The organism is Corallococcus sp. RDP092CA (genome assembly GCF_041903675.1).
Lineage (GTDB): Bacteria > Myxococcota > Myxococcia > Myxococcales > Myxococcaceae > Corallococcus.
This window is the reverse complement of the sequence record NZ_JAYESI010000001.1, coordinates 113,101-168,743: the sequence shown is the minus strand read 5'-3', so window position 1 is coordinate 168,743 and position 55,643 is coordinate 113,101. Positions and strand designations below refer to the sequence as shown.

Sequence of the window (55,643 nt, the reverse complement as noted above, 5' to 3'; positions counted from 1 at the left end):
TACTGCCCTTGAGCCGGGGGCCGGCGGGCCGCGCGGTGGCGGTCCACCGGCACTTCGAGCGCTGAAGCCTCAGGCGCGGTTGGCGATCGTCTTCGGCGGCAGCTTGAGGATCTGGCCCACCTTGATGTGGTCCGGGTCCTTGAGCTGATCCTTGTTGGCCTCGAAGATCTTCGTGTAGAGCTTCATGTCCCCGTAGATGTCCTTGGCGAGCTTGCTGAGCGTGTCGCCGGACTTCACGGTGTGGAGGCCGTAGGGCTCGTCGTGGGTCACGGTCAGCATGACCATGACCTCATCGTTCCACTTCGGGTGCTTCGCCTTGATCTGATCCCACATGCGGTCGCGGTCGAAGGCGTGGTCCACGGAGCCCTTGATGATGAGCTTTCCGTTCTCCTCGCGCGTCTCGATCTTCGCGCCCACGGTCTTCGCCACGTCCAGCACGTCCTGGTAGTCGTTCTGCAGGGCCATCCGCGTCCTCCTGTCAGTGCACGGGGGACTCGCATCGCGTCATCCCCCCGTGAGGTCGCGAACTTAGGCCTCCTGCCCGTGGGCGATGTCATGCGTCCACACACGGCCTGAACGAAGCTCAACACTGCGGCGGCGGGAGCTGTTCAGAGCGCCACGTCCGCGCCCGACTCCGGGTCGCTGTTCAGCTCCTCGGGCGGCGCGAAGATGCCGTCCGGCCGAAGCTCCCGGAGGACCTCCTCGCGGCTCAGGCGCACCGCGCGGATGGTGCCGTCCGGCGACAGCGCGTAGACGCAGTCCTGGTCCGGCACGCCCACGAAGAGGCCGCCCAGCGCGGGATAGAGCATCACCAGCGCGAGCTCCGTCTCCAGCGGCCCCGGGAAGAGCACGTGCGCGTGCGCGGAGAAGGCGGGCCGCTCGCCGTCCGCGTCCGGCGCGACGGACACGGGGATGAGCCCCTGGTGCAGGGGCAGCTCCTGGAGCTGCTGGCGGCCGTCCTTGCTGAACTTGAAGCGGAAGTCCCCGCCCAGCAGGTACAGGTTCGAGTCGTCGAAGCCCTGGAGCACGTAGACGGTGATGCCGCCGTCCTCCTCCACCACGACGGGGTTGAGCTGCCTGCGGCCATGCACCTGGAAGACGCGCTCGCACGCGGCGTTCACCGCGCGGGCCAGGGCGTCCATGCCCTCCGGGAGGGACTCGACGGGGAAGTCCTCCATCTCGCCGGAGAACTCGATGGGCGCGCGGTACGCATACGCGGGGACGAACGCGTCCTCGGAGTTGAAGCGGCCGAAGACGGCGTACCAGGCGTTGCCGCGCGGCACGGTGAAGAACCTGTGCATCCGCGTGCGGTCCAGGTCCGGGCGCGCGAGCAGCAGGTCCGTGGCGCGGATGGCGCCCTTCTCCGATTCGACGATGTACCGCGCGCGCCGCTGCACGCGCTGGAGCTCCTCGTCCGCCACCAGCGCCACCGGCGACTCCGCCGGGGCCTGCGCGTCCACCGGGGCCTGCGTCGCGCCAGGGTGCGCGCGGCAGCCGGCGGTCAGGGCGACGAGGGCGACGAGGAGGCTGCGAAGCATGGGGACTCCCGTGGACGAAAGGGCCCGGTCAGTCTGTGCCGGCCGGGGCCCTCGCGTCACGTCCCCCATTCACGGCGGGGACCTCACGCGCCCTGCTGCGTGGGCGCCAGCGCGGCCTTGATCTTCTCCTTCAGGGCCTTGCGGCGCTCCTTGAACTGCGCGCGCGTGGCCTCGTCCACCTGGCCGTTGTTGGAGGCGCGCGCGGCCTTCATCTCCTCGTGGAGCTGCTTCGCCTCCGCCTTGAAGCTGTCGGCCTGGGCCTGCGTCAGGCGCCCTTCGGCGACCTGCTTGTCCAGCCGGTGCTCCATGTGGCCGAACTTGTGGCCCCCGCCGTGGCGGCCCCGGCGACCCTCGCACGGGCCCGCCTTGTTGGCGGTGTCGGACGGCGCGACGGCCTGGGCGAACACGGGCACGGCGAACAGCAGCGAGGCGACGGCGGTACCGCGAAGCATGGACTTGAGCGACATGGTGTGTGGACTCCGGGTTCAGGTCAAAACGCTCCGGGAGCAGCCGTGCAGGCCCGCCTCCCGTCGCGCTCTGACACTCAAGACCCCGGAGCCCGCCGAAGGTTAAATCGCCTCCGGAGGACCGCCGGCTACTCGCAGTCGTCCATGCTGTAGGTGAAGTCCTGGCGCGGCGTGTGGCCCGGGTCCTGGTTGATGGCCGCGATGCTCAGGTCCGTGTACGACACCGTCTGCGTGCCGCCGATGACCATCTGCGTGCGCTGCACGCGCGTGGTGGACAGCACCACCTTGCCCGTCGTGCCGCTGGGCTCGATGCGGAAGCAGTTCAGGATGCGCGGATCCACCGTGGAGCGGTTGCACCGCGTGTACTCCCCCAGCACCACGCGCTTCTCGTAGGTGCAGCGGCAGTCCCACGGGTCGTAGGCCTCGGACACCGTGGCCGCCTCGTAGCCCGTGGCGGTCTGCACGACCTCCAGGTAGCTGCCGTCCTGCGGCTGCGTGCAGCGCAGCACCGTGTCGCCCACGGCGCCCTGCTTCACCTCCGCCAGCGACGGATCCACCGCCACCTGCGCGCCCGCCTCGATGGCGTTCAGCGGATCCCTCGCGCCCGCACCCTCACAGCCCAGGCCCAGCAACGACACACCCATCAGCAACACGGCGGAAAGACGCAGCGACACCTTCATGAACGACTCCTACGGATAGGGGGAAGTCCGGGAGGACCCGGACACCTCTATCTGTAGGCTTTCGAGACGGCCAGGCGCAACGCAAGTCTGTGTCACGAACGCGATAAGGGCTTCACGGCGCGTGTGGCGATGAAGGTGGGCAGGAACGTGGAGAGCAGGTCCTTCGCGTCGTACTTGTCCTCGAAGAGGTGGGTGAGCACGAAGCCCGCCGCCAGCTGTCCGCCCAGCTGATCCTCCAGCGAGTGGCCCACGACCATGGGCTCGCCCTTGTCGGTGTAGCGGCGGCGCTCCTCGTCCGTGAGGCTGGTGAAGTCCGAGTACGGCATCGTGTACTTGAGCCGCAGCACGCCCTTCTCCTCCTCCACCGGGTCGAAGAGGTAGCGCACCGGGTTGCAGAGGCCCGACAGGAGCGCGCCGCCCGGGCGCAGCACGCGGAAGGCCTCGCGCCACACCGGCAGGATCTCCTCCGCGAAGCAGTTGGAGCACGGGTGGAAGACGAGGTCGAAGCTCCCATCGGCGAAGGCGGACAGGTCCCGCATGTCGCCCTCCACGTCCTGGAGCGCCAGTCCCTCGCGCTCGGCCACCTTCCGGTCCTGCGCCAGCTGCGCGGGCGAGTTGTCGAAGACGGTGACGCGCGCGCCCGCCGCCGCGAGCACCGGGCACTGCTGGCCGCCCGCGCTCGCCAGGCCCAGCACGTCCTTGCCCTCCAGGTCCCCGAACCACTCGCGCGGCACGGGCCGCCTCGGGGTGAGCACCACGCTCCAGTCGCCGCGCCGCGCGGCGGCGATGACCTCCGGGGACACCGGCACCGTCCACGGGTTGCCGCGCCCCACCTCGCCGTTCCACGCCTCGCGGTTGTACGTCCGGACATCCAGCTCAGTCTTCATGCAGCACCCGTCCTTCCATGCCTCCGGCCACGGTGACGACCTCACCCGTCACGTGCCCGGAGATGCGATCCGACGCGAGCGTCACCACGACGCGCGCCACGTCCTCTGGCTGCCCCACCTTGCGCAGCGGCATCGTCCGCGTGACGCGGCCCACGAACCGCGGGTCCTCCAGCGTGTCGCGGTTGCGCTCCACCGCCGTCCAGCCCGGGCACACCACGTTGACCCGGCCCATGGGCGCGATGCGGTGCAGCTCGTTCTTCAGGCTCTTCACGAAGCCCGCCGCGAGCGCCCCCTTCGCCGCCGCGTAGTCCGTGTGGCCTGCCTCGCCGAAGAGGCCCGCGGTGGAGCTGATGATGACGATGCTGCCCGTGCCGGTGGTCTCCACGTGGCGCAGGAAGGCGCGGCAGCTCAGGAACACGCTGTCCAGGTTCTGCGCCAGCGTGCGGCGCCAGCGCTCCAGCGACATCGTCCACACCGGCTCGTCGGGCGCGGGATACACGCCGGTGTTGCACACCAGCACGTCCAGCTGGCCCAGGCCCTTCACGGCCCGCGGCACCAGCGCGTCCACGTCCGCCTCCACCGTCAGGTCCGCGCGCACGGCCGCCCCGCCCACCTCGCGCGCGAGCGCCTCCGCCTTCTGCTGGCTGCGGTGGTAGTGCACCGCCACCTTCGCGCCCTCGCCCGCGAACGCCCGCACCAGCGCGGAGCCGATGCCGCCCGCGCCGCCCGTCACCAGCACGCCCTTGCCTTGCAGTCCCGTGTCCATCGCTTCGCGGCTCCTCGTGGCCTCCCCTTAGACAGGGAGGGATGCGCGGCATGATGCCCGAGCCGCCCGGGGCGGACAGCCGGATGGAGGCGCGGTGTCAGGGGGTGCGCTGCGTGCCGGGCGGCGGGACGAGCTGGGCGCCGGGCTCCTGACAGCGCCGCGCTACCGCGGGGACAGCCGCGTGCGGATGCCCGCGACGAGCAGGTCCAGCCCGAAGGCGAACCGGCGATCGAAGTCGCGGTCCAGGATGGCGTCCACCGCGCCGGCCGCGTGCGGATAGCGCACCGAGGCGAGCTGCCGCAGCGCCCCTTCCCGCTCCTTCGCCTCGGCGTCCTGCGAGGCGAAGCCCTGCTCCTCGATGGTGAAGCCCAGCACGTAGTCCAGCGCGCTGAACGCCGCCCAGCCCGCCTCCGTCGAGTCGAGCCCCGCTCGCGTCAGCGCGCCGATGACGGTGTCGGCGACGCGCAGCGTGTGCTCGGAGACGACGATGGTGCCGGCGTAGACGCGAGCGCCGTCCCGGTGGGCCAGGAACGCGCGCCGCAGCTCCTCGGCCACGGTGCGCACCACCGTCTCCCACGGCGACTCCGCCGTCAGCGTCCGCGCCACGCCCTGCACCAGCGTGTCCGCCATCGCGTCCAACAGCGCCTGCTTGCCTGGGAAGTGCCAGTACAGCGAGGGGGCCTGGATGGAGAGCGCCTTCGCCAGGACGCGCATCGTGAGGCCCTCCAGGCCGTGCTCGTCCAGCAGCGTCCACGCCGCCGCCACCACCTGCTCCCGCTGGATTCGCATGCCCACCCTGGCCCTCGCTGGCTTGACAAACTAACAGCGTTAGTCTTTCCCTAACAACGTTAGTTTGATGCCTTCGGGCGGAGGTCGTCATGGCGGAGGTCCTCGATGTGGCAGTGGTGGGCGGAGGTCCCACCGGGCTGTGGCTCGCGTGCGAGCTGGCGCTGGCGGGCGGGCGGGCGGAGCTGTTCGAGCGGCGCTGGGAGGCCGTGCGCGAGTCCCGGGCGCTGACCCTGCACCCGCGCTCGCTGGAGGTGCTGGCGCTGCGCGGGCTGGAGGGGCGGTTCCTGGAGCGGGGGCGGCCGCTGCCCACGGGGCACTTCGGGATGCTCGACACGCGCCTGGACTTCAGCGTCCTGGACACGCGCTTCCCCTACACGCTGTTCCTGCCGCAGGCGATGACGGAGGCCCTGCTGGAGGAGCGAGCGAAGGAGCTGGGCGTGGCCGTGCGGCGCGGCCACACGGTGGAGGCCCTGCGCCAGGACGCAGAGGGCGTGGACCTGGAGGGCTCCACGGACGCCGGGGCGTTCCGGGTCCGAGCGCGCTACGTGGTGGGCGCGGACGGGGCGCGGAGCGCGGTCCGGCGGCTCTCGGGCATTCCGTTCCCAGGGACGGACGTGACGCGCACGGCGGTGCTCGGCGACGTGACGTTGGGTGCGCCACCGGCCCAGCCCGCGCTCGGCATCTCGAATGAGCAGGGCGGCGTGATGGTGGTCCCCATGGCGCCGGGCGTCCATCGCATCGTCGTGAGTGATCCGCTCCGGGAGAAGGTGCCCGTGCGCGAGCCCGTGACGCTGGAGGAGCTGAGAGAGAGCACGCTGCGCATCGCGGGCTCGGACTTCGGCATGCGCGAGCCCCGGTGGCTGTCCCGGTTCGGGAACGAGACGCGGCTCGCGGAGCGCTACCGCGAGGGGCGCGTGCTGCTGGCCGGAGATGCCGCGCACATCCACTTCCCCGCGGGAGGCCAGGGGCTCAACGTCGGCATGCAGGACGCGATGAACCTGGGATGGAAGCTCGCGGCGGTGGTGAAGGACGGCGCGCCGGACGCCCTGCTCGACAGCTACTCGCGCGAGCGCCGCCCCGTGGGCGAAGCGCTGCTCCACAACACGCTGGCGCAGACCGCCCTCATGGGCGCCACGCGGGAGACGCTGGCCCTGCGCGCGCTGTTGAGCGACCTGCTCCGTGAGCCAGGGCTGAACCGCCGACTCGCGGACACCATCGGAGCGCTCGACGTGGGCTACGCGCCGCTGGACGTGCCCGCGCCGGAGGCGACGTCACCGCTGCTGGCGGACTGGCGTGGCCGGCGCCTGAGCGACGTGGCGCTTTCGCTCCAGGACGGGGCGGAAGCGCGGCTCTACGCGGCGCTGCATCCGGGCCGGTGGCTGCTGCTGGGCCTGGGCGAGGACGACGCGCGTCCCCTGCCCCGCTGGGAGCCCGGCTGGCCCTCGCACGTGACGACGCTGCGCGCACGCGGCTGCGTGGGGCGCGGGGGCCGCCTCGAAGGCGTGGGGGGCCTGCTGGTGCGCCCGGATGGTCACGTGGGCTGGGCCTGGGCTGCCTGAACGGCCCCGGATGCCCCACCTCCCTCGCGCGTGAGCGGCATCCTCCACGCGAGGCGCCCACGCGGGCGCGAGCGCCCCCGAGACACGAAGGCCCGGGGCGTCGTCCGCTCCCGGGCCTCACGGGGTGGCACCGCGCGCGGCGTCCTCAGCCCAGCCGCAGGAGCTGCCGGGCCTGCTCCGGGGTCGCGACCTCACGGCCCGCGGCGCGGACCCGCTTCGCGGCCTCCGCCACCAGTTCGAAGTTGCCCTTCGCGAGCACGCCCTTGGACAGGTAGATGTTGTCCTCCAGGCCCACGCGCGCGTTGCCGCCGCGCTTCGCGGCCTCGTCCACGAACGGCAGCTGCTGGCGCCCCACGCCCGCCACCGTCCAGGAGCTGCCCTCCGGCAGCGAGGCGATCATGAAGTCCAGCACCTCCGGCCGCGCCTGGAGCGTGCCCGGCACGCCCAGCACGAAGTCGAAGTGCGCCGGCAGCTCCACCAGCCCCTCCTTCGCCAGGTAGCGCGCCTCGTCGATCATCCCGACGTCGAAGCACTCCAGCTCCGGCTTGAGGCCGATGGCGCGGATGCGCTTCGCGATGTCGCGCACCAGCGGCCTCGGGTTCCAGAACACCTCTTCCCCGAAGTTCACCGTGCCCGTGGTGAGCGTGGCCATGTCCGGCTTGTCCGCGCCGGTGAGCGTCAGCCCGCCGCACCGCTCGTCCACGCCCATGCCCACCGCGCCGCCCGTGGACACCTGGATGAGCACGTCCGTGCGCGCGCGGATGGCCCGGATGGCCGCGCGGAACAGCTCCGCGTCCTGGGACGGCTTGCCCTCCGCCGTGCGCACGTGCAGGTGCACCATCGCCGCGCCCGCCTCGCGGCACTTCACCGCGTCCTCGGCGATCTCCTCCGCGGTGATGGGCAGGTACGGCGTCTGCTCGCGCGTCGTCTCCGCCCCCACCATGGCGGCGGTGAGGACCATGGGCCTGCTCATCGCTGCCCTCGCTGCTTGTCCTTCGGGACCACGCAGGTGCCCGAAGCGCGGCACACCACCACCGCCTCCGGCAGCACGTCCGCAGCCGAGTCATTCACGTCCGGCCGGGGCTTGATGACCTTGCGAGCCTCGAAGCGCATCTTCCGCGAGGTGTTGCCCGCGGAGACGATCTCCCCCTCCGCCTCGATGAAGTCGCCCGCGTACACCGGGGCCAGGAACTCCACGGAGTCGTAGGCGCGGAACAGCCCCTCGTCCCCGTCCGAGCGGATGCACAGCTCCGTGGCCACGTCCCCGAACAGGCCGAGCATCCGCGCCCCGTCCACCAGGTTGCCGCCGTAGTGCGCGTCATGGCTGCCCATGCGCAGCCGCAGGACCGCCTTCGTACCAGTGCTCACGAGGGTTCCCCCTGGTAGTGGGAGTCCGCGGACTCCGTGCCTTCCTTCTTCATCACCGCGTGCACGATGTAGTTCGCCACGTCGGACGGCTTGGTGCCCGGCCCGAAGCCCGCGTCGAAGCCCAGCTCCAGCGCCAGCTTGTGGTCCACGCGCGGCCCGCCCAACAGCAGCAGCGTCTTGCCGTGGATGCCCGCCGCCTTCGCCGCCTCGATGAACTGGCGCGAGTTGTCCTTGTGCACGTCGCGCTGCGTGACGACCTGCGACACCAGGATGGCGTCCGCGTGCTTCGCGGTGGCCTTGCGGATGAGGTCCTCGTTGGGCACCTGGCTGCCCAGGTTGTACGCCTCGAAGCCGGGGTAGCGCTCCAGGCCGTAGTCGCCCGCGTAGCCCTTCATGTTCAGGATGGCGTCGATGCCCACCGTGTGCGTGTCCGTGCCGGTGCACGCGCCGAAGACGACGATGCGCCGACGCACCTTGTCCTTGATGAGCGCGTTGAGGTCGTCGAACCCCATCTTGCGCACCACCACCTCCGGCACGTCGATCTCCGCGTAGTCCAGCGTCACGGAGGAGCGGGCGTAGACGACGAAGAAGGTGTACTGGTCCGCCGCGCGCTCGGCGGCGGCCACCTTCACGTCGGTGAAGCCCATCTTCTTCGTGAACTGGGAGGCGGCCTCCTTGGCCTTCTCCGACAACGGCACCGGCAGCGTGAACGACAGCTGCACCATGCCGTCGTCGCGACGGTCGCCGTAGGGGCGGATGATCTGCTTGCTCGGCTTCACCATCGAACTACCCCTTCTTCGGCGGCGTGAACGTCACGCTGGTGCCCACCTTCTGGGCCACCTGCTCGAACCGGTCCTTCTTGCCCTGCTCCATGTAGAAGACCACCGACCACGTCGTCTTCCCGTTGCAGCCCACGTACGTCACCGTGTCCACGTTGCCGCTGCCGTCCGGCGCCGCGTCCGTGTCCGTCTTCGTGGCCGCCGGCTGGCCGCCCACCTTCAGCATCGTCCAGCCCTCGCCGCCGATGTTGGCGAGGATCTTCGTGCGGCACAGCTCCGCCTTCATGCCCGCGGTCTGCACCGTGCCCACGTCCACCAAGAAGTACGCGTCGCCCGAGGGCGCCAGGAACTTCTCCGAGCCATCCACGGTGGAGCGCGTCCACGCCGCCGGGGCCTTCAGGGCGATGTTCTTCACCGTGACGCTGCTCAACGCATCCGCGCTACCGCCCGCGGCCACCATCACGGCAACAAAGGTACTCAGGATCATGACGCCTCCAGCATTTCCAGGAACGGGTTGAAGTAATCCGGCGCCTTCAGCAGCACGCCGTCCAGGCCCTTGCCGCCGGTCTCCTCGCGCTTCACGTCGCCGAAGCGGCCCTTGCCGATGGCGGCGACCATGCCCTCGGAGTGGCACTCACGCAGCAGCTCCTCCGCCTTCGCGAAGACCTCTCGCGCGCGGTTGGCGATCTTCCCGTCCTCGCGGACGGTGAACTCCTCGTCGATGCCCCGCGCCGCGCGGTGGATGTACGACGCGGACTTGAGCGCCACGTACCGGTCCGCGAGCAGCGGCGTGTGCATGGCCTCCGTCATCATGCCCAGCAGCTGGATGCCCTGCCGCGTCCAGATGGCCACCAGGTCCGCCATCACGTCGTACGCGTGGCTGAAGAAGATGTCCGTCTCCTTGTGCTTCGTGGGCGGCATGTACTTGAGCGGCGCGTCCGGGAAGCAGCGGCGCACCAGCATGGCCTGCGACAGCTCCAGGAGCAGCGTGTCTTCGCGGTACGGGTCGATCTCGTAGGAGTGCCCGATGCCCAGCTGCCAGTCCTTGAGGCCGGCGCGCTTGGCGAAGCACTCGTTGATGAACTGGCTGGCGATGACGGTGTGGGCCGCGTCGTAGGCGTCCGCGGTGGTGATGTAGTTGTCCTCGCCGGTGTTGATGATGATGCCGGCCAGGGCGCAGATGCGGCGGCTGAAGTACTGGTCGATGAACGTCCGCCGCATGTTGATGTCGCGGAAGAGGATGCCGTACATCGCGTCGTTGAGCAGCATGTCCAGCCGCTCGTACGCCGCGCAGAAGGCGATCTCCGACATGCACAGGCCGGACGAGTAGTTGGTGAGCTGGATGTAGCGCTTGAGCTTGCGGCTCTCGTCGTCCAGGGCCTCGCGCATGATGCGGAAGTTCTCCTGGGTGGCGTAGGTGCCGCCGTAGCCCTCCGTGGTCGCGCCGTGGGGCACGTAGTCCAGCAGCGACTGCGCCGTGGAGCGGATGACCGCGATGACGTCCGCGCCCGCCTGGGCCGCCGCGCGGGCCTGGTCCACGTCGTCGTAGATGTTGCCGGTGGCGACGATGACGTACTTGTGCGGCGCGGGGGACATGGGGAACTGCTCGCGCAGGGCGTTGCGCTGGGCGATGCGGGTCTTCAGCTCCGCCATCGCCGCGCGAGCCTCCTCGCGCACGGCGTCGCGCAGGTTGGCCTCCAGCTCCGGCGACAGCGGGCCCAGCCTGTCCGTGGGCAGCGCGGTGATGCGCTCCACCGCGTCCAGCGGGCTGCTCGCGCCCAGTTGCAGCGCGCGGCCATACCAGTACGCCGCGCCCCGGTTGAGCACCCCGGCGGACTGAAGCTTGTCCACCATCAGGTTGGCCAACGGCACGCCGCGCGCGCCCGCGCCGGAGATGCCAAAGAAGCGCAGCACGGTGCGCTCGTTGGAGACGGTGGTGTTGTGTTGGATGAGGTCGAAGATCGGGTTGACGATCTCGTCCGCCAGCTTGCGCGCCTCGGCAATCCGCGCGTCGTCGATGAACGGGCCTGACATGCGCGCACCCTACCCGAGCCCCGCGTCCTTCGGCTCAAGAACACGGGCCGGCCCACCGTCAGCGAACGATGCCGCACCGCGCCTCTCGAATGGCGAGACGCATCACCCGGAGGCCCGCACCGAAATCTCGCGGCCCATTCCACACCGAAAAGACGGTGGCGCCTAGAACCGACGAATCGGTGCCACCACCGGAATGCCGGTGGAAAAGACCTGTCCCCAGGCGCCAACCCATTGGAATCACATGAGATAGGGTGTCGGCACAGCGCGTGCTTTTGGCGTGGACCGGTCCCCGTCACCCAGGAGCTCCCGTGAACCGACGCTCGTTGATACTCGCCGTCCTGCTGTCTGGCGCCCCCGTCCTCGCCGCCGGCAACCCGCCTCCCATCACCACCGACTCGGGCGCGCCGCTGGGCACGAACCAGAGCTCCAAGACCGCGGGCCCCCGGGGCAGCGTCCTCCTGGAGGACTTCGCGCTCATCGAGAAGCTCGCGCGCTTCGACCGCGAGCGCATCCCGGAGCGCGTGGTGCACGCGCGCGGCGTGGGCGCCCATGGCGTCTTCGAGAGCTACGGCGACTTCTCCCAGCTCACGCGCGCGTCCATCTTCTCCCAGAAGGGCAAGAAGACGCCCATGTTCGTGCGCTTCTCCACGGTCATCCACCCCAGCGGCTCGCCGGAGACGCTGCGGGATCCGCGCGGCTTCGCGCTGAAGTTCTACACGGACGAGGGCAACTGGGACCTGGTGGGCAACAACCTGCCCGTCTTCTTCATCCGCGACGCCATCAAGTTCCCGGACATGGTGCACTCGCTGAAGCCGTCCCCGGTCACCAACCGCCAGGACCCGAACCGCTACTTCGACTTCTTCAGCCACCAGCCCGAGTCCACGAACATGCTCACCCAGCTCTATTCGGACCTGGGCATCCCGGCGAACTTCCGCCAGATGGATGGCAACGGCGTGCACGCCTTCAAGTTCGTCAACGCCAGGGGCCAGGTGAAGTACGTCAAGTTCAACTGGAAGTCGCAGCAGGGCGTGAAGACCCTCACCGCGGAGGAGGCCACGACGCTGGGCGGCCAGGACTTCCAGCACGCCACGCACGACCTCTATACGAGCGTCCAGGCCGGCAGGTTCCCCTCGTGGGAGCTGAGCGTGCAGGTGCTGGATCCCAAGGACCTGGACGGCTTCGCGTTCGATCCGCTGGACGCCACCAAGGAGTGGCCCAAGGACCGGCTGCCCCCGGTGAAGCTGGGCAGGTTCACCCTCAACAAGATGCCGGACAACTTCTTCGAGGAGACGGAGCAGGCCGCCTTCTCCCCGGGCGTGATGCCGCCGGGCATCGAGCCGTCCGAGGACCGGCTGCTGCAGGGCCGCCTCTTCGCCTACGCGGACACGCAGCGCTACCGCGTGGGCGCCAACTACCTGTCGCTGCCGGTGAACCGCGCGCGCGTCGCCGTGAACAACAACAGCCAGGGCGGCGCGATGAACAGCGGCAACACGAAGTCGGACGTGAACTACGAGCCCAGCATCACGCGCGAGACGCAGGACACGCCCTCCGCCCTCTTCTCCAACGCGCCGCTCTCCGGCACCACGCAGCAGCGCCCCATCGCGAAGACGGACAACTTCTCGCAGGCGGGCGCCTTCTGGTCCGCGCTCGACGCGGGCGGCAAGGAGCGGCTCATCCAGAACCTGGCCGGCGACCTGGGCCAGGTGCGCGACGCGAAGGTCAAGGCGCGCATGGTGGGCCACTTCTACGCGGCCAACGCGGACTACGGCGCGCGCCTGGCCCAGGCCGTGAACGTGAAGCTGGATGACGCGAAGGCCGCCGTCGCGCCGCTCGCCACCCACAGCCAGCCGTGACCTGAACGCGCCGGGGCCGCCGGTGACGCGACGGCGGCCCGGGCTCCCGCTCCCCTCTTCGTGACGCTGGAGACGCCCTCATGGTTCGCAAGCTGCTGCTCGGTTCGCTGGGGCTGGTGATGCTGGTGTGCACGGTGCTGACCGCCGCGTGGATGTCCCTGCGCGCGCCAGCGACGCCCGCGGGACGGCGGCTCGCCACCAGCGACGCGGAGCGCTACCTGCTCGCCGCCGCGCGCGAGGGAGAGACGGACATCGTCGAGGGGCTCATCCGAGCCGGCACGCCCGTGGAGGCCCGCGACGCGCGGGGCTTCTCGCCGCTCATCCTCGCCGCCTACCACGGCCACGCGCGCACGGTGCAGGCGCTGCTCGACGCCGGGGCGGACGCGTGCGCGGGCGACAGCCGGGGCAACACCGCCCTCATGGGCGCCGCCTTCAAGGGGTACGCGGACGTGGTGAAGCTGCTCGCCGCCCAGCCCTGCGCGGTGGACCAGACCAACCGGCTGGGACAGACGGCCCTGATGTTCGCCGTCCTCTTCGGCCGCACGGAGGCCGCCGACCAGCTGCGCCAGCAGGGCGCCTCCCCCGAGCGGCGCGACACCAGCGGCCGCTCCGCCAGCGACTGGGCCCGGACCCAGGCCCCCGCCGCGCCCGTGGCGCCCGCCGGCGACCCCACCGCCCGGGTGCGCTGAAGTCAGCACCCGCCAGCGGACCCGAGCCCGCCGGCAACCCCTCGCGCCAGCCGTCCGTGGAGACCCGGTCTCCCATCCGCTGAGGTTTCATGATTCCCTGGCGGGATGGGATTAGTCGGCTTAATGCGTGATTTCCCGCCCATACAAAATTACCGCACTTTTCCAACTAGACTTGACTCACCCCGGGGGGCTGGCCGCATAACATCCCGCGTCCTTTCAGGAGCACAGGGATGAACAGCCGTCGGGCAATGCCAGTGGGTGGGTGGGCGGTCTTGACCCTCGCGGTGATGTTGAGCGGTTGCGATTTCGGCGGAGGGCCGGACAAGCCCACGGCGCCGCTCACTGCCCCTGAAGCGCCAAAGCAGGTCGTCGCGCAGGCGGGGGATGCGTCCGCGCTGGTGACGTGGACGGTGCCGCCCGGCGATGGCGGCAGCCCGCTGCTCTACTACGTGGTGCGCTGCGTCCCCGAGTGCGGCGGCGCGCTGGTGAAGGTGCCGGACACGCAGGCCACGGTGCTGGGGCTGAACAACGGCTTCACCTACGTCTTCAAGGTCTCCGCGGTGAACGCCGTCGGCGAGGGGCAGGCCTCCGTGGAGACGGACCTGGTGACGCCGCGGGCGGGCATGAGCATCCCGAACCCCACGGTGCCGGGGCAGCCGCGCTCGGTGGTGCCCACCGCAGGCAACGGTCAGGCGTACGTGAGCTGGCTGGCGCCCGCGAGCTACGGCGGCCGGCCGCTGTCGTACTTCAAGGTGCAGGTGGAGCCGGGCGGCAGGGTGCAGCGGGTGGACGCGCCCGCGTCCGGCGCGCTCATCGAGAACCTGGACAACGGGACGGCGTACGCCTTCACCGTCTGCGCCGCGAACGAGGTGGGAGAGGGCCCCTGCTCGCACCCGACGGCCCAGGTGACGCCGCGCCCGGGCGGCGCTCCGGCAAGCTGGGTGATGGGCTACTGGGTGGGCTACCAGCGCGACCTGTACCCGGTGGAGTCGGTGGACATGTCGCTGCTCACGCACGTCGCCGTGGGCCGCATCCGTCCGCGCATCGACGGCACGCTCTACACCGACTTCGACGTGGACGCCGTGGAGGGCCCGAAGATGGCCCGGGCGCTGGCCGAGCGCGCGCACGCGGCGGGCAAGAAGGCCGTGCTGATGCTGGGCGGCATGGGCGAGTACGACGGCTTCAAGGGCGCGACGGAGACGCCGGAGAAGCGCCGCAACTTCGTGCGCAACATCATCAACACCCTGCACGAGCTGCAGTTCGACGGCGTGGACGTGGACTGGGAGCCCATCCTCCTGCCGCAGGACAGCGCGCCGCTGCTGGCGCTGCTGGACGACCTGCGCGCCGCGGACGAGAACATCCTCCTCACGGTGCCGGTGGGCTGGGTGAACAGCAACTTCACGCTGGGCAAGGTGGACGCGGAGTTCCACCGGCAGCTCGCCGCCCGCGTCGACCAGATGAACGTCATGGCCTACAAGATGAGCGGCCACTGGGGACAGTGGGAGAGCTGGCACTCCAGCGCGCTCTTCGGGGAAACGTCCGGGCACCCCAGCTCCGTCGCCAGCTCCGTGCAGGCGTTCCTGGACGCGGGCGTGCCCCCGCAGCGCGTGGGCGTGGGCGTGGGCTTCTTCGGCACCTGCTGGAAGGGCATCACGGAGCCGGGCACCCCGCTGGACGGGCGCCCCGACGTCGTGGAGGAGCAGAGCGACAACGCGATGAGCTACGCCAACATCCAGTCGCTCTACTACTCGCCGGAGGCCTACCGCTGGGACGACGCCGCCAAGGCCCCCTACCTCTCCTTCCCCACCGCGTACGGCCCGCAGGCCTGCAACTACATCTCCTACGAGGACGTCGCGTCCGTGTCGGAGAAGGGCCGCTGGGCGCGGGAGAAGGGCCTGGGCGGCAGCATCATCTGGACCATCAACCAGGGCCACATGCCCAGGACCCTGGCGGGGACGAAGGATCCGCTGATGCAGGCCGTGCACACGGCCTTCCTCAAGCCCTAGACGTAGCGGGACTCGAAGAGCTGGCGCAGCGACGGCTCGGTGCGCAGGAGGTCCAGCGTGAGGGCGGCGTGGTGGGGCACGTAGCCGTTGCCCACGAGCATGGTGACGTCCTTGCCCACGCCCTCCGCGCCCAGGGCCGCCGTGGTGAAGCTGGTGGCCATGGAGAAGAAGATGACGGTGCCGCCGTCCTTCACGGACAGCAGCGACGCCATCTCCGTGTTGCCCACGCTGGCGCAGTTGACCACCAGGTCGCAGAGCTGACCGTTCGTCGCCTTCGCCACGGCCTCCATCACGTCCACGCCCTGGGTGGCGTCGACCTTGAGGGCCTCGTCGCACAGGCCGATGGCGGACAGCGCGTCCAGCGCCTTCTGGGAGATGTCCAGCGCCAGCAGCCTGCCGCGGCTCTCCAGGCTGCGGCGGGCCTGCGCGAGGCACAGCGCGCCGCTCTTGCCCGCGCCCAGCACCGCCACCGTCATGCCCGGGCGCACGTGGCGCGCCACCAGCGCGGGCGCGCCGCACACGTCCAGCGCCGCCAGGGACAGCGTGTCCGGCATGTCCGCCGGGAGCTTCGCGTAGATGCCGCTGGCGAAGAGCAGCGCGTGGCCGCGGATGTCCACGCGGTCGATGTCCGCGTGCACCGCCTTCACCTCCTCGATGACGAGCGGCGTGAGCGTCAGGCTCACCAGCGTGGCGATGCGGTCGCCCGGCTGGAGCACGCCGTTGGCGGGGTGCTTGGGGCCCAGCTCCTTCACCCGGCCGATGAGCATCCCGCCGGAGCCGGTGACGGGGTTCTGCATCTTGCCGCGCTCGCGCACGATGTCCTGGATGCGGGACGCGATGCGCGCGGGGTCGCCGCCCACGTCGTCCTTGATCTGCTTGAAGGACGCGGCGTCGATGTTGAGGCTCTCCACGTCGATGAGCAGCTCCGCCTCGCGGCACGGCAGCGAGGGGTCCAGCTTGCGGGCGCGCTGCGGCAGCACGCCCTTCTCTCCGACGACGCGCGACAGTCCGTAGGTATCCATGGCGTCCCCCTTATCAGTCCCGCGCCAGGAGCGGCACCAGCACCGACAGCGACCGCTCGAAGCGGTACGACACGCCCGAGTGTCCGTCCTCGAACTCCTCGTGCGCCACGTCCACGCCGCCGGCCTTCAGGTCGTCCGCCACCATGCGCGTGCCCCAGCGCAGGTTGAACTCGTCGCGCGTGCCGGCGTCCAGGTAGACCGTCTTCAGCTTGCGGAAGGAGTCCATGAACTTGGGCACGAAGCGCACGGGGTCGTGCACGAGCCACCGGTTCCACACGTCCAGGCGCAGCTTCGCGTTGTGCTGCTCGAAGGGCAGCTCCAGGTTGAGCGGCTCGCCCTTCTTGGGGGAGTAGGCCGCCGCCATGGCCAGAATGTTGATGACCGGGAAGTCGTCACCGCGCACCTTGGTGGCGCTCGCGCGCTGGCGCAGGTCCGTCACCCACGCCTCCACGCCGCCGGCCTTCAGCAGGGCGGTGGCCGCCTTGGGCAGGTCCGGCATGTACGAATATTCGAAGTAGGAGTCCGGCGCGTGCGCGCCCACCAGGGAGAAGACCTCCGGGTGGTAGCGGCCCATCACCAGCGCGCCGTAGCCGCCGGAGCTGTGGCCCACCACCGCGCGCGACGCGGCCCTGGGCAGCGTGCGGAAGGTCCTGTCCACGAAGCCGACGATGTCCTTGACCAGGTAGTCGCGGTAGCGACCGATGGCGTCGCTGTTCACCCACTGGCTGCCGCCCAGCTTCGTCCACGCGTCCGGGAAGACGCCGATGACGGGCGGGATGGCGCCCTGCTCGATGAGCGCGTCCAGGCGGTCCGGCACGGTGGGCGAGAACCCGGACGCGTGGGTCCACGAGCCGCCGCCGTTGCCGAAGGCGTGCAGGAAGTAGACGACCGCGTAGCGCTGCGTGCCCTCCGCGTAGCCCGGCGGCAGGTACACGGTGAGCCGGCGGCGGGCCGGATCTCCCAGCGGGTTGTTCTCCAGCGCGGGGGACTGCACTTCACGCGTCTCGAGCACGCCCTTCATCGGTGCCTCTCCTGGTCGCGGTGCGCCGCGCGTTCTACGCGCTGGAGCCCGGGTGCTTGCCGAACAGCTTCATCACCTGTTGCAGGTCCTCCCACGCCTTGCGCTTCTCCGCGCTGTTGCGCAGGAGGTACGCGGGGTGGAAGGTGGGCATGAGCTGGATGCCCTCGTATTGGCGCCACTTCCCCCGCATGCGGGTGATGGGGGTGGTGTCCCGCAGGAGCGTCTGCGCCGCGAACTTGCCCAGGGCGACGATGACCTTGGGCTGGAGCGCGAGCAGCTGCGAGCGCAGGAAGGGCTCGCACGCGGCGATCTCATCCGGCTCCGGGTTGCGGTTGCCGGGCGGGCGGCACTTCACGACGTTGGCGATGTAGACGTCGTTGCGGGTGAAGCCCATGGCGCCGATCATCTTGGTGAGCAGGTCGCCGGCGGCCCCCACGAAGGGCACGCCCTGGAGGTCCTCGTTCTCACCGGGGCCCTCGCCCACGAACACCAGGTCCGCGCGAGGGTTGCCGGAGCCGAACACGATGTTCTTGCGGCCCGTGCACAGCTTGCAGCGGCGGCAGTCGCCCAGCTCGCGGCGGATCTGATCCAGCGTGGGGCGCTCCCCCTCCACGACGCCGGGCAGCGCGCCGTTGTAGCGGGGCGCGGATGGGGGCACCTCCAGGAGCATCCCCGCGGCGGGCGCGGCCCGGGGGGCTTCGGAGGCCAGGGGGCGCGACGCAGCCATGGGCGCGCGCGGCGCGGCGGCAGGCGGCGCCGCGGCGGCGAGCGGGCGGGCGGCGCCCAGGGGCTGCTTCATCGCGGCGTGCAGGGTGTCGCGAGACGGGGACTCCGCGGGTGGCCGGGGAGGCGGGGGGGCGGCGGCCGGCTCGGGGGTCTTGGCCCGGGCGATCATCGAGCGCACGGACGAGGCGGCGGCGCGCTGCTGCTGGAGCTCGGCGGCGACCTTCGCGTCGACGAGGAGCGCGCGTCCCGCGGTCTCCTCCTGCCAGAGGAGGTGGCGGCGCACGTCCTGGAGTACGTCGGCCAGCTCCTGCGCGGAATCAGGCGTGTCGTCGTTCACGGTGATGGATCGGTATCGAAGGGACCGTCCCGGTGCAAGGAAGCAGCCGGGGAAGTTGCCTGTACGCTTAGCCCAGGGTCGGGGCTTCCGCCACCTTCCGGGCGGAGGCGCCGGGCACTGGTCGAATCAGGACACACCTCCGGCGAACCGCCGTCGGCCGCCGGGCGGACGCGGAGAAGATGCCGCGCGCGGGTTCCACATCCCTTTTCCAGGAGATCCTCGGACATGATCAAGGTGGCCATCGTCATCGGAAGCACGCGGCCCGGACGCAAGGCGGACAAGGTCGCCGCCTGGGTCCACGACATCGCGAAGAAGCGCGGCGACGCCACGTACGACCTCGTGGACATCCAGGACTTCAACCTGCCCCTGCTGGACGAACCGAGCCCGCCGTCGATGGGCAAGTACACGCAGCCGCACACGCAGCAGTGGGCCGCTGCGGTGGAGGGCTACGACGCATACGTCTTCGTCACGCCCGAGTACAACCACGGCACCTCCGGCGCGCTGAAGAACGCGCTCGATTACGTCTACCGCGAGTGGAACAACAAGGTCGCCGGCTTCGTGGGCTACGGCAGCGCGGGCGGCGTGCGCGCGGTGGAGCAGCTGCGCCTCATCGCCTCGGAGCTGCAGATGGCCACGGTGCGCGCGCAGGTGCAGCTGTTCCTCTCCACCGACTTCGAGCACTACACCGTCTTCAAGCCGGACCCCGCCAAGGAGAAGCAGGTGAACACGCTGCTGGATCAGGTGGTGTCCTGGGGCGCGGCGCTGCGCACGGTGCGCGTGAAGCCGTAGCGGCTCAGCTGTCCTGGCGGGCCCGCGCCGTGGCGGCCCGCCGCAGCGCCTCCGCCGTGTCGGGGTCCGCGGGGAAGAACGACTCGATGGCCAGCTCCGCGAGCGTGATGTCCACGGGCGTGCCGAACACGGTGATGGTGCCGAAGAACGACAGCAACCCCAGCGACGTGCGGAGGCGCAGCGGCACCACCACGCCGCCGAAGTCGCGAGTCCGCGCGTCCGGGGTGGGCTCCGGCGCCGGGTAGCCGCGCAGCTCCTCCAGCAGCGCCACGAGCGTGGGGTCCGCGGAGGCATCCACCTGCCGGGTCAGGCGATGGAGGACGTGGTCGCGCCACTGGCGCAGGTTGTCGATGCGCGAGGCCAGCCCCCGCGGGTGCAGGCTCAGGCGCAGGACGTTGATGGGGGGCTCCAGCAGCTCCGGCGACAGGCCCTCCATCAGGAGGCCCACGGCGCGGTTCGCGGTGACGAGCGTCCAGTGCCGGTCCACCGCCAGCGCGGGGTACGGCTCATGGCCCGCGAGCACCAGCTCCACGGCCTCGCGCGTGGCGCTGAGGGCGGGGTCGTCCAGGGGGCGCTCGGCGAAGACAGGCGCGAAGCCCGCGGCGACGAGCAGGCTGTTGCGGTCCCGCAGCGGCACGTCCAGCTCCTCCGCCAGGTGCAGCAGCATGTCGCGGCTGGGCTGGGAGCGGCCGGTCTCCAGGAAGCTCACGTGGCGGGTGGAGACCTCCGCGCGCAACGCGAGGTCCATCTGGCTCAGCCCGCGCCGCTGTCGCCAGCCGCGCAGCAGCTCTCCCACGGGGCGGCCCTGCTGAAGGCTCGTCATGGTGGGGAAGATAGGGGGCGCACGTCATCGCTTCCATTCCCTCGGAGGTAATCGACGCCGCGCGCCCGGCCTCGCATCTTGTGCGCCGTCGACGGACGGCCTTCTCAAGGGGCCGCGCCGTCGCGTTCACCCATTCCACTGAAGGGAACGTGTGCCATGCGCAAGACGAACGTGTCGGGAAGCCTGTTGCGCCGCGTGCTGCTGCTGGACGGCGTCGCCAGCGGAGCGACGGGGCTGTTGGGGGCGCTGGCCGCGGATCCGCTCGGGGCGCTGACGGGCTTGGAGCCAGGCATCCTGCGCGCGGCGGGGATCGGGTTGATCCCCTTCGGGCTGCTGCTGGTGTACCTGGCGTCGCGAGCCACCCTGCCCGCCTGGCCGGTGTGGTGCGTGGTCGCGATGAACGTGACGTGGGTGGTGGACAGCGTGCTCCTGCTGACGCACGGGCCGACGACGCCCACGGGCCTGGGGGTGGCGTTCGTCACGGCGCAAGCGCTGGCGGTCGCGGTGTTCGCGGCGCTGGAGTACGCGGGCCTGCGGCGAGGTACCGCGACGGCCATGGCCTGAGTCATCCAGTCCGCGCGGCCCGAGGTTTCGGTCGTGCCGCGCGGATGGACAGGCGTTGCCCTCGTGACGGGGCATGGCACGGCCACGTCCTCCGTCATGGTGCCCGTGGGCGCGGACGTGCGGCGGATGCGCCACCTATCGCGCTGCGACCCGCCCCCGGGAGACCGGGGCGGGCCGCAAGGGCTCCTCAAAAGTCGCAACGAGTAATGCAATCAATCTCAATGATGCCGCCATTGTAGGGCTGCCCGTTCGGAGGCTTGCACCGAAGATAGGTCATGACACCTTCGTGTCCGGTGGGCTTGGCATCGCAATAGTAGCATGCGAATGCAACACGGGCGCTCTCACCAGGCCTACAGCTTGGCTCCTCGGTCGTCGCCGCAGAAGAGAGCATCTGACTGGACTCGCCTTCGGCCAGCTCCTCCACCTCGGCACCGCCACAGCCAGAGAGGAAACCTGCCACTACGAGCGCTCCAACAATTACAAGTCGCACTTGGCCATCTCCTATCATTACCGAATATACGGCTTTTGCATGATAGCGCATGCATTCTGCCATGTGAACCCTACACCTCGTGTTTGGGCAGTGCGTCACGACTGGCCATGGCGCCCGACGTGGCCCCCCCTGGGCCTGCTCCGCATCAGTGGACCCCCTCTGGAGCTGCTGGACTATGGTGCGCCGCGAGGTTGATCTGAGATTGCTTGCGCATCCGCCTGCCGTGACAGGAAACGCGGACGGTCGAGGGTCTGCCCCAATCGCGGGCATCGCTGGTGCGGCGCCCGACTCACGAGGACTCATGACTACGAGAATGAACCCATTGGTTGTCACGTTGGCAGTGCTGGCGATGTCCACGAGCTTCGCCGCAACCTCCAACGTGGGGGATGTGTGTGCCGGGCAAGGCTCGCCGCCGGCCGGCTTCCCAAGCTGCGTGTGGTCGATTCCGGTGGCGGGTGGCGAGGCCCTGCTCGACACGGCGGGCAGTGCCAGCGCGTCGGAAGTCAGACAAGCGCTGTCCGAGGGACGAGCGCCGAATCTCGCGCCCCACGTCGTGACCGACGAGGAAGGCGCACTCGTGGGCCAGGCCCTGCTGCTCGCGACAAGCTCGCTCTCTGAGGCGCTCGGCAGCGACCTGCCGACCTACGAACTACCGAGCGGCGATGAGCAGGTGACGGTCATTGAGGGCACGCTCACGGGTCAGTCGGGCCCGACTGGCCAGGAGGTCATGCTCAAGATCTACTTCTACAATTGGGGCCACGGCCACTGGACGATCATCTTCGAGGTCAACGAGCATGAAGGCGTGGGATACGACAGCAAGGGCGGCTGGTTCACGCTTCTGTGAAACGCACCTGCCGTCCTCTCTCGCTGTTCGGGTGACGACGTCGCGGCATTACCGCAGCAGGTGAGGCCGCAGAAGAGGTGATTGACGACGTCCAGCGCCGGCCGGGCGCCGAGCACTCGCGGCCCCAGGTGCTCGGCGTCGCGGGACCTCCATTCACCTCCGGGAAGCGCGAGGCCCCCAAGGGACGCCGCTCCCTCCAGACCATGGTCGCCGTGAGGCGCGACGGCGGCTGGTCCTTCACCGCCTCCCAGCCGCCCAGCGCCGTCGCGCGCTGGATGATGCGCCTGACGCCGCCGAAGCGCTCAGCCTCGCGGTGACACGAGCAGCAGCGACAGGAGCTCCGCCGCCACCGCGCGCTTGCTCCCCTGCAACACCCGGTCGGCCGCCCCTCGCGAGATCACCGTCACCTGGTTCGTCTCCGTCCCGAACCCCGCGCCCTCGGCGGTGACGTCGTTGGCGACGATGGCGTCCAGCCCCTTGCGCTCCAGCTTCTCGCGCGCGTGCTCCACCACCCGCTCCGTCTCCGCCGCGAAGCCCACCAGCACCGGGCGCTTCGCCTTCCCCGCCACCTTGCGCGACGCCTCCAACAGCACGTCCGGCGTCCGCACCAGCTTCAGGGTCTCCGGCCCCGCGCCCTTCTTCACCTTCTGCGGCGCGCGCGTCTCCGGACGCCAGTCGCTCACCGCCGCGGTGGCGATGAACGCGTCCGCGGACTCCACGCGCGCCAGCACCTCGCGCGCCATGTCCTCCGCGCTCACCACGTCCACCACCTCCAGGCCCGTGCGGTCCACCGCGCCCACCGGCCCCAGCACCACCGTCACCTTCGCGCCCAGCGCCCGCGCCTCGTGTGCCAGCGCCAGGCCCATCTTCCCCGTGGACGGGTTGGAGATGAACCGCACCGGATCCAGGTACTCGCGCGTGGGCCCCGCCGTCACCAGCACCGTCCTGCCCGTGAGCGGACCTCCTCCCAGCCTCGCCGCCACCGCGGACACGATGGCGCCGACGTCCGCCAGGCGCCCCGCCCCCACGTCGCCGCACGCCAGCATCCCCGCGCCCGGCCCCACGGTGCTGAAGCGAGGCTCCGCCAGCAGCGACGCCACGTTCTCCTGCGTCCGGGCGTTCTCCCACATCGCCACGTTCATCGCGGGCGCCAGCACCACCGGCCCCTTGAAGGCCAGGAGCGACGTCGTCACCGCGTCACCGCCGAAGCCGGCTCGGATCTTGGCGATCAGGTCCGCCGTCGCGGGGGCCACCACGTAGAGCTCGCCCCAGCGGGCCAGGTCCAGGTGGCCGAAGTTCCCCTCCTGCGCCGGGTCGAAGTAGTCCGTGAGCGGCGGATGTCCCACGAGCGCCTGGAAGGTCAGCGGGGTGACGAACTGGCGCGCGGCCTCCGTCATGGCCACCCGCACCTCCGCGCCCGCGCGGCCCAACTCACGCACCAGCTCGCAGGCCTTGTACGCCGCGATGCCGCCACCCACGCCGACGATGATCCGGCGACCCTTCAATGCCGATGCGTCCATGCGGCTTCATTACGCGCCAGCCCGCCCGGTCGCAACACGACTACCGCAGGGACACCTCGCCCTGGGAGGGCACGTCCACCGAGCGCACCACCGGGCCCGCCCCCGGCATCTCCGCGTGGAAGTAGCCCCAGACCAGCGTGTAGCGCCCCGGCTTGAGCCCCTGCACCACCACCCGCTCCGACATGGGCTGGTACACCAGCTGCGCATACCGGGTGCGCAAGAGCTCCGTGGGCGGATTGCCCACCGCGCCCACGTCGCCCGGCACCACCCACAGCGCCTTGCCCCGCTCCGGCTCGATCAACACCGTCACCGAGCCCGTCCCTGGCACCGGCCCCAGGTCCAGCGTCATCTCCGTGCCCGCCACCTGCGCCACCACCGCCGGCTGCTGGCCCGCCCCGCGCCCGCCCACCACGAAGCGGTAGTTGCCCGGCGACAGGTCCGCGCTGTAGCGGCCGTCCGCGCCGGTGATGAGCGACACCGTCTCACTGCGGTCCGCGTTGAGCCCCTCCACCTGCGCGCCCGCCGCGGGCTGCCCGTCCGCCAGGTACACCCGGCCCGTCAGGTGCGTCGCGGGCTTGAGGGTCAGCTCCACCTGCGCCGTGCTCCCGCGCGGCACCTCTTGCGTCCCGCTCACCTTCCCCTTGCGCGCGGACACCGTGAAGCGCGGCACGAACGGCGGACTCGCCAACGTGAAGCTGCCGTCCGGCCCGGACAGCACCGACCCGTCACACACGTCGCAGGTCACCACCGCGTCCGGCACCGCGCCGCCGGACGCATCCCGCACCCGCCCGGACACCGACGGCGCCTTCACCAGCACGATGTCGCCCATGTCCTGCGGCGTCGACGGACGGTCCACCACCTGCGGCTCGTAGCCGGACGCGTCCACGGCCACGATGAGCCGGTCGCCCGACGTGGACAGCGGCAGCTCGAAGCGCCCGTCCTGGCTGTTCACGTCGTGCTCGTCCACGCGGAAGCGCCGCACCGGCTGGCCCGAGTCGTCCACCACGCGCCCCCGGAACGTCGTGCGCCGGCGCATCTTCACCTGCACCGGCGGCCCGCCCGGCTTGCCCTGCGGCCGCTCCAGCGGCTCGTAGCTCGCGTGGCGCGCCTCCACCACATAGGTCCGGTCAGGCCGCAGCGCGCGGAACTCGAAGTGGCCGCTCGAGTCCGACTGCGTCGGCGCCGCCACGCGCGGCATCACGCTCATCGCCGCGCCCACCACCGGCTGGCCGTCCTCGTCCACGACGTCGCCCGTGAGCTGCGCGCCGGGCTCCAGCTCCACCGTCACCTGCTGCCTCGCCCCGTCCTGCACCGTCACCGGCCGCGGCGAGGACGGCAGGTACTCCGGATGCGACGCCACCAGCTGGTACGTGCCCGGCGGCAGCCCGCGCATGGGCACCACGCCGTCCGGCCCGGAGGGACGGTCGCTGCGGAAGATGTTCTCCGGCTCCGCCCACAGCATCACGTCCGCGCCCTCCACCCGGCGGCCGCCGCTCGTCACCGTCACGTCCGCGCCCGCCTTCGCCTCCAGGGACAGCGTCACGTCCGTCGCGGGCGCCGTCGCCTGCACGCTGCCACCACCCCACTCGGAGTGGTGCGCGTGCAGCGTGTAGAGCCCCGGCATGGGCACCTGCGCCGAGAAGTGGCCGTTCTCGTCCGCGTTCACCACCGAACCGGTGGGCTGCACCAACACGGACACGCCCGACGCCGGCCGGCCGTACTCGTCGATGACGTTCCCGCTGATGACCGTGGCCTTCGCCAGCTCCAGCTCCAGCGGCGTCTCGCCCTGCGCCACGCGCGCGGGCAGCTGCGCCGAGGTGAAGCCCTCCGCCTCCCCTTCCAGCACGTACTCCCCGGGCGCCAGCGGCCCCAGCTCCGCCAGCGCCCCGGTGGGCACCGCGTCGCGGCGGATGAGGTCGCCCGCCACCGTGCGCAACAGCAGCTGCGGGTTGGGCACCGGCTGGCCCTCTTCATCCACCACCGTGACGAGCAGCCGGCCCGCGGCCTCCAGCTCCAGCGTCACCTGCGTCACCCGCTGCGACAGCGTGAGCGTCTGGGGCGTGGAGCCGAAGCCCGGCGCCTCCGCCGTCACCACCACCTCGTCCGGGTACAGGCCGTTGAAGCGCACCGGCCCGCCCTGCGCCTCCGTGTGCTCCTCGCGCGTCAGGTGGTCGCCCCGCAGCCGCACCGTCGCCGCCGCGGGCGCGCCGTCGCGCGTCACGCGCACCTCCAGCGTGCGCGACGGCGTCAGCTTCAGGCGCAGGGGCTGCGAGTCCGCCTCCACCTGCTGCGCCACCGCGGGCTGGAAGCCCTCCGCGTCCGCCAGCACGTAGAAGGGGCCCTCGCCCAGGCCGGACAACGTGAAGGCCCCGCCCGCGCCCGCCACGGCCTCGAAGGGCAGCGGCACCTTGCGCGACACCGCGCGCACGCGCGCCCCGGGCTTCGCGTGGCCGGAGTCATCCACCACCGTGCCGGTGATGCTCCGCAGCGGCGGCAGGTACAGCTCCACCGCCTCTCCCGGCGCGGCCCGGTCCTTGAGCGCCACGCCCAGCCCCTCCGAGCGCGCCCAGACGGTGAAGGACACCCCCGCCAGGTGCTCGAAGCGGAACTTCCCTTCCGCGTCCGTGCGCACCGTGGCGCGCGCCGTGAGGAAGCCCTGCTGCTGGTCGAAGAAGGCCCGCGTGTGCAGCGCCGTCTCGTGCGCGGCGCAGGCCAGCAGCGCCAGGCCGCACTCGTCGCACCGCACGTCCGCCAGCGTCCGCTCCGCCGACGCCGCGAGCGACACCTCCGCGTCCGGCACCGGCCGGCCATTGCCGTCCAGCACGCGCCCGGTGAGCGTCAGCCCCTCCTGCGCCCCGGACGACACCGCCACCGGGTTGAACGCGGGCATCCCCTGGCGGATGGAGCTCGCGGAGACGGGCGACACCGGGCGCGCGGCCGGAGCGCCCCACCGGGGCCCCAGCACGATGGCGGCGAGCGCCAGCACGGCGGCCGCCGCGATGAAGACCCATTTGCGCATGTGTACGCGGCCGGGACCTTACTCCCAGGCCGGCCCCCCAACGACGGTTTCCCCCGGGAAATTCCAGAGCGTCCTGTTGAGGACGTCCCGGGGGGCAGTGGAGTGGGCGCCCCCCGCTCAGTCCTCCGCGAACGGCTGGATGGCCTGCGCCACCGCCAGCTCCTGCCGGGCCTCGCTCAGCTCCGAGTTGGTGGCGCGCAGCCGGTCGCTCAGCACCTGCACGAAGCTCCAGAGCATCTTCACCGCCAGGATGGCCTCGCGCTTCATCAGCCCCATCAGGTCGGAGCGGGCGATGACCATGGTCCGCGTGGGCTCCGTGGCGCGCACGGTGGCGGAGCGGGGCGCGTTGTCGATGAGGCCCATCTCGCCGAAGTGCCCGCCCGAGCGCAGCTCCGCGATCTCCACGCCGTTCTTCTCGATGGCCACCCGGCCCCGGATGACGACGAAGAGCTCCTCGCCGGGCTGCCCCTCCACGACAATCTCCCGGCCCGCCGGGTAGGTGCGCGTGGTGGCGATGGACAGCACCGCCGTCTGTTCCTTGTAGGTGAGGTGGCGGAAGAGCGGGATCTTCCGCAGCGCCTCCATGCGCGACTGCGCCTCGCTCGTCTCCTCGCTGGCGAGCGCCGCGCTGTCGCCGGCCACCTTCACCACCACGGCGGTGATGTTGTCCTTGCCGCCGCGCTCGTTGGCCATCTCCACGAGCTTGCGCGGCAGGTCCCCGGGCTGGAGCCCCGCGACCAGGGGGAGGATCTCCTCGTCCTCGATGTAGCCGTGCAGGCCGTCCGAGCAGAGGAGGAACACGTCGCCGGGCATCAGGTCCACGATGAGCGTGTCGACCTGGACGGACTCCTGGATGCCCACCGCGCGGGTGATGACGTTGCGGTACTGCGAGGTGGCGGCCTGCTCCTTGGTGATGGTGCCGGCCTTGAGCTGCGCGGCGACCAGCGTGTGGTCCTCGGTGAGGCGGTGGCACTGCCCGTGCCGCACCAGGTACACGCGGCTGTCGCCCACGTGGCCGATGACGCCCTTGTTGCCGCCCACGGCCAGGCACACGAACGTGGTGCCCATGCCGCGCTTGGAGGCGTCCGTCATCGCCGTGCGGTAGATGTCCGCGCACGCGCGCTGCACCGCCACCTCCACCAGCGCGGCGGCGGCGGAGCGGCTGTCCGCAGTGGGGTTCTGCGCCAGGTCCTTGAGCAGGTGCCGGTTGGCCGCGATGTGCTGCTTGACGACCTCCGTGGCCCGCGCGCTGGCGACCTCACCCGCCGCGTGTCCGCCCATGCCATCGGCGACCATGAACAGGCCGAGCGACGCGTCCACCATCATCGCGTCTTCGTTGTGTTGCCGTTTCCGGCCGACATCGGTCAGCCCGAAGGCTTCTGTGGTCAAGGCCACCGCGAACGCTCCCATCCGTGCCTAGAGGGTGACTCCGCACGTTACGCAGTCCGCCGAAGACGTGGCAAGGCTTCAGGGTTGCAGGCGTACCGCCAGCAGGCGCATGAAGCCGCCCGCCGTGTAGAAGCTGACCTCCACCTGGCCGAAGCGCAGCCGCACCCCGTCCTCCACCGGCACGGGCTTGCGCGCCAACAGCCGGCCCCCGGCCACGTACGAGCCGTTCTTCGAGCCCGCATCCGTCAGCAGAAAACCGGTATCCCCCGCGTCCCGCGAAAACCACGCGTGAAAACGGGACACACTGCCGTCATCCAGGACGATGTCGTTGTTGCCGGTGCGCCCCACGGTGATGCCCCGGCCGAAGGCGTTGCCCTGGGACTTGAGCACCGGGAAGACGACGGGCTCGTCCTGGCCCAGCGTGGGAGGGCCCGCGTGGGTCACCGTGCGCACCGGGTACTCCTCCAGTTCGGAGGGAGGCCCCCCGCCCAGGGGCGGCGTGAAGAGGAGGAGCGCCGGCGGGAGTCCCCGTTCGAACTCCTCGCGGTTGCGCAGGTAGCGCGCGACGTGGGCACTGAGCAGCTCGGCCATGGGCGTGGAAGCGGCGCCCTACCCGCACCGGCAGGCGGGGCCGCTCTCGCTCATGGAGTGTACCGCGCCGCTACCGCCAATCCGCGAAAAATCCGACGTTCACGCCACCCACGAAGTCGCGCGCGAGGCTGCGGTTCTTCAGCCCGAAGGGCTCCGCGTAGTTCACGGCCACGCCCACGCCCACATCGCGCGGCAGCTGGTAGCCAAGCTGGAAGCGGCCCTGGACGGTGCCCGCGACGCGGCGGTCCGGCGGCTGGGTGGTGAAGTGGGCGCCATAGAAGGTGGGCCCGGCCGTCACCTGGAAGCCCCAGTGGATCTTGCCTGGCAGGTGGTTGCGGTAGCCGAAGCCCGCCTGGAGGGTGTGCTCGTAGTAGGACGTCACGGGCAGGTCGAGGTTCACGCGGGACAGCGCGGTGTCGGGCAACGACGCCGCCCACCCCACTCCCCCGTCCAGGATGGCGATCCACGCGTCCTTGCGATCCTGGAAGAGGGTGAGCTCCCACTGGAGGTGCAGGTTGGGGATGATCGCGCCGTTGTTGAACTGCGCGCCCAGGAAGACGCCCCGGGGCAGCCAGGCGGGCGTGGGCGACACGTGGCCCCGCAGGTCGGTGGCGTCGCGCGACAACTGCGCGCGGGCGGAGGTGGAGACCAGGGCGAGGCAGACGACCAGCAGGGCGCGAGCGAGGCGGAGCATGTCGCCCTATCCACCGTGGCAGCGCGCACTTGTCAACGAAGTGTTCCGTTGGCTATGACACGCCACGCCCTCCTGTCCGTCACGGGAGGGTCACCAGGAGCGGAACACCGAATGCCAGTCGTCACGGTCCGGGCCAGCAGCAAGCAGGGTCCGGCGCAGCTCGACACGCTGGTCCGCAAGGCCACGCAGAAGGCCTCGGGGCTCCTGGAGGAGAACGACCGGGTGCTGGTCGTCTACGGCGAGGGGCGCGCCAACCTGTACTACGAGGGTGCGCCCCGCCCGCGCCCCGTGTCGCGTCCGGCCTGACGTTCCGGCTTCACCTTAGTCGTCGGGTCCCAGCCTGCGCGCGAGTCGGAAGAGCGCCGGCGGGCTCCGGTCCACGGCGGCGATGAGGCGGTGCCCCAGCAGCTCGTAGGTCTCCGTCTCGATGGGTCCCCGCCCCGGCGCCTCCAGCCCGTCGAAGTTGCCCACGCGGTAGCGCGCCGCGAAGACGAAGTGGAAGTCCGGCGGCGCGAAGAGGTGTTCGGGGTCCCCCGCCGGGTGGACGTCCATGGCCCAGCGCGGCTCGAACGACGGTGGGTGGATGCCCCGCTCCACCAGCTCCATGTGCTGGCGCGTGTAGAGCCCGGTCAACTCCTGCAGCGTCGCGCCGGCCTCGAAGCGCACGTGCGGGTAGAGGCGGTAGCAGGGGTGCTGCGGATCCAGCGCGTAGAGCCAGCCGCCGGGCGGGGTGAGCTCGCGGAAGACGGCGAGCATCCGCTCGGACAGGTCGCGGTAGAGCTCCAGCCGGGCGTCATGCTCCAGGCGGAAGAAGTCCTCGCCCACGACGAAGCGCACGCTGCCCTGGTCCGCGGAAGGCCACGGATGGTCCAGCGCATGGCGCTCCACATCGCCCGACAGCGGCATCCAGGCTCCGGGTTCTGGTTTGAGTTCGAGCACGACCGCGTTCCCCCTCCACCGCGAAAACCTGGGTATGCGCGCAACGTGGAAATCGCGCAAGCACCTGGGAGGAGGGATCAACGCCCGTGCATGGCATCCGACGTCCGCCGCGACGAGCGCCGGAGGTGGGCGTCGGTGACAGGCGAGCCCGGTGTCGCGCGGTGGACGCCGGGGGGCTCGCGGCGACTCCACCCCATCGCCCAGGAGCGTGCGGAGCCGAAGGACCCCACGCGGGTGCCCTGGCTGGCACCATCTCCTCGATGGTTCCCGCTCCGTGCCGGGCTCGGTGACGTCCCCGTCGCAGGTGGCGGTGAGGGTGAATTGCAGCGGGTTCATCCCACGTCGTCAGGCTTCAGAACGGCGCGGGCGACGTGAATGACAGGCGTTCGCCGGTGTGAGGGTGAAGGAAGGCCACCGCCTCGGCGTGGAGCATCAGCCGGGCGGCCTCTCTTCCAAAGCGCGCGTCCCCGGTGATGGGCGTTCCCAGGCCCAGGCGATGCGCGGCATGGATGCGCAACGTGAGGAGCGAGTGGGTCGTTGGAATGAGCTCCAGCCGCGTCCGGGCCGGCTCGCGATGGAGGACCTTCCACGCGCTCCGGGTGCGCCTGCCGTGGCGGGCGTCCACACAGGCCTCCAGGGAGGCGTGGACCGCGGGGCGCAGCGGCAGCTCGATGAGGCCTGCATCGCCCTCCACGCGGCCGTCCACCCAGGCGACGTGGCGGTGCTCCGCCTCGCGCTGGGAGAGCTGGCGCTGGAGCGAGGCTCGCGTCACCGCGTCCCGAGCGATGACGAGGAGGCCGGAGGACTCGGGGTCCAGCTCGTGGAGGAAGCTGGCGGAGGTCAGCTCGGGGAACCGGGGCTGGAGCTGAACGAGCACCGAGTCGCGCAGGGGCGCATGGCGTCCGGGGAGCGTGGGCAGGCCCACTGGCTTGTCGACCACGAGGACCCACGGGTCTTCATGGAGGACGCTCGGCCCGACGGAGGCTGTCGCGGGAGGCGGAAGGTCCACCGCCAATCCCTGCAACATGAATGGCAGCACCGTGCCGCACTTGTTGTCACATGCCGGGTAGTACGCACCGGACTCCCGGCGGCCGTCGAGCGGCGGTGCTCCCCACCAGAACTCCGCGAGCTCCAGGGGCTTCAATCGGTTGCGAAAGGCATACGCCAGCAGCTTGGGTGCCGCGCAATCACCGGCGCCACCAGGCGGCGGCTTGGGCTCGAACAGCGCGGCCAGTGTCTGGGTTTCACCGCGCGCATTGGGAATGACATAGCCCCGGGTCACCTGCCGCCACAGGGCCCGCGAGCGTTCGGCGCGCACGTGCTCCACTTCCGCCCGGCGCGCCTCCACGTCCCGGAGGGCGTCAGTGTCGCCCCGCGCCCGCAGCGTCTCCACGTCCCGGCACAGCGCCGCATGCTGGTGTTCCAGCGCGGCCAGCTCCGCCTCGCCCGCGGGCCAGAACGCGTCGCGGGACACCGGGTCGAACAGGGGCGGCACGAAGCCCTCCACGCTCCACGCACCGCCGAGCATCCCGGAGAACGCGCTCAGGTGCCCCACCCGTCCGTCCGGCGCCGCGACCACCAGCACGCCGAACATCTTGCCGCCGCCGGGCCGCCACAGGGCTTCGTGATGCGCGGGGGCCCGCCGAAGCCGTTGCTGGAGCGCCTCCGCCGCGCGGAGTCCCCAGGGACCAGGAGGCGCCGGGTGGAAGGGATTCGACAGGCGCGGGGGCAGGTCCCCGGGTGGCGGCCCCTCGAAGGGTGTCAGCGTTCGGATGAGCTCCGCTTCGTCTGTCCGGGTCTGCATCCGGGCCGCATCTTCCCCTGAATCCTTCCGTCGCGGGCGACCTTCTGGATGAAGCGGCTGCGGCCCCGAGGCAAGCTGGGGTCCGGAGCCAGGGGATGGATGACGGGCGGCCAGCCAGGCGTTCACCTCCGGAGCAGGCCAAGGAGGCCTTCATGACGGTCGACGTGGAGCGGGCACTGCGAGAGGTGTTGCCGGCCGAAGCGGTCATCACGGATCCGGACGTGCTCGCGGCGCACCGTCACGACCAGGCGGAGTGGGCCACCTCGGGCATGCCGGCGGTGCTGGTGCGGCCCGGGTCCACCGCCGAGGTCCAGGCCGTGCTCCGCGTGGCGACAGCGCTGCGGGTACCGGTGGTCCCCCGGGGCGCGGGCTCGGGCCTGTCGGGTGGCGCGAACGCGAGCGACGGCTGCATCGTCCTGTCGCTCATGCGGATGAACCGCATCCTGGAGGTGGACCGACGCGGGCTGCTGGCCGTCGTGCAGCCCGGCGCGCTCAACGGCGCGGTGAAGGCCGCCGCCGCGGAGCAGGGCCTCTGGTACGCGCCGGATCCCGCGAGCTGGGAGTTCTCCTCCATCGGCGGCAACCTGGCCACCAACGCGGGAGGCCTGTGCTGCGTGAAGTACGGCGTGACGGGCGACGCGGTGCTGGGGCTGGAGGCGGTGCTCGCGGACGGCACGGTGGTGCGCACCGGTGGGCGGACGGTGAAGAACGTGGCGGGCTACGACCTGACGCGCCTCTTCGTCGGCTCCGAGGGCACGCTGGGCGTCCTCACCGAGGCCACGCTGCGGCTGCGCCCCCGTCCCCCGAAGGCGACGACGCTGGTGGCCGCGTTCCCGACGCTGGTGAGCGCGGGCACGGCCGTCTGCGACATCATGGAGCGCACGCGCCCGTCCTTGCTGGAGCTGATGGATCGCACCACCGTGCGCGCCGTGGAGGCTTGGAAGCCCATGGGCCTGGACGTCGAAGCCGAGGCCCTGCTCCTGGCGCGCTCCGACGCGGGTGGCGTGCAGGGGGAAGAGGAGCTGGCGCTGATGGTCGCGGCCTGCGAGCGGGCCGGCGCGACCTCCGTGATGAGCACCGCCGACGAGACCGAGGGCGAGCTGCTCATGGGGGCCCGGCGCTTCGCCTTCCCGGCGCTGGAGCAGCGCGGCGCCACGCTGCTGGACGACGTGGGCGTGCCCGTCGTGGGCATCCCGGAGCTGCTCGCGGAGGTGGAGCGCATCGCGGTGAAGCACGGGGTGCTCATCGGGACGTTCGGGCACGCGGGCGACGGGAACATGCACCCGACCGTCGTGTTCGACCGGAAGGATCCGGTGGCGCTGGCGCGGGCGAAGGACGCGTTCGACGACATCCTGCGCGCCGCGCTGGCGCTGGGAGGCACCATCACGGGCGAGCACGGCGTGGGGTCCCTCAAGCGCGGCTTCCTGGGCGCGCAGCTGGGCCCGGAGACGCTGCGCCTGCACCAGGCGATCAAGGGCGCGCTCGACCCGCTGGGCCTGCTCAACCCCGGCAAGCTGCTGTGATTCCAGCGGGTTGGCGGTGGCGCGAGGAAAAATCAGACCGGTGTCGATCCGGCGGAGACACGTTCGTCGCGTGGATGAAGGCGACGTTCACCTCATCCCCTTTCCTTCCATCAGGAGACGCACCATGGGCACCAAGATCTTCGTCAACCTCCCCATCGAGTCGCTGGACCGCGCGGTCGGTTTCTTCACGAAGCTGGGCTACACGTTCAACCCCCAGTTCACCGACGCCAACGCCACGTGCATGGTCATCACCGAGGACATCTACGCGATGCTCCTGGTGAAGCCCTTCTTCAAGAGCTTCATCCGCAAGGAGGTCGCGGACACGAAGACGTCCACGGCGGTCATCATCGCCCTGTCGGCGGAGAGCCGGGCCGCCGTCGACGCGCTGATGGACAAGGCGCTGGCGGCGGGCGCGAAGGAGACCAAGGAGAAGACGGACATGGGCTTCATGTACCAGCGCAGCTTCGAGGACCTGGACGGCAACCAGTGGGAGTCCTTCTGGATGGATCCCGCCACCGTGCAGCCGCAGCAGTAGCTCAGAGCGGGCGCTTCATGCCCTCGTGGCTCGCCACGAATCCCAGCCGCGCGTAGAAGCGCTGGGCTTCGTGGCGGAGCTTGTCCGTGGTGAGCTGCATCAACCCGCAGCCCCGGGCCCGCGAGCGCTCCATGGCGTCCACCATCAGCGCCTCGCCGATGCGCTGCCCCCGCAGGTCCGAGCGCACGCGCACCGCCTCCACCAGCGCCCGCCGCATCCCGCCCCGGCTCAGGCCCGGGATGTACGTGAGCTGGAGCGTGGCCACGACATGCCCCTCCTGTTCCCCCACGATGAGCTCGTTGTTCGGGTCCGCGGAGATGTCGTCGAACGCGGCGCGGACGGAGGGACTGACCTCCTCCGTGTAGCCGGTGCGCGCCTGCGCGATGGCGTCGTCCGCGAGCAGCGTGAGGATGGCGGACAGGTCCGAGGCACGGGCGAGGCGGAAGGTGATGGGGGGCATGTCGATGTGTCTATTCCTCGGAGAAGAAGTCGGAGTCCACGCGCTTGAGCTCGTAGGCGCTCACCGTGTTCACACCGATACCGAAGTCGAACATCAGTCCCGACAGCTGGGCGCCATCGATGAGAACGATCTTCTTGTCGATGCGCGCCACATACTCACGCGCCTCCTTGGAGAAGGTGGACGTCGTGATGAAAACACCCTTGCGGGCTCGCTCGCCTTCCAGCGTCCCAGCGAACCCCTGGACTTCAGGTCGCCCCACGGTGTTCTGCCAGCGCTTGGCCTGGATGTAGATGACGTCGAGGCCCAGGTGGTCCTCCTTGATCATCCCATCCACGCCGCCATCGTGACTGCGGCCGAGTGCCTTCCCGGCATCTTCCAGCGATCCGCCGTACCCCATCTTCACCAGGAGTTCGACCACCAGGCGCTCGAAGAACCGAGGACTTGCCTGAAGCGTCGTGGCCAATAGCTCCGCCTCCGTCTTCTTGCGGAGGTCCTTGTACGCGCGCTCGAGCGCCTCCTCTGGCGTAATGATCGGGGCCGCGACAGGCTCCCCACTGGCGGGCTCGGGTGCCACGACATCCACGGCTTCGTCGTTGCTGCGCGTGATGAAGTCCTTGAACTCGTCGAACTGCATCAGGATGTTCGTGTCCAGGGCCTTGGGCTTTCTCGCGAGCACGCCCTTGCCACGCTCGGTGATCTGATACACGCCCCGGCGCACCGAACGGACCAGCCCGGCCTTGTCCATGTACGTCTTGGCCCATCCGAGGCGATTGTCGAAGACGGCCTGTTTGCCGCTGGGCAGCAGCTCGGCGCGATCCGCCTCCGATAGGCACAACGAGGCGGCGACGGCCTCACGCACCTCGCGCACGAGGTGCTCCCTACCATCCGCGAGCCGCTCCAGAAGTGGAAGCATCAGGGCCTGGTAATCCGGTACGGGCATGGGGGCCATCCTAGAGGAGCCCGGACCTGGGCAGGCTGGCCTCCAGACAGGAGAACGACCCCGACTCGGCGAGGCAATGCGCCGTCACCCCCGATGGCTTGTCAGCCCCACTCCGGCCCCCCGTCCGAAGTTCTTGCGGTCACGGCCCTGGCCCGGTATACGGGCGGGGCTTCGCGGCCAGGTAGCTCACCTGGTTAGAGCGGCGGTCTCATAATCCCGGCCCTGCCCCTCACCTTCTGAACCCTTGGCCGTAACCCCTTATTCTTACTGACCACAGGCCGTCGCTGGCATTCGCTCGCCACCGGTCCGGTCCGTACAGAATCCGTACAGACCTTCTCGCGCGAGGTCGTAGTCTGGCCGCCATAGAACGCACAGAGCTGGATGAGCCTATCGGCTCGGCTGTCGGCGTAAGGGCTGAGGCTACGTGACAAAGAAGGGTCACGCCGCGCCTGAGCCCTGTACGTCCTGCTACGGCAGGAACTGGTGGCCCGGTCGCCCGTCGTTCAATAGTTCCAGTCGACGTGCGCCAATGGTGCTCGGTTCAGCTCGTCGCGCAGGTGCGGCCACTGCGGCAGGTGTTGGTCCATGATGCTGCGAAATCGGTCGCCATGCGTCGGCTCGATCAGGTGGACGAGCTCGTGGACCAGCACGTACTCCATGCACTCGGGAGGCTTCTTCGCCAGCTCGGTGTTCAGTCGGATGGTTGCCGCCGTGGGATTACAGCTTCCCCATTTGGTCGTCATCTGCTGCACGAACAGACGTTCGACCCGCACGCAGAGAGCAGACGCCCACTTCTTCATGAGCGGGGCCACAGCCAAGCGAAGTTGGTCCCGGTACCAAAGTGCCAGGACGTCCTGTCGTCGGGCCTCATCAGCGCCGGGGCGAACGTAGAGAACCATCTCGCGATGCCCCAGTTCGACCGCCGCAGGAGCCTCGCGCTCCGTGATTCTCAACAGGTATCGTCGCCCCCAGACATAATGGCTCTCGCGGTCGAGGTACTCCCGCGAAGGCTCACGCTCCTGCGCTCTCATGGCGTCCTGCTGACGCCGAATCCAAGGGAGCTTGGAGATCGCGAACAGGCGGATGGCATCCTTCTGCATCCGCTGGGGCGCAGCGATCCGGACCCGCCCTTCAGGGGGGTGAACTGTGAGGTGGACATTTTTGATGTTCCTCTTCACCACCTCGACGTGGACACCGCCAATCAACAGCAGCTCAGACATCAGTACTCGCTTTGCGCCTTGATGATGAGAAACACGCGCTCGACCTCGTTGACATCTTGGAGCACTCCGTAGAGCGCCGCTTTGATTACCTGCTCGCGTGCCAGCACACCGCGCCACCCATCTGGCCGGACTTTCTTTACTGTTTCGTCGAGCTTGAGGGCTAGTGCCTCATCCTGTCCGAGGTTGCTCCACAGAGCACGCTTCCCCGGAGTATCGAGCTTGTCGGGAGTTGCATCTGAAGTCCCTGCTTCCACCTGCTTCGCCAGAACCGCGATCCGATTCAAGTACTCTTCGTATTCCTCCGCACGCTCCTTGCGGAACTTGATAACCTCGTCGAGAAGGGTTGACATCTTCTCGTAGAACGCCGGATCGTTCAGGTGCTCCTTCGTGATCTTGCGGCGAACGTTGTTCTCAATCGTTTCAGCAACAGCGTTCTTGTTTCCCCGCATACCTGCAGGCATCGAGTTGATTGCATTGGCGATGCCGGTGTTCACAATCAACGCTAAGAGGCCCAGGTTGTCGAAGGGCGAAATCTTCCGTGGCTCGTCAGCCTCGATATAGGTGTCGAGCAGATGCCTCATGTCGGCCTCGTAGGCCTTGAGGTCGAGGGTCTCACCGCTGGCCTTCCGGATGACCTCGCGCACCTTCAAGTAATGGTCAAGCTGCTGCTTGATGCGTTTGATGTCGGCGACACTGTAGCCGGCCGGATCCATCTCGTCGGCAATGTTGGCGTAGGCCCGCACGAGCGCCACGACAGCCTTGTAGAGTGCGGCGCGCTGCGGCTCGCGCTCCTCCAGGTCGGAGGGAATCTCCGTGTTGCCGCAGAAGTAATGGATGTGCTCAAGTTCACCCTTTGGCGTCTCCACCGGCTCGCATAGCAGGGCCAGCGTTTCGAGAGCGTCGTCGAGCCGCTCCTTGCCCTTTTTGAGGCGATCCTGGAGCAGTACCTCGGGGGCGACTCCGCCAGCACTGTGATCCAACTCCGAGGTGTAAACGGCGATAGCGTTCTCGACTTTCTTGAAGAGATCCTTGTAGTCGACAACGTAGCCGAACTCCTTGTCCTCTCCGTCCAGCCGGTTGGTGCGGCAGATTGCTTGGAACAGGCCATGGTCTTGCATGGACTTGTCGATGTAGAGGTAGGTGCAGGGCGGCGCGTCGAAGCCCGTGAGCAGTTTGTCCACGACGACGAGCAGCTTCATGTTCGCTGGTTCCTTCGTGAACAGCGCCTTCGCATGTTCCTCGTAGGTCTCGGTCTTGGTCATCCCCGGCTTGGCTTCCACGTCCCTCAACAACTCGGTATAGGTGTTGTAGATGAACTGTTTGTCCGTCTCGGTGTTGGCACCGACTTCCTCCTTGGTTACATCCTGTGCCTGCGGGTTATAGGATGTCACCACGGCGCACTTGCCCTTGAAGGGTGTCTTCTGGAACAGGACGAAATACTTGCACGCCTCGTAGATACTGGATGCCACGAGAATAGCGTTGCCCCGCTCGCTTGAGAGGCGTGGTTTCACACTGAAGTCGAACACGATGTCACTGACGACGCGTTCCATCCTCGAACGTGAACTGAGCACGCTTTGCATCGTGCCCCACTTCTTTTTCAGCTCATCCTTCTGCCAGTCGTTCAACCCCTTGGTCTTGGCCTCGAACCAAGTGTCAATCTTGCCCTCGGAGCCGAGGCGCTGGTCGATGTCCCTCGCCTCATAGACCAAGTCGAGCACCACCTCATCCTCGACGGCCTCGCTGAACTTGTAGGTATGGATGTAGCCGCCGAACACTTCAAGGCTAGTTTGCTTGTCCTTCTTAAGCAGCGGCGTGCCGGTGAACCCAATGAACACCGCGTTGGGCATCATCGCCTTCATCACTCTGTGCAATTTTCCACTTTGAGTGCGGTGGCACTCGTCCACGAACACAAATACTTCACCCACCACTGGGCTGGGCTTGGCTTCGAGTTCCTTGATGAAGGCATCGAAGTCCTCTACATCTTTGCGCCCGAACTTGTGCACGAGCGAGCATAACAGCCGCGGTTTGGCTTGGCCGAGCTGGTTCATCAAGTCGCGACCGCTGCTGGTGCGCTTGATCACCTCTCCGACCCCGGCGAAAACACGCTCTATTTGCTTATCGAGCTCATCTCTGTCGGTGATGATAGCGACCCGGGCGTTCGGGTTATTCTCCAGAATCCACTTGGCGAGCAACACCATCACGATGCTCTTCCCACTGCCTTGAGTGTGCCAAAGGATACCGCCCTTCTTTTCCCGCACGTGCTCTTGCGCGGCCTTGATGCCGAAGTACTGGTGAACGCGCGGCAACTTCTTCACGCCGCCATCGAAGACCACAAAATCATGCATCAACTCCATGATGCGTGCCTTCGCGCATATTTTGATCAGATACTTGTCAAGCTTAAAGCGGGTGTTATCCTGCTCGTCCTCCTTCCACTTGAGAAACATCTTCTCCGGAGTACCGATGGTGCCGTATTGAAGCCCTTCAGAATCGTTCCCGGCGAAGACGAATTGCACTGTGCTAAAAAACCACGCGTTGAACTCCGGCTGTTGGTTGGACAGACTCTGCCGGATGCCATCGCCAATGCTCACACGGCTGTTCTTCAACTCCAGCACACCGATGGCAATGCCGTTGACATACATCACGAGGTCCGGCCGCCTCTCGTGGTTTCCTCTGAGAGTGACCTCCTCGGCGATGGCAAAGTCATTGTGCTCCAGATCTTGCCAGTCGATCAGGTGGACAGTCTCTGTAACCTTGCCTGCTTCGGTCTTTACCGGCACGCCGTAGCGCAGCAGGGTGTAAACGGCCTGATTGTTGCCGTATAGCGTGCGGTTGTGGTTATCGACTTCGGTGCGCAGTTTGTGCAGCGCCACATTAATCTGAGCTGGACTGTATCCGCGCTTCGTGAGCCACGCTGTGAGCAGCCCCTCCTCAACGTTACTATTGCCATTACGGTCAGACCAGTCGCCGAGGTAGCGGTAGCCGAGTTCATTGCAGAACAGGGTGATGACGCGATTCTGTGTAGCGCGTTCAGACTGACCGACGGTAGTCATACGAGGCGGCTCCTTCCGGTGAGCAACTCTTGCATCATGCCCTGCTTGAGCTGGCGAGTTTTGGACAGCTTCGCCTCCAGCATGGCGATCTCTGCGTCCATGTCAGATAGGATGGCGACAATGGCAGCCTGCTCAGCCTTCTCAGTTGGAACGTCAACAACAAGCGCCTCTACATTGCCGGGAGTCAGGTTGTTAATGCTTGATCCAGCCAGCAAAACCGCGATTTGGGATCGATACTTTTCAGTCTGGAAAAGATAGAATACAAACCGAGGGTCTGCCGTTTCACTGCTTGACCGGAAGCACCCCATGAAAGCGCCGAACGTGTAGGCATATCCGTCGCCGGATTCAAACCTGGCTGACTTTCCGACAAGCTCACGGCTGCCATTCGCCATGCAAATCAGCACATCGTCATCGCGAAGCACTTGCTCTGCCGAGACCCTTCGGCGATCAACGAACTGCATATCATTGAAAACAATCTCCTTGTCTTGGACATTGTTAGAGCGAAGGAGCCTGACGGTCGACTCTCCATCGCCGGGGGATAGATCGACATTTGGATTGTAACTCACTCCTCGATAGCACTTGCCAAACTGACCGAGCGCAGTGGCCTTCCAATCGCCGCTATAACCAGGGAGGCGCGTCTTGCTGGTGAGCAACTCCTGCATGACGCCTTGTTTGAGGCAGCGCTTCTTGGCGAGAATTTGTTCCAGGGATTCGATGAGACCGTCTGCATCAGAAAGCGTTCCGGCGATGGCTTCTTGCTCGGCACGGGTAGGAGGCAGGGGGATTTTGATCCGGTTCAGCACGGCGCCACTCAACGAAGGGAGTGCCGTTGCGCTGACAAGGCTTCCGAACTTGAGGCTCAGGAAGAAGTAGTAAACAAATCGATAATCAACGCCAGGGTCCGAAAGGACAAAGCCAGCCATGTTGTTGTCAACACAGCTCGGAGCGGCGAGCAGTTTCTTGCGCTCCAGAAAGACAGCGGCGCCGATCTTTGCGAACACGATTGACTGCGGCGGAAACACTTTGGTCCCGAGACGACGGCGCGTTGATTCGGAGATGTAGTTGTTCGCACGCAACATGAAGGTCTCGTTGCCTTCGTTGTTCATGTCCGAGACCTTGAAGAACGGATAGTCGCCCGAAGAGGCTCCCTGGTAGACGATTGGAAATCCGCTTCCACCCTGAAACCGGCCAATGGTACCAGCCTCAACGACTCGCCAATCGTCTGGGACCACCCCAGCCTCAGTCTGCTTGTACCCGGGTTTCACTTCCATGCGAAACCCATCCTTTCGAGGTGGCTGTTCACTTTGGCCTCCAGGGCGGCCACGCTGGCGGCCATTGGCGGAAGCGGGGTTTCGTAGCGCTCTGCGAGTTCCTTCACACGCTGGGTGAGTTGCTCGCTGACGCGCTCCATCTCGCCGTGGATGGCAGCATCGAGCGCTGCGAGCCATTTATCATCCACCACCAACGCTTGGATTTCGGCACCCGTGAGTTTCGCGTAGTGGGCGTAGGCCTTGGCATCGAGGTCGGCCTCGGCATCCCTCACGCGCTTCTTGAGATCGGACTCTGCGGTATTGAGCTTCAGCCAGTCATCAAGCACAGCGACTTCGTCCTTCGACTCCTTGTCGCCCTTGATTTCCTTAAGGCGGGCAGAAACACTGGCTTTGTTCACCTTCTCCAATTCAGCGAAGGCGCCTTCCTCGCTGCCATGTTCCTCCTCCAGTTCGGTGAGGCGAACGCTGACGCTCTCCAACTCGACAATTAGCTTGTTAAGCGCCGTCTGCTCTTTGGCGTAGTAGCGCGCGACAATAAGTGATTTGGGCACGAGGTCGCAGGCCCAGCCCTTGTCCTTATCCTTGCCTTTCTTGTCGGTCTCGATGATGCGATATGTTTCGGCCTTCCAGCCGTCGGCTGCAATTGCATAGCAGTCGTCCTGCATGGTCTGCGCCCAGTAGTCCATGAGGTGCTGATAGACGTCGTAGGGGTCTATGAGTGGGCGTCCCGCGTAGTGGGCAAGCAGGTCCTCAGAGAGTTGGGCAATAACCTCCTTCGGGTGGCAGCCTGCATTGAGCGCCTTGAGCGTGGCGGCGCTCTTCGTGCGCCAGTCAGCGAAGTGGGCGTTCATACCGCTGATGAAGGCAGCGAACTCGGGGTGGTCGTAAATGGAGTTCTTGATCGCCGCCTTTTCCACCGCGAGCGTGACATATCCAGGGCGGCTGGCGTTGAAGAGCGTCGTCTTGAGTTTGGGGCAGACGGCCCAGTAACGCGCGAGGGCCTCGACATCGGGAGCAGGGATGCCACCTTGCAGGTGGCCGACAATGTCCTGCACATCGTCCGGCATCTGGCTGTCGATGTAGCGTGACAGGTTGAGGTTGAACTCGTTCTTTTCGATCGCCGCAATGCTCACCATCTTCGCGTAGCGGGGCACGTCCATCTGGCGGGTGAAGACGTCTACTATCTTGTGGATGTCTTGGGAGCGCAGGCGGTTCTTAGGGCCGTCCTTCATGAAACCGGCGCTGGCGTCGACCATAAAGATGCCCTTGCGGGCTGCCGCATCCTGCTTGTCGATAACAACAATGCACGCGGGAATGCCAGTGCCGTAGAAGAGGTTGGCGGGCAATCCGATGATGCCCTTGATGTAGCCCTTGCGAACCAGCGCCCGGCGGATGTCGGCCTCGGCATTGCCGCGGAAGAGCACGCCGTGCGGCAGGATGCACGCGCCCTTGCCAGTGCTCTTAAGCGAGCGGACGATGTGCAGCAGATAGGCGTAGTCGCCCTGCTTGGCTGGCGGCGTACCGAAGGACTGGAAACGCTGGTACGGGTCGCTGAGTGGGTCGAGGCCAGTGCTCCAACGCTTGTCGCTGAAGGGTGGGTTGGCGACGACGTAGTCGAACGTCTTAAGTAAGTCGCCGTCCTTGAATTTGGGATCAGCCAGCGTGTTGCCCTGCACGATGAGCGCGGCCGGATTGTTGTGCAGGATCATATTCATGCGGGCGAGGCCACTGGTGGCGGCGTCCTTTTCCTGCCCGTAGAGAGTAACGGCGGTGCCGGCCTCATCGGCTACCTTCAACAGCAGCGAGCCGGAACCACAGGTCGGGTCATAGACTGTGGTGTCGGAGCTGGGCTTGGCGCTCTTGATGCCGAGGAGTTGTGCCATGACTCGGCTGACCTCGGCGGGGGTGTAGAACTGGCCCTTGCTCTTGCCACTCTCCGTGGCGAAGTGCCGCATCAGGTATTCATAGGCGTCGCCCAAGATGTCGTCGCCATCAGCTCGGTTCTTCGAGAAGTCGAGTGCCTTGTTCTCGAAGATAGCGATGAGATTGGTGAGCCGGTCCACCATCTCCTTACCGCTGCCGAGCTTGGTAGCGTCGTTGAAGTCCGGCATGTCGGACAGCTTATTGTCCTTCGCCAGTGGGCCGACGATGCGTTTGTTGATCTGGTCGCCAATGTCCGACTTGCCCTTGAGGGCGACCATGTCCTTGAAGCTGGCGCCCTCAGGGATTTTTATGGGAGCAAAGGGCTGGCCGGCATATTTGTCGCTGATGTACTTGATGAACAGCAGGACGAGGACGTAGTCCTTGTACTGGCTAGCATCCATGCCTCCACGCAGTTCATCGCAGGAGGACCAGAGAGAGGAGTAGAGTTCGGACTTCTTGATAGGCATTAACCAAGCTCCTCGGCGGTTGAGCGTGACGTGTCGTGGTATGTGGCGAAGTCAAGTCAGTTGTGCTCGCGGTCAGGCGTGGATGCCTCACGCGACTGCACCGATATCCAGCGCGCCAGATCCTCGCGGAGGAACCGCCAGGAGTTACCGACCTTAAACGCCGGGAGCTTCCGCTCCTGAACCAAGCGGTACAGGGGGCGTTCGGTGACCTTCAGCTAGTCCGCGACGTCTCTGATCGTGAGGATGTCCTCGGGCATTGATGGTCCTCCAGCTGGAATCCGTCCGCACCATTGAACGGCGAGAATTTTACGAGAACAACACCGTTGGCGGAATTTTCAAGGACTTTCGTTACCTGCACCCGCGGTCACCCGCGCTGCCCGCGGCCCCTTCAGTTAACCGCAGGCGGCACGGCCGGCAGCGCCCGCGCATGGGCTCGGCGCCATCGATAGCCTCTATCGAGAACACAGGGCTCTGGGTTTCCACGCGTTCAAGGATAGGTGAGCCCGTGCCGGACGGTGAGCTGGGCATCTACACCGGGTGCCACCAGACTCAGGGCAGGTGTCCGTGGCCCTCCGGGCCGAAGCACCTCCGCAGTTCGTTCCGGCCTTCATCCTGCGCTCCAGGAGGTACTCCAGCTCCGCCGTCAGCAGCAGTTGCTTGACGGTGACGCGCCGCACGTCCCCGGCCAGCCGGGTGAAATCCCTGGGGATACGGAAACCGCGCTCCCTGAAGAGATACGGCGGCCCACAGGTAGCAAGTCCGTCCCGATGAGCGGCATAAGAGCAGTGACGGACCACACCGTTGCAGTACCTCACCAATCAACCTGCGCCCTGCGAGGCGCGCTCACGATGCGCGCCACGAGGCCCCCTCCGGATCTGCCGTGCGCGTGCTTCCAGGAGGACACCATGAAGGACGATGACGTTGCCCCGCTCCACCACGAGGAGAAGGTGGTGAGCCTCAACCTGGAGCTGGCGAACCTGGAGCATGCCCTGCGTGGGGCGCAGCTCCTGGCCGAGCTTCACGCCAACGACGACATGCCGAACGAGGATGCGGACCGGCAGGCCCCCCGCTCCATCGTCGCAATCCTGGCTCTGACGGATGCGCGGCTCCAGCAGCTGCGCCGGGTCATCCGGGACGAAGCGGATGCGCGACACCTCTGGGCGCCGCACAACGCCACCGGCCCGGAGCCACTTCAGGACGATGAGGACGACGTAAGACTGGAGCCCCGGAACGCGGCCAGGCCGTCTGCCGCTCCCAGCACCAGGAAGCGCGCGGGCAGGACGGCTAGGCGCAAGCCCCCGACAAAGCGGGCCGCGAAGAAGACGGCTGAAGGACCGGAGGTGCCCGCAAAGAGAGATAGGAGAGCGTCAGCTCCCTCTGCTCCCGCTTCTCCGTGACGCCCAGCACGTGACGGATAAGCCGGGGTTTCACGAGGGTGTCATGCGCTGGAAAGGGCGTGGACACCCGGAGGTCGTCAGACCTCTTTAGCCCTCGGCTCCATGCACACCAGGCCGAGTCACGGGAAGGAGATCCCCGATAGGGTGACGGTGCGGCCGGCGCCCGCCTCCCACAACTTGAGCGTGAAGGGGCCCTGGGCCTCCTCTCGCGTCGCCACCGCCTCCACCACGATGTGTTGCCGCGTCCTGTCCGTTTCAACGAAGCCTCGCTGCCATACCGGCAGGACCTTCAGCTCCATGCCCGTCCTGTCCGTCAGCATGGCCCCCACCGCCGACCACGGCTGCGCGCCCTGCGGGTTCTCCATCACCAGCGTCACCACCACCCGGCCGGCGGCCCGGTAGCTGTAGACCTCCAGCGTCACGAGTGTATTGCCGGGGGACTTCGCGACAGCCTCGGTGAGCCGGCGGGTCGCTACCCCCACGTTGTCCAATTGCCCGGCGGCGATGAGTCCCGTGAGTCCCCCCGGCCCTTCGCGCTCCGCACGCTCCCGCTCCAGCTCTTCCTGGCACCGCTGGGCTTCGGCCTTCGCCTCCGTCGCCTCCCGTTGGTAGGACGCGGCGGTGCGCGGGGCGCGGTGCACCTCCAGCAGCCGCTCTGCACGGACTGGATGCACCACGAGGGTGAAGGCCGCGAACGAGGGGGCCGCACCGTCCTTGAAGCGCACCATGAGCCGCAGCCGCTCTCCGCTCTTCAGCGCGTCCGAGGGGAGGAGCCGGAGCGTTGCCTGGCCGGCGTCCACGAGGACAAAGGACTCCCGCTTCTCCAGCCCCACCATGGCCTTCCCCTCCCTGTCCCGCAGCAACTCCGCGTCAAAAGCCAGCGTGGTGGACACCCCCGGGCTGATGTGCACCTCGGGCTCGTTGCCGGTGGGCTCCGCCGCAAGCTCAAGCTGCCGCACGCCCGCATTCCATGTAGGGGCAGGCGTCTCTGCACTAGCCGTCGTTCCCATCAGCAGCGTAAGCGCCAGTAGCGCGGCGGAAGACGAAGCGGGCATGGGACCTCCCCCTCACTCGAAGTGGTCTACGGGGTTCGCATACCCGGTCGTCCAGATCCGGGCGGAGTCGGCGTCACTGCCGGGCTTGCGCTCCAGGCCGCGCTCTCTGCCGCTGCTGCGCAGATCGATGCAGACCGGATAGGTGCGGCCCTGGTTCACCCGCAGCCAGGTGAAGCGGCCATACACGCGGTCGGCGAGGTAGAGCTTGCCGTAGAGCAGTCCCCCCTTCGGGAGGCCCTTCCATTCTCCCCCCAACCGCAAGGTGGCGTTCCCCTCGCGCACGGTGATGACATGGGGCTCGCCCTTGATGACGTCGAAGACGAAGACCTGGGCATCCCCCCGCTCGATGCCCAACTCCTTCATCGCCTCCAAGGCGCCCGGCGGGCAGTCTTCCGGCGGCGGAGCAGGACGAACCTGGGGACCGGAGCAGGCGAGGTTGAGACAGGCGCCCGCCACGCCCATGGCCTTCATCCCCACCTTCTTCAACGCGCTGGCAGACGGCTTCGACTCCTTCATCACGGGTGCATCCTCTTTCGTCAGCGCCGCGAGAGGCGCGGCGGCCACACCGGTTGCCTCCACCATGGGCGGAGCTGTGGCAGGAACAACTTCCGGTAGCGCTTCCACGGGCGCTACTTCACGGTGAGGTGAGGGGAGCGTCACTGCGTCGGACAGCGGCGCGGGCTCTTTTGCATCGGATGAAGCCTCGCGCTCCAGCAGCCGCATCCCCCAGGCGGCCATGCCCACTCCCACCACGAGCAGCACGGGAACCACCAGCACCGGCGAGCGCAGCCGCTGTCGCGCTGGAGGCTCCCCTGCTGGCGGCTCCTGCCCCGCCTCCACCACGTCTCCCCGGGCCGGGAGCTGGACGAAGGGCAAGGCGGGGGCGATGACCAACCTAGCCGCAGGTGGCGTGGCGGAGTACGTGGGCCACTCCGGCCGGCGGATGCGCCGTCGGGGGGTAGCGCTGGGCTCCAGCTCGGTCCCCTGCCCCTCGTCGTCCCACTCGAAGAGGCTGGCCTCCCACGCTGCGGTCTGGCCGAAGCTCACCGCCGCCATGAGCGCCGCGTGCAGCTCGGCCCCCGTCGGGTAGCGCTCCTGCGGCTTCTTCGCCAGCAGCCGCATGATGACGTCGCTGAGCGCCTGGGGCGTGCGCCGGTTGAAGTCCGCTGGCGCCGGTGGCGTCTGGGCCTCGATGGCCAGGTACAGCATGTCGGGCGGCAGGTGCGGCGGGAACGGGTAGTGCCCTGTCACCACCCGGTACAGGCTGACGCCCAGTGCGTACAGGTCATCGGTGGGCTGGTGCTCGTACCGCGCTCCCGGACGTCCGTGGTGCTCCCGGTGGAAGCGCACCGACTCGGGGCTGCGCAGGAGCAACGTGCCCGGGGGCACCGTCTGCTCAGTGATGGTGGCCGCGCCCGCGTAGTCTCCGATGCCGAAGTCGATGACCACCGGCTCGCCATCCGGTTCCCGGATGAGAATGTGCGCGGGCTTGAGGTCGCGGTGCAGCACTCCCGCCCGGTGGAGCGCATCGAAGGCCAGGGCCACCTTGCCGGCGGCCTGCGCCAGCTCGCGGAAGCTCGGATTCACCTCCTCGGCCCAGGTGTCCAGCGGCCAGCCGGATACCCAATCCATGACGAAGTAGAGGTAGCCGGTCTGCGGGTGGGGCCACCGGCCACAGGCGTGGAAGCGCACGACGTTGCGGTGCACGGCCTTGACCATGAGCAGCGTGACTTCCCGCTCGGCCCGCTCATCTCCGGGGCGCAGCGCCAGCTTCAGCGCGTAGAATTCCCCGGGCCGGGCCATGTCCTCCACGCGGTACACGGCGCCGAAGCCCCCCACCCCCAGCCGCTCCACCACCCGCCAGGTGCCCACCTCCGTGCCGGGCCCCAGCGCCTCCGGGTACACCTGAAAGTTCTCCGCGTGCATGACCATGGGGGCAGCCCACCTCGGACCCAACCTAGCAGGTTCCTGATGGCTGCTGGGAGGTTCGCTACCTGCCTGGTCAGGCTGTTGCTGGCTTCAGGCGGTGGCACGAACCCCTACTTCCCGGAGCAACGCTCCACCGGCTCCAGCGTCTCCATGATGGCACCGGCCAGCGCCCAGCGCCTGGAACTGGCCGGTGGTCACACCACGGCTTGGCGCCAGGTGCGAGACAGGTGCTCCTGCCCTTCCTGAGCGAAGCGGCGCACCAGTTCGTCCCGGCCGCGCTTCCCGTGCTCCAGCAGGTACGCCAGCTCCGCGGGCATCAGCACCTTGACGGTGACCAGCCGCACCTCTCCGGCCGGCATGGTGAAGCGGCCTGGAAGCGTGCTCGACGCCATGCCCAGCAGCACCCCCACCCTGCCCTCATTCGTCAGCAACGGCTCGGGTATGCCCTGGCCAGTGACCTCCATGGAAAGGAAGCCCGCTTTCACCTTCTCGCGCACGCTCTCGTGTTCCGCGAGTTCGTTCCCCACCCGCTCCAGGAGCAGCAGGGGCCAGCTCTTCTCGACGTCTCCGAGGGGCTCGTCCGTCTCCAGGGCCAGTTCCAGGCCGAAGCCCACGGACGGCTCCGCGCGGTCCACGAAGAAGTCTGACAGCCCGTCCGTCACCAGCAGAGTCCGCCCCTCGGGGCGGTGGATGACACGCCAGACCTGGCGCCGGGCTGGCCAGTTGCCACCAACGACGATGGGGATGATGACCTCGTCGTCCAGCTTCCCCAGGGTGCGCCAGAAGGCTTCGCGGGCCACGTCCGTCTCATCCCGAAGCGCCAGGAGCTTCCGGTTGCGGTCGCGCTCCTCCGGACTGATGGCGCTCGGGCCTGTGACCTCCTCGAACTTCATGCCCGTGACACCCGCGTGCTCCAGTGCCTCTTTGATGTCCTCGGACACGATGAGCGCGATGCTCCACCCCCAGGTCCGGAACACCTTGGCGCCGCCCACCTTCGTCGGGTCGATTCGCATGCCGGACACCGCCCGGTACTTGCCGACCTTCTCCGGGCGCCCATCCTCCGGCTTCCAGTAGCGCACCTCCTCCGAGGCGCTGTCGTCGATGCACCGGACGGTACGGGTCACGTTGACGAGAAAGTACGGCTCCGACTCCGAGGCGACCTTCACAGGGAAGAGCTGAACGTCATCAGGAGCCAGGTTGGCGAGCACCGAGGCCACCCTCGCGTGAACAACAGGTGTGACGCCAACACCGGCCATGGAGAAATCCAGCGGCTTGCCTGGCCGGTCGAGCGGAATCGTCAGGCGCCCCTCAACGTGGACGGGCTCCCCCTTCCTGAACATCCATGGATTGGCCACTTCCCCCCCTGTCTCGTCGGTGGGGTCGCCCAGTGCCCAGCGCCCCGGGGAGTAAACGTCATCGAACAGCTCGAAGTACCGCATCGGCATGAAGGACTCCCCCCCGTCTCAGGTCCGAGTCACCAGCCTGTTGAGCTTGGAGCCTGGGGCAGAGATTTCCTCGGCAAGCTCCCTCAAGGCACTGGTGAGCGACTCACGACACTGTTTCATGCTGCTACAGTCTTCCATCGCCTCATTCAGCCGCTTGAACACATCGCGATGGTACTCCACGGGGTGAGGCCCTTTATGGCCCGGCACGCGGACCTTGTTGGCCGCGTCATTGAGTGACATGCCCGCCCGGTCGAAGAGCTTCTGGAAGATGGGTGACCACGGGCCACCGTTGTTGAAGGAGTCCCACCACTTGTTCGTGGCGATGTGGTGCTCGTGGGCAGCGCTCGCCACCGGCTCGGACGCCACGGCACTCGTGCCGCGTGCCGTCTCCGCGACAGCCTCCGGGTCCAGTGCAATGGTGATGACGCCTCCCGGGGCCACAGCCACCGAGGTGACCTGTCCCGCCGCCGCCAGCCGGAAGCCGCCCTGCCCCGCCCCCACCAGCGAGGCTTGCGCTGAGCCGGGGAGCGTGGGAACCCTCGTCGCAAACGTCTGCGCCGTGCTGCCCAGCGCCGCCATCGCGAGCATGATGAACGCCCGCGCCGCGTTCTGCCCCATCACCTTCCCGTACTTCTCTCCCGCGTCCTGTATCTCATCGAAGGTGGTCGCCGCCTCCACCTCCTTCGCCAGCACCCTCCAGCCCTTCACCAGGCTCCACACCGTGTCCCAGCCCAGGTAGCCAATCAGCACGACGGTCAGGGTCGCGGCGATGCCCTTTGAAAGCACCGGGTCGGGCACCAGCCACAAGCCGAAGTAGATAGCTCCCGTTGTGGCGAGCATCGTCACCATCGCCTCCCTGTCCGTCAGCTCGCCCAGGGCCTCGGCCGTTTCGTCCCAGACCGCATCCAGGGCCAGACGGAAGGCCAGGGTGCGCTTGCCCTCCTCGTCCAGGGTGACGTCCTCGTCCAGCAGACGCAGGCAGTCCCGGGGCTTCTTCTGGCGCTGGCACCAGCGTCCGTAGGCGCTCGCCAGCTCTGTTTCCGCGTCCGGTTCCTCGGTCACGAGAAGCCGGCCCCGCTGCGGATCTTCGACGGAGACCAGTCCCAGGCGCCCGCGCACAGGAGACGAAGCGTGGGGAGGGCCCAGGTTGAACAGCCTCAACGCCGCTTCCCTTGGCCGAGAGGACAGAGGCGCGGTGCGCGCCAGCTTCTGGACCGCCTCCGCGAACTCGTCCTCGTCCAACTCGACGGGCTCCGCGTCCGCGCGCGGCGTGTAGATGATGGGCTGGCCCTCGCCCGTGTCCAGGCGCACCACCCGCGAGGTGGCGCAACCCGTGCCCACCAGGACCAGCAGCACCACTGCTCCCCAGCGCAACATCATGCTCGTCTCCGCGTCATCGCTCCCCATCTTGAGGGTCGAAGTCCATGGAATTCCAGAGCAGATTGACTGCGCCCGGGAGCCTGAAGAAAAGGCGCTCCATGCAGCGGCATAAGCACCTGGCGGGAGACTTCCGCTGACGTCCAGTCCCGTTCCGGGGCCGGACGCCTTCCTCCAACCCCAACCCGCAACACGGCGTACCGCGAGTCACATGGGCCGCGGAGCACCCGCTCCACGTCCCTCATGCCCGAGGTGCGCCCTCACCACGAGGAGGAGCACCATGTCTCACGACATCCACCAGATGGCCTACGTCGGCGAGGAGCCCTGGCATGGCCTGGGCACGCAGTTGCCCACCGCCAGCACCTACGAGGAGGTGGTCCAGGCGGCCGGCTTCTACACCGCCGTCGAGCGCCCCCTCTACTCGCCACCGATGGAGGAGCCCATCCCGGACCGCAAGGGCCTCTTCCGGGGCGACACGGGCGAGTACCTGGCCACGGTCCACAAGGGCTACGAGGTGGTCCAGTTCGAGGAGGTGGCCCGCACGCTGGTGGAGGCGGCCGGCGGCGTGGGCGCCATCTTCCACACGGCGGGCACGCTGGGCCGCAACGGAGTGCGCGGGTGGCTGCTGGGCGAGCTGCCCGAGCCGCTGCGCGTTCGGGGCGACAAGAGCCCCATCCGCCGCTACGTGCTGGGCTACACCGGCCACGACGGCACCACGGCGATTACCCTCAAGAACGTGGCCACCCGCGTGGTCTGCCAGAACACCATCGGCGTCGCCCTCAACGAGCAGGACGGGGCCGAGTGGCACATCCCGCACTTCGACAACGCGAAGCAGCGGCTGGAGGAAGCTGGCCGGGCGTTCCGGGAGCTGCTGGACAGCTATGCCCGCTTCGGGGACCTGGCCAACCGGCTGGCGGTGACGCCCTTCTCGGAGGAGCAGCTCCGCCGCGTGCTGGACGCGGTGCTGCCCATGCCCGAGGACGAGGGCAACCACCCGCGCATCATCCACGCGCGGGAGAAGGTGGTGGAGCTGTACCACGCGGGCGTCGGCATCGAGGGCGACATGCAGGGCTCTGCCTGGGCGGCCCTCCAGGCGGTGGCGGAGTACGCAGACCACCACCGGCAGACGCGGGCCGTGCAGGGCAGGCGCATGGACGCCATGCGCCTGGAGTCCATCTGGATGGGCAAGGCCGCTGGCATGAAGCGGCAGGCCCTCACCGCCATCCTGGGCGAGTCCCAGCTCCGGCTCGTGGCGTAAGGCCCGAGGCGGGAAGCTCGAAGCAGAGGTGCACCATGGACTGGCTCAAGAAGGCGCTGACCTCGCGCCTGGTCCGGGAGGTGGCCGCCGCCATGCTCGCGGTGGTGGCTGACTTCCTGGGACGGCGCAGGGAAGCGCGGTGACGTAGGAGGGTGGGGCCGTGCTTCAACGGCGGCCCCACCCTTCTTCTTACCGCTCAAGCACCGGGCGGACAGGGGCCACACCCTGGTTGAAGATGGAGGTGGCTGGCAGTCGCCCTGCGGACGGCAGAAGTCCCTGGGCACCTTCCCCGGTCCATCCCCAAAGAGCAGAAGTGCCGGAGTCGCCCCGACCCCTCGTGCGCGAGAAGCGAGAGGGCGAACACAGGGGGTGGGGTGCGGTCATCAGGACCTGATGGGGGCAGGCCGGCTCCAGGTAGACCCCGAAAATTTTCCGAGCCCCGCCCCCGTCCCCCGGGCAGACCGGAGACGACCGGGGGCCTTCCAGGTGGACCCAAGGCAAGGGAACCCCAGTCCCCCTGGGAGGTGGGGGCCTGCCACGTTTGGATAGCCCTACTGATTAGCGAGGTGACGGGAACGGTCTGAGCCCGGGAGGGCGTGACAGAACGAACCCGAGGCCTCACCTCACCAGCCGCAGCTTCACGCGCAACTCCCGGGCTTCGGCCTGCGCCTCGGGCTTGGACGCGGCTACCTGGACCCGAATCTGGCTGAGCAGAGCGAGCTGGCGGGACATGGAGCTTTCGAGCAACCGACGGTGCCTCTCCAACTTGCGCAGGTCCTTGTCATCCAGCAGCAGCACCTCGGCGGCGAGTCGTTCGCGCACGGGGTCCAGGGCGGCCTCTTCCTGAGCGAGCTTCGCGGTAAGGGCGCCTCGCGCCAGCTTCGCCATATCGCCCAGGTGCTCGTAGGCGGTCTGCTCCAGGCGTCCGTCCTGCCGAGTGTCGCGGGCCTCTTCAACCGCGAGGCTCAGCGGGTGGATGACAGCTTCCGGCAGCCCCGGCACCTCGCGCAGGAGGGTCAGGGTGCCCTCCAGGCCGCGCAGGAGGGCCTCGGTCAGCTCCGGTTCCTTCGGGGCCGTGCGGCGGGCGTCCAGGGCGGCCACGAGGCCGGACAGCGCCTCCAGGGCCCGGCGCGTGCTGGTGACGAGCCCGAAGGCATCAGTCTTCTCCAATTCCTCCTCCAGTCGGGCGAGTAATCGCCCGTTCTCCAGCTTGGTAAGGCGCTCCATCTTCCAGCTCAAGTCCCCGAGCTGGGCGACGATGACGGCCTCGGGCAGTGTGGTGGGCGCGAAGGTGATGAAGTGCCGGTCGAGGTGGTGCTCGTATGCCTGAGCGTCCTCACCGGGCAGCAACAGGTTATTGGCACTCAACCCATGGCGGAGGGAATTGAGCGAGGAGGCGGACTTTCCCTCGGCAGTCTTCGGGCCCTTCGAGCAGGCACCGTTGATTGCGGCTTGCGCGGCCTGGAGGGCGGAGCGGACGGGAGCGTTCATGTCAGGATTGTCCGGCGGGGTCTCGCCTCGTGGGAAGAGGGAAGATGGCTCCCACTGAGTGGCTCTCCGGCTGCCCATGAAACACCCGAACGAGGCCCCAGGAACTCCTGGTGTCTTGTAAGTTCTGGGTCTCTTCTCGAACGAGGCCAGGGGTGGTTCTTCAAGGGCTCTGTCCCGAAGGACTCCTGGTATCTTGTAGTTCTTGGCCTCCTTCTCCAGCGCCGAGAGAAGGGACCTTTGAGTCCTTCCCTCTTCTTCCATTCTCTTTATATTATGTAATTACAATATAGTAGGAGAATAGAGAGAGAAGCAGACGAGGACTTTGAATCCAGTCCTCGTCTGAAAGAAAGGGCCGAGAAGTTACGAGATATCAAGGGCTCTCGAATCCTTCGTCCTCGACTTCCACCCCTCCCTCGGAGGAATGAAGAGGGCACCCGAATTACAAGATGTCAGGTGCTTCCCTGAGAGGGGCTCTCGATTCTTGCTGAGCGCTCGACAGAAGAAGAGAGCCCCCACGATTACAGCATGTAAAGGGCTGGTCCTAGTTGAAGCGAGCGGGCTTGTTGCTGCGTACCGGCTTCCCGTCCCTCAGTTCAAGCCCGAGTCTCCTGGCCGCGTCCTCCTCGGTGTACGAGCCGGTATCTGGAGCCCACTTGAGCTTGTAGGTGGTTGCTTTGTGGCCCGCCGAGTAGTTCTGGTAGGGCTCTGGCTCGAAGACATGAGTCCGCAACAGCTCCGTGAGAACCCGGGCGTGCGTGGAGGCTCCCGGAATCGCATCTGGGTTGGTTCTTGATCCGCGCAACCAGGTCGATCTCCAGCGGGCTAGCCAGCCTTGGGCCTGCGTGTCCTTTCGCATGTAGGCCGCCAGCCGCTGCAAACACCGAAAGAGATAATAAGCAGCCCTGGGGCCGTGCGTTTGACTCACCAACCGGACCCACTCCAGGCTGTTGCGCCCCAGCGAAACAAAGGATTTTTCAGGGTGTTCGTTGAGCAGGTTGTCCCTGAAGCGGGCAAGTAGACCCTCCAATCCTCGGAGGGTATTGCCATCCCCAACGCCACTGGCTTGAGCCCATGCCCTGATGAAGTCGGGATAGTCGGACAGCCCATCTTCGGGGCGCCACTCAACGGCCTTTCGTAGCCTTTCGCTCCGAAGCAGCACCCCGGCCGTGCGGTAGAACGGCTTGCCCCTCGGCGAGGGGGCGCCCCAGATGACCAGGGTGTCCTCCTCATTGATGGCGGGCGGATGGGCCGTCTCGGCGATCTCCACCAGCGTCTGCCGAAGTTTGAAGAGCGGATGCCGTTCGTGGATGCCGAGCGGCTGTGCCCACAACCAGTTCCATTCCTCGTCACTCACCAAGCGGGTGTCCCCGTAGCGATGAATCAGCGCCTCCTGCCAGTACGCGGAAGGGGCGTAGCCGCAGGCCACCACCAGTTCCTGCACCTTCCCCACGTTCGTGAGCCATCGGTCCACGAGGTCCAGGTACGGGCATGCGTCAAGCACGCTCCCTTTGGGCAGCGGAAGCCGGGGCGGCAGAGGACGCGCATGATAGGGAATCTTCCTCCGTCTGCCGCCGCTGGGCACACCGCCCGTCTGTGTGTCGCTCATGGCCCCGCTCCTTTTGGGCATCGCAACAGGGCTGACGCTACTGCCCGTGCGCTCCTCAATGAATCAACCCGGCGGGCGGCAGGCGCATCATCCCGGTAGCGACCCGCCAACCCGTGCTTGCCCCTCTGGGGCCCGTCCTGCCGGATACGTCCTCGGTGATGGGGGTGGCCAGCCGTCTTACTGTTTCCCTGTTGAGGAGACGAGTGATGGCGAAGCGCGTGGGTGAATCAAGCACGGGCCTCCTGCCACCCGCAGGGAACGCCGAAGTGCCGGAAGACGGACCGAGGCCGATAAGCGAGGGGCCCCGTCGCCTTCCTGCCGTTCCCAGGGGAGTCGCCTGCGCGCCACCGCCTCCACCACCGCCAGATTATCTCCGTCTCCCCCTTCCCATGATGCTGGGCCGTCCCGAGGGCTGGGTGTGTCGGCGATGCGTCGAGTGGTGGGAGTGGCATCCATATCGCCCTCCGACCGAGCAGGAACTGGACGCCCCCTGCGTGGAGTGCAGGAAGCCACTTGATGCCGAAGAGCGCGCGGTGGAGGTGAACCGCCTCCTGCTGGCGCGGCTCAGCTCGGGCTCGAACTTCCTGGCCCTGCCGGTCCCCTCAGTCCGCCAGCCGGAAACGACCCCTCGCTCGACCACCCCGAACCCAGAGTTCGCCTGCACCGTGAAGGAGGCCGGCGCCATGCTGGGCTGCGGGACCACGAAGGT

The 55,643-nt window shown here is 68.2% G+C and carries 51 protein-coding genes (2 of these 51 only partly in view); 15 read left to right on the top strand and 36 right to left on the bottom strand.

The window, feature by feature from the left end:
• Positions 1-12, top strand: partial view of a hypothetical protein gene (locus U8525_RS00795; RefSeq protein ID WP_374259774.1) — the end only. 654 nt of this gene lie to the left of the window's left edge; the window shows 12 of its 666 coding nt (coding positions 655-666); its start codon lies off the left edge, out of view; the stop codon is at positions 10-12.
• A 57-nt stretch (positions 13-69) separates the two neighbouring features.
• On the opposite strand, the gene U8525_RS00790 is transcribed toward U8525_RS00795, so the two are convergent.
• The 7 genes from U8525_RS00790 to U8525_RS00760 form a co-directional block, all read right to left on the bottom strand.
• Positions 70-465: a LysM peptidoglycan-binding domain-containing protein gene (locus U8525_RS00790; RefSeq protein WP_374259772.1), complete on the bottom strand. Its 396-nt coding sequence runs from the start codon at positions 463-465 to the stop codon at positions 70-72.
• A 143-nt stretch (positions 466-608) separates the two neighbouring features.
• Positions 609-1,538, bottom strand: coding sequence for a hypothetical protein (locus tag U8525_RS00785; protein ID WP_374259771.1), 930 nt, complete (start codon positions 1,536-1,538; stop codon positions 609-611).
• A gap of 83 nt (positions 1,539-1,621) precedes the next feature.
• On the bottom strand, positions 1,622-2,005 hold the full coding sequence (locus U8525_RS00780; protein WP_374259769.1) for a hypothetical protein: 384 nt from the start codon (positions 2,003-2,005) through the stop codon (positions 1,622-1,624).
• A 128-nt stretch (positions 2,006-2,133) separates the two neighbouring features.
• Positions 2,134-2,685, bottom strand: coding sequence for a hypothetical protein (locus U8525_RS00775; protein WP_374259766.1), 552 nt, complete (start codon positions 2,683-2,685; stop codon positions 2,134-2,136).
• A gap of 92 nt (positions 2,686-2,777) precedes the next feature.
• A complete protein-coding gene (locus U8525_RS00770; protein WP_374259763.1) occupies positions 2,778-3,572 on the bottom strand; it encodes a class I SAM-dependent methyltransferase in 795 nt (264 codons plus the stop codon).
• Positions 3,562-4,338 (bottom strand): SDR family NAD(P)-dependent oxidoreductase, encoded by a 777-nt coding sequence (locus tag U8525_RS00765; protein WP_374259760.1) that lies wholly within the window; start codon positions 4,336-4,338, stop codon positions 3,562-3,564. Before U8525_RS00765 ends, U8525_RS00770 begins: the two co-directional genes overlap by 11 nt.
• 162 nt (positions 4,339-4,500) lie before the next feature.
• Entirely contained in the window at positions 4,501-5,127 is a 627-nt protein-coding gene (locus tag U8525_RS00760; protein ID WP_374259757.1) for a TetR/AcrR family transcriptional regulator C-terminal domain-containing protein, read from the bottom strand.
• Between the two features lie 89 nt (positions 5,128-5,216).
• Between U8525_RS00760 and U8525_RS00755 the strand changes: the two genes are divergently transcribed.
• The gene (locus tag U8525_RS00755) at positions 5,217-6,686 is read left to right on the top strand and encodes an FAD-dependent monooxygenase (protein ID WP_374259755.1); all 1,470 of its coding nucleotides are present in this window, start codon (positions 5,217-5,219) and stop codon (positions 6,684-6,686) included.
• A 145-nt stretch (positions 6,687-6,831) separates the two neighbouring features.
• Here U8525_RS00755 and U8525_RS00750 read toward each other — a convergent pair whose 3' ends face one another.
• From U8525_RS00750 to U8525_RS00730, 5 genes are read right to left on the bottom strand one after another with little or no spacing between them, the layout of a single operon-like run.
• The gene (locus U8525_RS00750; protein ID WP_374259753.1) at positions 6,832-7,659 is read right to left on the bottom strand and encodes a 3-keto-5-aminohexanoate cleavage protein; all 828 of its coding nucleotides are present in this window, start codon (positions 7,657-7,659) and stop codon (positions 6,832-6,834) included.
• Entirely contained in the window at positions 7,656-8,054 is a 399-nt protein-coding gene (locus U8525_RS00745; RefSeq protein ID WP_374259750.1) for a hotdog fold domain-containing protein, read from the bottom strand. Before U8525_RS00745 ends, U8525_RS00750 begins: the two co-directional genes overlap by 4 nt.
• A complete protein-coding gene (locus U8525_RS00740) occupies positions 8,051-8,836 on the bottom strand; it encodes an OAM dimerization domain-containing protein (RefSeq protein ID WP_374259747.1) in 786 nt (261 codons plus the stop codon). The genes U8525_RS00745 and U8525_RS00740 overlap by 4 nt, the downstream gene beginning before the upstream one ends.
• A gap of 4 nt (positions 8,837-8,840) precedes the next feature.
• Positions 8,841-9,320 (bottom strand): hypothetical protein, encoded by a 480-nt coding sequence (locus U8525_RS00735; protein WP_374259745.1) that lies wholly within the window; start codon positions 9,318-9,320, stop codon positions 8,841-8,843.
• The gene (locus U8525_RS00730) at positions 9,317-10,867 is read right to left on the bottom strand and encodes a lysine 5,6-aminomutase subunit alpha (protein WP_374259743.1); all 1,551 of its coding nucleotides are present in this window, start codon (positions 10,865-10,867) and stop codon (positions 9,317-9,319) included. The genes U8525_RS00735 and U8525_RS00730 overlap by 4 nt, the downstream gene beginning before the upstream one ends.
• Before the next feature lie 308 nt (positions 10,868-11,175).
• Between U8525_RS00730 and U8525_RS00725 the strand changes: the two genes are divergently transcribed.
• The 3 genes from U8525_RS00725 to U8525_RS00715 all read left to right on the top strand — a co-directional run bounded on the left by U8525_RS00725 (position 11,176) and on the right by U8525_RS00715 (position 15,415).
• Complete coding sequence (locus U8525_RS00725) at positions 11,176-12,720, top strand: catalase (RefSeq protein WP_374259740.1); 1,545 nt, start codon at positions 11,176-11,178, stop codon at positions 12,718-12,720.
• Positions 12,721-12,800: 80 nt separating this feature from the next.
• Positions 12,801-13,409, top strand: coding sequence for an ankyrin repeat domain-containing protein (locus U8525_RS00720; protein ID WP_374259737.1), 609 nt, complete (start codon positions 12,801-12,803; stop codon positions 13,407-13,409).
• Between the two features lie 272 nt (positions 13,410-13,681).
• A complete protein-coding gene (locus U8525_RS00715) occupies positions 13,682-15,415 on the top strand; it encodes a glycosyl hydrolase family 18 protein (RefSeq protein ID WP_374259734.1) in 1,734 nt (577 codons plus the stop codon).
• Here the strand turns inward: U8525_RS00715 and U8525_RS00710 are convergent.
• The 3 genes from U8525_RS00710 to U8525_RS00700 are packed head-to-tail and all read right to left on the bottom strand — an operon-like array spanning position 15,412 to position 18,521.
• Positions 15,412-16,437 carry an L-erythro-3,5-diaminohexanoate dehydrogenase gene (locus U8525_RS00710; RefSeq protein ID WP_374259731.1) on the bottom strand — a complete coding sequence of 342 codons (1,026 nt, stop codon included), beginning with the start codon at positions 16,435-16,437 and terminating at the stop codon, positions 15,412-15,414. The genes U8525_RS00715 and U8525_RS00710 overlap by 4 nt on opposite strands.
• A 13-nt stretch (positions 16,438-16,450) precedes the next feature.
• Positions 16,451-17,458, bottom strand: a complete 1,008-nt coding sequence (locus U8525_RS00705) for an alpha/beta hydrolase (protein ID WP_374259729.1) — start codon at positions 17,456-17,458, stop codon at positions 16,451-16,453.
• Between the two features lie 34 nt (positions 17,459-17,492).
• Complete coding sequence (locus U8525_RS00700; RefSeq protein WP_374259726.1) at positions 17,493-18,521, bottom strand: uracil-DNA glycosylase family protein; 1,029 nt, start codon at positions 18,519-18,521, stop codon at positions 17,493-17,495.
• A 225-nt stretch (positions 18,522-18,746) separates the two neighbouring features.
• Here U8525_RS00700 and U8525_RS00695 point away from each other — a divergent pair, with 225 nt between their 5' ends.
• Entirely contained in the window at positions 18,747-19,310 is a 564-nt protein-coding gene (locus U8525_RS00695; protein WP_374259723.1) for an NADPH-dependent FMN reductase, read from the top strand.
• Between the two features lie 4 nt (positions 19,311-19,314).
• Here the strand turns inward: U8525_RS00695 and U8525_RS00690 are convergent, their stop codons facing one another.
• Entirely contained in the window at positions 19,315-20,133 is an 819-nt protein-coding gene (locus U8525_RS00690; RefSeq protein ID WP_374259721.1) for a helix-turn-helix domain-containing protein, read from the bottom strand.
• A 156-nt stretch (positions 20,134-20,289) separates the two neighbouring features.
• Between U8525_RS00690 and U8525_RS00685 the strand changes: the two genes are divergently transcribed.
• From U8525_RS00685 to U8525_RS00675, 3 genes are all read left to right on the top strand, one after another.
• Positions 20,290-20,697, top strand: a complete 408-nt coding sequence (locus U8525_RS00685) for a hypothetical protein (protein WP_374259719.1) — start codon at positions 20,290-20,292, stop codon at positions 20,695-20,697.
• Positions 20,698-21,500: 803 nt separating this feature from the next.
• Positions 21,501-22,031, top strand: coding sequence for a hypothetical protein (locus U8525_RS00680; RefSeq protein WP_374259716.1), 531 nt, complete (start codon positions 21,501-21,503; stop codon positions 22,029-22,031).
• 77 nt (positions 22,032-22,108) lie between these two features.
• Positions 22,109-22,348 (top strand): hypothetical protein, encoded by a 240-nt coding sequence (locus U8525_RS00675; protein ID WP_374259714.1) that lies wholly within the window; start codon positions 22,109-22,111, stop codon positions 22,346-22,348.
• Here the strand turns inward: U8525_RS00675 and coaBC are convergent.
• From coaBC to U8525_RS00650, 5 genes are all read right to left on the bottom strand, one after another.
• Positions 22,334-23,551 carry a bifunctional phosphopantothenoylcysteine decarboxylase/phosphopantothenate--cysteine ligase CoaBC gene (gene coaBC, locus U8525_RS00670; RefSeq protein WP_374259712.1) on the bottom strand — a complete coding sequence of 406 codons (1,218 nt, stop codon included), beginning with the start codon at positions 23,549-23,551 and terminating at the stop codon, positions 22,334-22,336. The two genes, U8525_RS00675 and coaBC, sit on opposite strands and share 15 nt — an antisense overlap.
• 40 nt (positions 23,552-23,591) lie before the next feature.
• A complete protein-coding gene (locus tag U8525_RS00665) occupies positions 23,592-26,570 on the bottom strand; it encodes a carboxypeptidase regulatory-like domain-containing protein (RefSeq protein WP_374259709.1) in 2,979 nt (992 codons plus the stop codon).
• Between the two features lie 117 nt (positions 26,571-26,687).
• Positions 26,688-27,980, bottom strand: a complete 1,293-nt coding sequence (locus U8525_RS00660; RefSeq protein ID WP_014396319.1) for a Stp1/IreP family PP2C-type Ser/Thr phosphatase — start codon at positions 27,978-27,980, stop codon at positions 26,688-26,690.
• A 57-nt stretch (positions 27,981-28,037) separates the two neighbouring features.
• Positions 28,038-28,550, bottom strand: coding sequence for an FHA domain-containing protein (locus tag U8525_RS00655; RefSeq protein WP_374259707.1), 513 nt, complete (start codon positions 28,548-28,550; stop codon positions 28,038-28,040).
• A gap of 70 nt (positions 28,551-28,620) precedes the next feature.
• Entirely contained in the window at positions 28,621-29,244 is a 624-nt protein-coding gene (locus U8525_RS00650) for a hypothetical protein (protein WP_374259705.1), read from the bottom strand.
• A 111-nt stretch (positions 29,245-29,355) separates the two neighbouring features.
• On the opposite strand from U8525_RS00650, the gene U8525_RS00645 reads away from it, so the two are divergent.
• Positions 29,356-29,550 carry a hypothetical protein gene (locus U8525_RS00645; protein WP_374259703.1) on the top strand — a complete coding sequence of 65 codons (195 nt, stop codon included), beginning with the start codon at positions 29,356-29,358 and terminating at the stop codon, positions 29,548-29,550.
• A gap of 15 nt (positions 29,551-29,565) precedes the next feature.
• On the opposite strand, the gene U8525_RS00640 is transcribed toward U8525_RS00645, so the two are convergent.
• Positions 29,566-30,150 carry a DUF2716 domain-containing protein gene (locus tag U8525_RS00640; RefSeq protein WP_374259701.1) on the bottom strand — a complete coding sequence of 195 codons (585 nt, stop codon included), beginning with the start codon at positions 30,148-30,150 and terminating at the stop codon, positions 29,566-29,568.
• Positions 30,151-30,535: 385 nt separating this feature from the next.
• Positions 30,536-31,987 (bottom strand): RluA family pseudouridine synthase, encoded by a 1,452-nt coding sequence (locus tag U8525_RS00635; RefSeq protein ID WP_374259699.1) that lies wholly within the window; start codon positions 31,985-31,987, stop codon positions 30,536-30,538.
• A 152-nt stretch (positions 31,988-32,139) separates the two neighbouring features.
• Between U8525_RS00635 and U8525_RS00630 the strand changes: the two genes are divergently transcribed.
• Positions 32,140-33,510: an FAD-binding oxidoreductase gene (locus U8525_RS00630; protein WP_374259697.1), complete on the top strand. Its 1,371-nt coding sequence runs from the start codon at positions 32,140-32,142 to the stop codon at positions 33,508-33,510.
• Between the two features lie 124 nt (positions 33,511-33,634).
• Complete coding sequence (locus U8525_RS00625) at positions 33,635-34,045, top strand: VOC family protein (protein WP_374259695.1); 411 nt, start codon at positions 33,635-33,637, stop codon at positions 34,043-34,045.
• A gap of 1 nt (position 34,046) precedes the next feature.
• Here the strand turns inward: U8525_RS00625 and U8525_RS00620 are convergent, their stop codons facing one another.
• From U8525_RS00620 to U8525_RS00590, 7 genes are all read right to left on the bottom strand, one after another.
• Positions 34,047-34,505, bottom strand: coding sequence for an N-acetyltransferase family protein (locus U8525_RS00620; RefSeq protein WP_374259693.1), 459 nt, complete (start codon positions 34,503-34,505; stop codon positions 34,047-34,049).
• A gap of 10 nt (positions 34,506-34,515) precedes the next feature.
• Positions 34,516-35,445 carry a restriction endonuclease gene (locus U8525_RS00615; RefSeq protein ID WP_374259691.1) on the bottom strand — a complete coding sequence of 310 codons (930 nt, stop codon included), beginning with the start codon at positions 35,443-35,445 and terminating at the stop codon, positions 34,516-34,518.
• Between the two features lie 503 nt (positions 35,446-35,948).
• A complete protein-coding gene (locus U8525_RS00610) occupies positions 35,949-36,665 on the bottom strand; it encodes a M48 family metallopeptidase (RefSeq protein ID WP_374259689.1) in 717 nt (238 codons plus the stop codon).
• Positions 36,665-39,715 (bottom strand): type I restriction endonuclease subunit R, encoded by a 3,051-nt coding sequence (locus U8525_RS00605; protein WP_374259687.1) that lies wholly within the window; start codon positions 39,713-39,715, stop codon positions 36,665-36,667. Before U8525_RS00605 ends, U8525_RS00610 begins: the two co-directional genes overlap by 1 nt.
• Positions 39,712-40,986: a restriction endonuclease subunit S gene (locus U8525_RS00600; protein WP_374259685.1), complete on the bottom strand. Its 1,275-nt coding sequence runs from the start codon at positions 40,984-40,986 to the stop codon at positions 39,712-39,714. Before U8525_RS00600 ends, U8525_RS00605 begins: the two co-directional genes overlap by 4 nt.
• A complete protein-coding gene (locus U8525_RS00595) occupies positions 40,977-43,376 on the bottom strand; it encodes a type I restriction-modification system subunit M (protein ID WP_374259683.1) in 2,400 nt (799 codons plus the stop codon). The genes U8525_RS00600 and U8525_RS00595 overlap by 10 nt, the downstream gene beginning before the upstream one ends.
• A 56-nt stretch (positions 43,377-43,432) precedes the next feature.
• Positions 43,433-43,591 carry a helix-turn-helix domain-containing protein gene (locus U8525_RS00590; RefSeq protein ID WP_374260512.1) on the bottom strand — a complete coding sequence of 53 codons (159 nt, stop codon included), beginning with the start codon at positions 43,589-43,591 and terminating at the stop codon, positions 43,433-43,435.
• A 690-nt stretch (positions 43,592-44,281) separates the two neighbouring features.
• On the opposite strand from U8525_RS00590, the gene U8525_RS00585 reads away from it, so the two are divergent.
• Complete coding sequence (locus U8525_RS00585; RefSeq protein WP_374259681.1) at positions 44,282-44,773, top strand: hypothetical protein; 492 nt, start codon at positions 44,282-44,284, stop codon at positions 44,771-44,773.
• A 119-nt stretch (positions 44,774-44,892) separates the two neighbouring features.
• Here the strand turns inward: U8525_RS00585 and U8525_RS00580 are convergent, their stop codons facing one another.
• The 4 genes from U8525_RS00580 to U8525_RS00565 form a co-directional block, all read right to left on the bottom strand.
• Positions 44,893-45,828: a DUF2381 family protein gene (locus tag U8525_RS00580; protein ID WP_374259679.1), complete on the bottom strand. Its 936-nt coding sequence runs from the start codon at positions 45,826-45,828 to the stop codon at positions 44,893-44,895.
• A gap of 12 nt (positions 45,829-45,840) precedes the next feature.
• Positions 45,841-47,760 (bottom strand): serine/threonine protein kinase, encoded by a 1,920-nt coding sequence (locus tag U8525_RS00575; RefSeq protein WP_374259678.1) that lies wholly within the window; start codon positions 47,758-47,760, stop codon positions 45,841-45,843.
• A 191-nt stretch (positions 47,761-47,951) separates the two neighbouring features.
• Entirely contained in the window at positions 47,952-49,013 is a 1,062-nt protein-coding gene (locus tag U8525_RS00570) for an imm11 family protein (RefSeq protein ID WP_374259675.1), read from the bottom strand.
• Between the two features lie 207 nt (positions 49,014-49,220).
• A complete protein-coding gene (locus U8525_RS00565) occupies positions 49,221-50,582 on the bottom strand; it encodes an AHH domain-containing protein (protein ID WP_374259673.1) in 1,362 nt (453 codons plus the stop codon).
• Positions 50,583-50,859: 277 nt separating this feature from the next.
• Between U8525_RS00565 and U8525_RS00560 the strand changes: the two genes are divergently transcribed.
• Positions 50,860-51,837 (top strand): DUF932 domain-containing protein, encoded by a 978-nt coding sequence (locus tag U8525_RS00560; RefSeq protein WP_374259670.1) that lies wholly within the window; start codon positions 50,860-50,862, stop codon positions 51,835-51,837.
• 618 nt (positions 51,838-52,455) lie between these two features.
• On the opposite strand, the gene U8525_RS00555 is transcribed toward U8525_RS00560, so the two are convergent.
• Together U8525_RS00555 and U8525_RS00550 are read right to left on the bottom strand one after the other, a co-directional pair.
• Entirely contained in the window at positions 52,456-53,328 is an 873-nt protein-coding gene (locus U8525_RS00555; RefSeq protein ID WP_374259668.1) for a hypothetical protein, read from the bottom strand.
• A 541-nt stretch (positions 53,329-53,869) separates the two neighbouring features.
• On the bottom strand, positions 53,870-54,934 hold the full coding sequence (locus U8525_RS00550) for a hypothetical protein (RefSeq protein ID WP_374259666.1): 1,065 nt from the start codon (positions 54,932-54,934) through the stop codon (positions 53,870-53,872).
• A 494-nt stretch (positions 54,935-55,428) separates the two neighbouring features.
• Between U8525_RS00550 and U8525_RS00545 the strand changes: the two genes are divergently transcribed.
• Positions 55,429-55,643: the 5' portion of a helix-turn-helix domain-containing protein gene (locus tag U8525_RS00545; RefSeq protein WP_374259664.1), read on the top strand. Its footprint extends 208 nt past the window's final position; the window shows 215 of its 423 coding nt (coding positions 1-215); the start codon lies at positions 55,429-55,431; its stop codon lies off the right edge, out of view.

What these genes read in the sequence shown, in the direction of transcription:
- U8525_RS00790 (WP_374259772.1), bottom strand. Translation starts at nt 465, where the DNA reads ATGGCCCTGCAGAACGACTACCAGGACGTGCTGGACGTGGCGAAGACC.
- U8525_RS00785 (WP_374259771.1), bottom strand. Translation starts at nt 1,538, where the DNA reads ATGCTTCGCAGCCTCCTCGTCGCCCTCGTCGCCCTGACCGCCGGCTGC.
- U8525_RS00780 (WP_374259769.1), bottom strand. Translation starts at nt 2,005, where the DNA reads ATGTCGCTCAAGTCCATGCTTCGCGGTACCGCCGTCGCCTCGCTGCTG.
- U8525_RS00775 (WP_374259766.1), bottom strand. Translation starts at nt 2,685, where the DNA reads ATGAAGGTGTCGCTGCGTCTTTCCGCCGTGTTGCTGATGGGTGTGTCG.
- U8525_RS00770 (WP_374259763.1), bottom strand. Translation starts at nt 3,572, where the DNA reads ATGAAGACTGAGCTGGATGTCCGGACGTACAACCGCGAGGCGTGGAAC.
- U8525_RS00765 (WP_374259760.1), bottom strand. Translation starts at nt 4,338, where the DNA reads ATGGACACGGGACTGCAAGGCAAGGGCGTGCTGGTGACGGGCGGCGCG.
- U8525_RS00760 (WP_374259757.1), bottom strand. Translation starts at nt 5,127, where the DNA reads ATGCGAATCCAGCGGGAGCAGGTGGTGGCGGCGGCGTGGACGCTGCTG.
- U8525_RS00755 (WP_374259755.1), top strand. Translation starts at nt 5,217, where the DNA reads ATGGCGGAGGTCCTCGATGTGGCAGTGGTGGGCGGAGGTCCCACCGGG.
- U8525_RS00750 (WP_374259753.1), bottom strand. Translation starts at nt 7,659, where the DNA reads ATGAGCAGGCCCATGGTCCTCACCGCCGCCATGGTGGGGGCGGAGACG.
- U8525_RS00740 (WP_374259747.1), bottom strand. Translation starts at nt 8,836, where the DNA reads ATGGTGAAGCCGAGCAAGCAGATCATCCGCCCCTACGGCGACCGTCGC.
- U8525_RS00735 (WP_374259745.1), bottom strand. Translation starts at nt 9,320, where the DNA reads ATGATCCTGAGTACCTTTGTTGCCGTGATGGTGGCCGCGGGCGGTAGC.
- U8525_RS00730 (WP_374259743.1), bottom strand. Translation starts at nt 10,867, where the DNA reads ATGTCAGGCCCGTTCATCGACGACGCGCGGATTGCCGAGGCGCGCAAG.
- U8525_RS00720 (WP_374259737.1), top strand. Translation starts at nt 12,801, where the DNA reads ATGGTTCGCAAGCTGCTGCTCGGTTCGCTGGGGCTGGTGATGCTGGTG.
- U8525_RS00710 (WP_374259731.1), bottom strand. Translation starts at nt 16,437, where the DNA reads ATGGATACCTACGGACTGTCGCGCGTCGTCGGAGAGAAGGGCGTGCTG.
- U8525_RS00705 (WP_374259729.1), bottom strand. Translation starts at nt 17,458, where the DNA reads ATGAAGGGCGTGCTCGAGACGCGTGAAGTGCAGTCCCCCGCGCTGGAG.
- U8525_RS00695 (WP_374259723.1), top strand. Translation starts at nt 18,747, where the DNA reads ATGATCAAGGTGGCCATCGTCATCGGAAGCACGCGGCCCGGACGCAAG.
- U8525_RS00690 (WP_374259721.1), bottom strand. Translation starts at nt 20,133, where the DNA reads ATGACGAGCCTTCAGCAGGGCCGCCCCGTGGGAGAGCTGCTGCGCGGC.
- U8525_RS00685 (WP_374259719.1), top strand. Translation starts at nt 20,290, where the DNA reads ATGCGCAAGACGAACGTGTCGGGAAGCCTGTTGCGCCGCGTGCTGCTG.
- U8525_RS00680 (WP_374259716.1), top strand. Translation starts at nt 21,501, where the DNA reads ATGAACCCATTGGTTGTCACGTTGGCAGTGCTGGCGATGTCCACGAGC.
- coaBC (WP_374259712.1), bottom strand. Translation starts at nt 23,551, where the DNA reads ATGGACGCATCGGCATTGAAGGGTCGCCGGATCATCGTCGGCGTGGGT.
- U8525_RS00665 (WP_374259709.1), bottom strand. Translation starts at nt 26,570, where the DNA reads ATGCGCAAATGGGTCTTCATCGCGGCGGCCGCCGTGCTGGCGCTCGCC.
- U8525_RS00660 (WP_014396319.1), bottom strand. Translation starts at nt 27,980, where the DNA reads ATGGGAGCGTTCGCGGTGGCCTTGACCACAGAAGCCTTCGGGCTGACC.
- U8525_RS00655 (WP_374259707.1), bottom strand. Translation starts at nt 28,550, where the DNA reads ATGGCCGAGCTGCTCAGTGCCCACGTCGCGCGCTACCTGCGCAACCGC.
- U8525_RS00650 (WP_374259705.1), bottom strand. Translation starts at nt 29,244, where the DNA reads ATGCTCCGCCTCGCTCGCGCCCTGCTGGTCGTCTGCCTCGCCCTGGTC.
- U8525_RS00645 (WP_374259703.1), top strand. Translation starts at nt 29,356, where the DNA reads ATGCCAGTCGTCACGGTCCGGGCCAGCAGCAAGCAGGGTCCGGCGCAG.
- U8525_RS00640 (WP_374259701.1), bottom strand. Translation starts at nt 30,150, where the DNA reads ATGCCGCTGTCGGGCGATGTGGAGCGCCATGCGCTGGACCATCCGTGG.
- U8525_RS00635 (WP_374259699.1), bottom strand. Translation starts at nt 31,987, where the DNA reads ATGCAGACCCGGACAGACGAAGCGGAGCTCATCCGAACGCTGACACCC.
- U8525_RS00630 (WP_374259697.1), top strand. Translation starts at nt 32,140, where the DNA reads ATGACGGTCGACGTGGAGCGGGCACTGCGAGAGGTGTTGCCGGCCGAA.
- U8525_RS00625 (WP_374259695.1), top strand. Translation starts at nt 33,635, where the DNA reads ATGGGCACCAAGATCTTCGTCAACCTCCCCATCGAGTCGCTGGACCGC.
- U8525_RS00620 (WP_374259693.1), bottom strand. Translation starts at nt 34,505, where the DNA reads ATGCCCCCCATCACCTTCCGCCTCGCCCGTGCCTCGGACCTGTCCGCC.
- U8525_RS00615 (WP_374259691.1), bottom strand. Translation starts at nt 35,445, where the DNA reads ATGCCCGTACCGGATTACCAGGCCCTGATGCTTCCACTTCTGGAGCGG.
- U8525_RS00610 (WP_374259689.1), bottom strand. Translation starts at nt 36,665, where the DNA reads ATGTCTGAGCTGCTGTTGATTGGCGGTGTCCACGTCGAGGTGGTGAAG.
- U8525_RS00605 (WP_374259687.1), bottom strand. Translation starts at nt 39,715, where the DNA reads ATGACTACCGTCGGTCAGTCTGAACGCGCTACACAGAATCGCGTCATC.
- U8525_RS00600 (WP_374259685.1), bottom strand. Translation starts at nt 40,986, where the DNA reads ATGGAAGTGAAACCCGGGTACAAGCAGACTGAGGCTGGGGTGGTCCCA.
- U8525_RS00595 (WP_374259683.1), bottom strand. Translation starts at nt 43,376, where the DNA reads ATGCCTATCAAGAAGTCCGAACTCTACTCCTCTCTCTGGTCCTCCTGC.
- U8525_RS00585 (WP_374259681.1), top strand. Translation starts at nt 44,282, where the DNA reads ATGAAGGACGATGACGTTGCCCCGCTCCACCACGAGGAGAAGGTGGTG.
- U8525_RS00580 (WP_374259679.1), bottom strand. Translation starts at nt 45,828, where the DNA reads ATGCCCGCTTCGTCTTCCGCCGCGCTACTGGCGCTTACGCTGCTGATG.
- U8525_RS00575 (WP_374259678.1), bottom strand. Translation starts at nt 47,760, where the DNA reads ATGGTCATGCACGCGGAGAACTTTCAGGTGTACCCGGAGGCGCTGGGG.
- U8525_RS00570 (WP_374259675.1), bottom strand. Translation starts at nt 49,013, where the DNA reads ATGGCCGGTGTTGGCGTCACACCTGTTGTTCACGCGAGGGTGGCCTCG.
- U8525_RS00565 (WP_374259673.1), bottom strand. Translation starts at nt 50,582, where the DNA reads ATGATGTTGCGCTGGGGAGCAGTGGTGCTGCTGGTCCTGGTGGGCACG.
- U8525_RS00560 (WP_374259670.1), top strand. Translation starts at nt 50,860, where the DNA reads ATGTCTCACGACATCCACCAGATGGCCTACGTCGGCGAGGAGCCCTGG.
- U8525_RS00555 (WP_374259668.1), bottom strand. Translation starts at nt 53,328, where the DNA reads ATGAACGCTCCCGTCCGCTCCGCCCTCCAGGCCGCGCAAGCCGCAATC.
- U8525_RS00550 (WP_374259666.1), bottom strand. Translation starts at nt 54,934, where the DNA reads ATGAGCGACACACAGACGGGCGGTGTGCCCAGCGGCGGCAGACGGAGG.